The organism is Pseudomonas sp. 11/12A (genome assembly GCF_000800055.1).
Lineage (GTDB): Bacteria > Pseudomonadota > Gammaproteobacteria > Pseudomonadales > Pseudomonadaceae > Aquipseudomonas > Aquipseudomonas mohnii.
In genome coordinates this window covers 1,761,227-1,818,897 of sequence record NZ_JUGV01000001.1, presented here as the reverse complement: position 1 = coordinate 1,818,897, position 57,671 = coordinate 1,761,227, and the positions used below count along the sequence as shown (strand labels likewise).

Sequence of the window (57,671 nt, the reverse complement as noted above, 5' to 3'; positions counted from 1 at the left end):
GACCGTCACCTGCGCGAGCGCGTCAACCAGGCCCGTTGCGGTATGGTCGACAGCGTCAACCCCCTGGGCCTGGAAGCCACCCGCGTCGCTTATAGCGAAGCCGCGCCCTGGCTGAACGAACTCAAGGCCTACCTGCAGGGCAACCGTGATTACCTGGTCGAGGCCGTGCGCAGCCGCCTGCCGGGCATCAGCATGAACGTGCCGCAAAGCACCTACCTGGCCTGGCTCGACTGCTCGGCGCTGGGACTGGACAACCCGCAGCAGTTTTTCCTCGAACAGGCCAAAGTCGGTTTGAGCGCCGGCCTGGACTTCGGCGATGACTGCCAACAGTTCGTGCGCCTTAATTTCGGCTGCCCGCGCTCGTTGCTGGAAGAAGGCATCGCGCGGATGGAACGCGGTTTGCGCAACCTCCACGCCTGATACCGGCTCCACAGGAATCGCGTACCTGGGCACGACCCATTGCAGGAGCGAGCTTGCTCGCGATGGACGTGAACGATAACGCGTGTAACCAGACTGAACGCTGCGCACTGGAGACCATCGCCAGCAGGCTGGCTCCTACGGGTATTGCATGACCGACACGCTCCCCCGTAGATACTCTGTTCCCGGTCAAGCTTTCAGCAGGTGCTTATCGCTGAAAAGCTTGGCCGTGTCGAAATCCTCTCCCGAGCGCATGCACGCCCACAAAACCGTCAGGTATTTGCGCATAACCGCGCAGATGGCCTGCATTTTTCGCTTTCCACGCCCGACTAACCCTTCGTAAAAAGCCTTTACATAAGGCCGCAACGGATCGCTGACATGGCGGGCATGAATATCACCGAACGCAGGTAAGCGTTGCCTCCCCCGCTCGGTCGACCCGGTCAACCGGTGGAAGTGGCGCCGATCTATGTGCTGCTGGCCTCGGACGAAGGCAGCTACATCAGCGGCCAGCGCTTTGGCGTGACGGGCGGCAAGCCGATTCTTTGACGAATCGGGTGACGCAAAGATTGAACCTGCCGACCACTCTGGTGCTCCACCCTTCATAGGCCCTGCACTGACGGGCCTTTGATTTTTGGAGGTCGCCATGTCCGCACCTGATGCCCCGAGGCCATGAGCTTCATTGCCTGGGTCGCCGTGCTGGGTGCCGTGCTGCTGGTATTGGCACTCGCCTCGTCCTACCTGCGCTGGATGCCGGTGACCACCTCGGCGGTGTGCCTGCTGCTGGGGGTGGGTATCGGCCCGGCCGGCCTGGGGTGGCTGCGGCTGGATATCAAGGACGCTGCTGACTGGATGGAGCACCTGACGGAAGTCGCGGTGCTTTTTTCGTTGTTTGTCTGCGGGCTCAAGCTTCGCTTGCCACTCAGCGACCGCAAGTGGCGCGTGGCCTTCGGCCTGGCGGGACCGGTGATGCTGCTGAGCATTACCGGCGTCTGTCTGCTTCTGCATTTTGCCTTCGCGCTGCCCTGGGGAGCCTCACTGCTGATTGGCGCCATCCTGGCCCCGACCGATCCGGTGTTGGCCTCGCTGGTGCAGGTCAACGATGCCAAGGATTCCGACCCGGTGCGGTTCGGGCTGTCCGGCGAGGCCGGCCTGAATGACGGTATCGCCTTCCCGTTTGTGATTCTGGGCCTGCTGTTTTTGCAACACGGTGGCGGATCGTCTGGCGCCTGGCTCGATGACTGGGCACTCAAGCGGCTGCTATGGGCCGTGCCCGCCGGCTTGCTGATCGGCTACGGCATGGGCCGTGGTATCGGGCGTCTGACCCTGTCCATGCGCATCCACAATGCCGATAGCACCCTCTCGCCCAATGACTACCTGACCTTCGCCCTGATTGCACTGGCGTATGTCGCGGCGGAATCGGTGCACGGCTATGGCTTTCTCTCGGTATTTGCCGCGGGGCTGGGATTACGCCGGGCCGAAGTCCAATCAGCGGGTGATTCACGGACACCGGCCGAGCATCTGGTGCAACCGGTGGTCGGTCATCAGAACGTCGAACCGGACGCCGCCGTGCACGGCGATGTGGAACATCTGGAAGACACGCAGGTAGCGGCCGGAATCATGATCGGCGACATGCTGTCGTTTGGCAGCCTGGTCGAACGGGCCATGGAAGTGTTTCTGGTGACCTTGCTCGGCGTGGTGCTGGTGGGGCACTGGGACTGGCGTGCGCTGGTGGTCGCGCTAATGCTGTTCTGCGTGATTCGCCCGCTGAGTGTCGGGCTGATGCCCTGGGGCACTTTGCTCAGCGTCCGGCAACGAATGTTGGTGGGCTGGTTCGGCATTCGCGGCATCGGCAGCTTTTACTACCTGTTCTATGCCTTGAACCATGGCCTCGGCGCGTCAGTCGCCACCCTGTGCACGGATCTGACCCTGTCGGTGGTGGCCCTGAGCATTGTGCTGCACGGCATCAGCACGCAACCGCTGTTGGCGCGTTATGAGCAGAACACCCGGTCGCTCACTTCATCGCCGAAGCAATCACTTCCACCAGGCTGAGTTGAGTAAAGGGTTTCGGCAGCCTCGGCAGTTTGGCGGCGAAGCCTTCCAGTCGCTCGGCATACCCGGTGGCCAGAATAATCGGTACGGTGGGGTTCAGTATGCGGATCGCATCCGCCAGTTGCGCACCATTCATTTGCGGCATGGCCATGTCAGTGATCACCAGGTCAATGTCCTGTTGCCCGACAAATATTTCCAGTGCCTGAAAAGCGGATGTTGCGCTGACGACTCGATGACCAAGGTCTTCCAGCAACAGACAGGTACTGGTCAGCACCAGGCTGTCGTCATCCACCACCAGGACGCACAGGCGAGGCACATCCGGTGCCACGGGTTCGTCGGCAACAAGGGCAGCCGTGCACTCGGTAGCGACGGGCAACCACAGTTCCGCCGTGGTGCCCTGGTTTTTCTGGCTCTTGAGTACGAACCGTCCGCCCAATTGCGCGATAAAGCCGTGGACCATCGACAACCCCAACCCGGTGCCTTTGCCGAGTCCTTTGGTGGTGAAGAACGGGTCCATCGCCGACGCCAGCGTCGCCTCATCCATCCCCTCCCCGGTGTCGCTGACACTCAGGCACACATAACGGCCAGCAGCCAGTGCCGGGCGGTTGCCCTTCTGAAACTCTTCGCTTCGCGTGCTGATGACGATTTTGCCGCCATGGGACATGGCGTCACGGGCGTTGGTGGCCAGATTCAACAAGGCCAGTTCAAGTTGGTTGACGTCGGCCATCACCGGTTCGACATCCGCGGGAAAACGCGTTTCCAATACCACTGAAGGTCCCAACGAACTGCGCAACAGCCCAGAGATTCCCTGCACCAGGGCCGGTATATCGACCGGTTCGGACTTCAGCTCCTGGCGCCGTGCAAAAGCCAGCATGCGCTGGGTGAGGGAAACACCGCGCAAGGCTCCCTGGGTGGCGTTGTCGAGCAAACGCACGATTTTTGGGTCATCCGCCAGACGTTTGCGGACGATTTCCAGATTGCCGAGAATGACGGTCAGCAAATTATTGAAGTCGTGGGCGATCCCGCCGCTGAGTTGGCCGATGGCCTGCATTTTCTGCGCTTGGAACAAGGCTTCGCGGGTTTGCTCCAGCGTCTGCTGGGCCTGGGTCGCTTCGGTGATGTCGCGGGTGATCTTGGCGAATCCGAGCAAGGTGCCGGTGTCGCCCCGGATCGGATCGACCACGACATGCGCAAGGAACTGCGTACCGTCCTTGCGCACACGCCAGCCCTTGCTTTCGAATCGCCCTTCACGGGTCGCCGTATCCAGCGTTCGCTGCGGCTCACCCGCCTCGCGGTCTTGCGGGGTATAGAACATCGAGAAATGCTCGCCGATCACTTCCTGGGGCAAATAGCCCTTGATGCGCTGCGCACCAAGATTCCAGTTGGTCACGCGTCCATCCGCAGCGAGCATGTAGATGGCGTAATCCGTGACGCTTTGCACCAGCAAGCGAAACTGCTGCTCACTCTGCTTGAGGACTTCTTCGGCCATTTTACGATCGGTCAGATCACGGGTGATCTTGGCAAATCCCAGCAATTTTCCCGAAGGGTCGATAATCGGATCAATCACCACGTGGGACCAGAAGTGCGTGCCGTCCTTGCGTACGCGCCAGCCTTCGCCTTCGAATCGCCCTTCGTGAATCGCCGTGTCCAGCGCCCGTTGGGGCAAACCGGCACGGCGGTCCTCATTGGTGTAGAAGCGCGAGAAATGCTGGCCGAGGATTTCCGCCTCCTCATACCCCTTGAAACGCTTGGCGCCTGCGTTCCAGCTGGTGATGATGCCGTCGGGGTCAATCATGTAGATCGCGTAGTCAATCACCGCATCGATCAAGAGGCGAAAACGCTTGTCCTCAACGGCATTCGGCCTGCTTCGATCCTCGCTCATTGAGTTCTCGCATCATCATTGATTTCTGGAGTATGAGACAAACCGCATTTGGAAAGCCATGATTCCGGCAGTTTGCTTCAAAGCCTGCAATCCCGGCTTAGCGATAGACGTATTTGGTGATATAGGAATAAAGGTCGTTGTAGACGAAATCAGGAACCTGTTTGTCGTATTGGCTGGTTTTAAGCAGCTGTAGATGACATTCCTTGACCATCTCGTCACGCTCCTCCATCGAATAGACGGACCTCCTGAGGATTGTGTCATAGGCGCTGTACACATATGGCCGCAACGTTGAAGCTTCGTTCAGGTTCCCGTTTGCGTCCAGGGTATAGCGGCTGTGAGCACGCAGTACCCGTTCGCTCAGTGTTCCCAGGCCACGCTCGTACAAGAAGATCTGCGAGCCACTTACGGTCTTTGCGATGAACTCGAACGCAACGAGAACCGCCGGGGCGTTACTGATGCTCGACTCGAGTCTCGAATAGCTGACAAACCGCTCCATCTCCTGCTTTTGCAGGCTGGAGAATGCTCTTTTGATGCTGGACAGATGGGCGAACGCGTGATTACAACCCACGACATGGACTTCGAGTTGATAACCAGGAACAAATTTTGCCAATCCGGCAAAACCGATGTCATCGAACGCGCACTCCATGATGATGTTGTATCCATAAAAAAGCGCGTTGGCGAAGATTTTCGAACCAAGCTCCCTGGCAAACGCTTCTGAATGTTCGTAGGCGTGCAAAACGCCTAACTCGATCATGTCGTCGTAACGCGGGTGTTTTTTTCGATATTCGGGCAGATACAGTCGAATGTAGTTCCCGTAATTCCCGGATGGCAGCAAGCTCTTTTCCAGCAGGTAAGTCTTGCCCGAGCCCTCCACTCCGGCGGTGATCAGCAACTTCGGGATGGTTTCAGCAGTTTTGTCGGCAAAGAGCGTCGGGTAGATCTCGTCGAACGCCTTGATCACGTCGTCTGAGGAGTAACTGTATTTCGGTACATCTGACATACCTTGATTTCCTTATCAAAGAATTGAGTTGTGATATCCAGCCCTTCCAATAAAGCGTGCTGGCCCCAATTATTCAAATCGTTGTTTTAATCAAGGTATGTATTTGTTATTTAACGTAAAAACTCCTACGGCGCAGAACGCAAATTCGTTGGGGCAATCGACCACCAGCGCGGCAGTAATTGCCTGACCTTATGCTCGCCAAAACGGTCATCGATCAACATCACCACCCCTTCATCCTGCTCGTTGCGGATCACTCGTCCCGCGGCCTGAACCACTTTCTGCACGCCGGGAAAAAGGTAGGTGTAATCGTAGCCAGCGCCGAAAATCGCGGCCATGCGCTGTTTCAATTGCTCGTTGACCGGGTTCAGTTGTGCCAGCCCCAGGGTGGCGATGAACGCACCAATCAACCGCGCGCCGGGCAAATCGATGCCTTCGCCGAACGCACCGCCGAGTACCGCAAAGCCGACACCCTCGCCGTCTTCGGTGAATCTGTCGAGGAAGTCCTGGCGTTGTGCCTCGCCCATGCCTCGGGATTGTGACCACAATTTGATCTGCGGGTGCCGCTCGGCCAACAACTGCGCCACCTGCTGCAAATAGTCGAAACTGCTGAAGAACGCCAGGTAATTGCCGGGACGCTGGGTGAACTGGTTGGCGATCAGCTCGACTATCGGCGCCAGCGAGGCTTCCCGATGCACGAACCGCGTGGAGATCTGATTGACGATGTGCACTTGCAACTGGTCGGCATGAAACGGCGATTCGACGTCGATGCACACGGTGTTGGCCGGTGTGCCCAATAGATCGGCGTAATAGTGGCGAGGGCTGAGCGTCGCGGAAAACAGCACGGTGGTGCGTGCGGCGGTCAGGCGTGGCCCGATGAAACCGGCGGGCACCACGTTGCGCAGGCACAGTTGCGAAAGACATCGTTTGCGGTCGAGGTCGCGCTTGCTGATGTCGAACAGAAACTGTTCATCGAAGAGTTCGGCCACTCGGCAGAACTGCAGCATCTCGAAGTAGAAACTCTGTAACGCACTGTCCAGTCCTTGCGGGTGATCGTTCAGGTAATCACCGATGCTGGCACCACAGGATGACAACGCCTGGAGCAATTTTTCCGGGGCCTTGTCATAGGCCTGGTAGGTGCCCGATTGCAGGTTATGCAGGGCGTTCCATTCACGATTGACCCGTTGTAGCGGCTTTTTCAGCGCTTCGGGCGCGGTTTTTCGTACGCCGTTGAGGGTCGATTGATCGAGGCTGGCGCTATACATCTGACGGCCACGCTCCACCAGGTTGTGCGCTTCGTCCACCAGCACCGCGACAGTCCAGTGGTTGGCCTGGGCCAGGCCGAACAGCAAGGCGCTGAAATCGAAGTAATAGTTGTAGTCCGCAACCACCACGTCCGCCCAGCGGGCCATTTCCTGGCTCAGATAATACGGGCAGACCGTGTGTTCCAACGCAACCTGACGCAAGGCGGCCTGATTCAACAGGTTGAGCCCGCTGGCGGCCTGGCGTGCCGCCGGCAAACGGTCATAGAAGCCCTGGGCCAACGGGCAGGACTCACCGTGGCAGGCCTTGTCCGGGTGTTCGCAGGCCTTGTCCCGGGCGACCATCTCCAGCACCCGCAAGGGTGGCGCATCGGCACTGTCGAGGATCACCTGGGCGGCGTCCAGAGCCAGTTTGCGCCCCGGCGTTTTCGCCGTCAGAAAAAACACCTTGTCCAGCTGTTGGGGTGCCAGGGCCTTGAGCATTGGAAACAGCGTACCGACGGTCTTGCCAATCCCCGTCGGCGCCTGGGCCATCAGGCAGCGGCCCGTGCTCACCGCCTTGAACACCGACTCGGCCAGATGACGTTGGCCCGGTCGAAAACCGGCATGGGGGAACGCCAGCTGCTGCGCCGCCCGATTGCGCGCCTCGCGATGAGTCATTTCCTGCTCGGCCCAGTGCAGGAACCGTTCGCAATGTTCCTCGAAGAACGGCTTCAGCTGCGCGGCGCTGAACGCTTCGAGCAGACAGGTTTCCTTTTCGCTGACGATGTCGAAGTACACCAGCGCCAGGTTGATCTGCTCAAGGTCGAGCTTGCAGCACATCAACCAGCCGTAGACTTTCGCCTGGGCCCAGTGCAGTTGACGGTGGTTGGCGGGTTGCTTGCTCAAGTCGCCACGGTAGGTTTTGACTTCTTCCAGACAGTTTTGCCCGGGGTCGTAGCCATCCGCCCTGCCCTTGACGGTCAGGTTCTGATATTGCCCTGCGAGCGCCACCTCACTCTGGTAGCCCTCGTTGCGCCGGGATGCCACGGTGCGATGACCGACGATGCCCTCCAGCGCGGTCGGCGACGGCGTGAAGCGCAGGTCGAGATCACCGACCTTGGCGGTGAACTCACACAGCGCCCGCACCGCGATGCTATAGCTCAAGCGTCTTGCTCCGCCCATTGCACGTAGCACACGGCAATCGGCATCTGGTGCTCATGGCAGAACTCCAGCCAGCGCAGCTGGTTATCCTGCAGACGATCGCCGGGGCCTTTGACTTCGATCATGCGGTAGGTCTTCTGCTGCGGCCAGAACTGGATCAAATCCGGCATGCCGGCGCGATTGGCCTTGATGTCCAGCAGCAAGCGATTGAACCAATGCTTGAGGTGCTCGGCCGGCAGGCAGTCGAGGGCCTGTTCCAGCAGCTCCTCGCTGAGCACGCCCCAGAACACGAAGGGCGACTGCACGCCCCACTTTTGCGCGTAGCGTTCACCAATGGTCCGTCGGTAACGCCCGTCATCGAGTTCGGCCAGGCATGCCTGGAACAGGTCGGCACGTCGACTGTGGAAATCCTCACTCAGCAGATCCACCGGGCCGCGTTGGAACGGGTGGAAAAACGCCCCCGGCAACGGCGCGAAGATCGCTGGCCAGCACAACAGGCCGAACAGCGAATTGATCAAGCTGTTTTCAACGTAATGGACCGGCGCCGCCTCTTCAGACAAGTGCGCCTGGACGTGGTACTCCACCGACAAGGCCGGATCGACCCTGGGCAATTGCAGGTCCAGGCGCACCATTTCCCGAGGGGATGCCCGCTTCATCGCCGGCCCGCCGAGTTTGCGCCGCAGCCTGGGCAGCACACGAAGCAATTGTTGCTGTTCGGCAGCGCTTTGCGGGGATTGCCCTGCCTGGGTCGCGAGGTCCAGCGCCAGTTCATACTCCTCGCAGCGCTCCAGCACGCGAATCAGACGCAGGCGCGCGCCGGGATAGGCGCACTGGCGGTACAGGGCCAACGCAGTGGAAAAGTCGGCAATCCGCTCGCAGTGTTGACCGATCTGGAACAGCAGCTTGTCTCGACGTCTTTGCAGCCAGGGATTGCTCAGTGTCAGGCCGTTGATCCGCTCGACGACCTCCGCCAGCGCCTCACCGGCCTCGAACTGCTGCTGTTGCTCATGCAGGAACAGGCAGGCGTCCACGTCCTCACGGCTGCGCAAACCGCGAGAGTCGGCGCTGAACTCGACTTTTTCGTAGGTGAAGATGCCCAGATCGGCGAGCACGAATTCGGACCAGTCCTGGTAAAGATTGCCGAAAAACATCAAGCGCAGTCGATCGCACAGGCCCATGATGGTCAGACTGTAGAGGCAATCGTCCAGTGCCGGGCACCAGTCGCGAAAGCTTTGCGTTTCTGGATACCGCTCGCTCAGCGCCGGCAACCAGTCGGCTTTTTTGCCCTTGGGTTGATCGATGGCGCTGCCCAGGCATTGCACGATCTCGGCCTTGAGCAAGACCTCGAACAGCGTTTCGAGCGCCAACGGCGCCTGTGAATCGATCCAGCCCAGCGCCAGCAACGGGCCGGCAGCGCTGGCGATGTCGCCGATCTCGACGTAATGCAGCTTGCCGGCCCTGAAGTGAATGCCCTTGCGCATGACCATTCTGACCAGAAGGCCCCGGGACTCACGCGGCAGGCCATTGAATTCACGAATGAAGCGCTGCTCCTCGAGGCTCAGTACATCGCCATAGCGATGCTCAAGCCAATCAAGCACTTGCATGAAGTTATTAAGGTAATAGAACGGGTTGTCGAGAGGGTTTTCAGTCACAGGAAAAAGGGCCATGGCAAGCGAATACTGGTTATGCGTACAGATACCAGTTACGCCCTGCCCGATGCAAACGAAAAGGGATAAAAGGCGGCACTGCCCGGTAATTTTCAGCGGATGTCGAACTTTCTGCCTTTGCGCGGCACCAACCGCGTTAGAGCTGAGGTCGTTTGCGGCCATGACAGCGTTTTTTTGAAGTATGAGAGGTGGATATGAACATCAAGACTTTCGGCCTGCCCCTGGCAATCGCGGCCTTTCTGGCACTGGCCGGCTGCTCGACGCCAACGGTAGTGACGTTGCAGAACGGCACACAGTATCTGACCAAGGACATGCCTAAAACCAAGACCAAGGACGGCTTCTTCGAGTTCGAGGACATTTCCGGAGCCAAGGTCAGAGTCAACGCCAATGACGTGTCCACGATCCGTCGTGAGGACTGAGTAGCGCGTTTTCCTTGATCGCGCCCCCCCTGCTTGTCCCCCGGGTGTGGCAGGTTTCGATACCTGCCTTACACTGCGATACACCCAGTGCGAGCGAATGTTTGCGCAGGCATGACGTCATGATTCAGGTGAAGCCGGAATGAAAACGCTCACACCCCTTTTGGCCTCTCTCCTCGCCGCCGGCGCGTGCGCGGCAACGAGCCTGTGCGCCGGTGCCGCCACGTCTTCACGAGAGTTCAAGACCAGCTTCGATTGCGCCTCGACCAGGGCATCCATCGAAAAACTGATCTGTCGCGACCCGCAGCTGGCGCAAATGGACATCGAACTGCAGCGCCTCTATCTACTGGTGCTGACGGATGACCACGCCGTACCACCTCGAAACAAGGTCGAAATCGACCAGCAGTTCTGGCTCGACGCCCGTAATCAGTGCGCCACGGATCGCGAACCCAAGGCATGCACGATCCGTAGTTATGCCGAGCGCGCCTATCAACTGCGCCAGGGCTCAGCCATTGCCAGGACCAAAGATCCCAGCCGCCTGACTGAAGGCCCCGTCGCGTTTCGTTGCGCGGGATTGAACGCGTTGGTCGCGGCCACCTTTTTTACGGTCAACCCGGCTGTCGTGTACCTGAAGTGGGCGAACACCTCCGTCACCCTGAATCAGCAACCGAGCACTATCGGCACCCGATACGGCGGCAAGGATTTCAGGGGCAGCTACAGCTTCTGGTACGAAGGCGACGACGCCTTGTTGCAGATGCCGGGCTCGGCGGAAATGAGTTGCAAGGCCGAGCCGGTTGGCTGACGCAACGGGACGTCCTGTCCCGAGGGTCTGAACCGCTTAGCTACCGGTGCGAATCTTGTTCCACACGCGGGTGCGAATCCGGTCGATGTCCAGCGGCATGGCTTCCAGCGCGAACAATTTGCCCATCATTTCCGGGCTCGGATAGACCTTGGTGTCGTTCTTGATGGCCGGCTCGATCAAGCTGTCGGCCTGTTCGTTGCCATTGGCGTAATGCACGTAGTTACTGATATCGGCCATGACGTCCGGGCGCAGCAGGTAGTTCATGAAGGCGTACCCGGCCTTTTCGTCCGGGGCGTCGACGGGCATGGCCACCATATCGAACCAGATCGCGGCACCTTCCTTGGGAATCGAATAACCGATGTCGATACCGTTCTTGGCTTCCCTGGCGCGGTTTTCCGCTTGCAGGATGTCGCCGGAGAAGCCGACGGCCACGCAGATGTCGCCGTTGGCCAGGTCACTGGTGTATTTGGACGAGTGGAAATAGCTGACATACGGCCGGACTTTCAACAGCAACGCTTCAGCCTTCTTGTAGTCTTCCGGTTTTTTACTGTGAGGCGGCAGGCCCAGATAGTTCAGGGCGGCGGGCAGCAACTCCGGGCCATTGTCGAGAATGGCCACGCCACACTTCTGCAGTTTTTGCATGTTCTCGGGTTTGAAGATCAGGTCCCAGGAATCCACGGGTGCGTTGTCGCCCAGTACCGCTTTGACTTTGGCAATGTTGTAGCCGATCCCGGTACTGCCCCAGAGATACGGAAAGCCATGCTCGTTACCGGGATCGTTGGATTGCAAGGCCTTGAGCAGCACCGGATTGAGGTTTTTCCAGTTCGGCAACTGACTCTTGTCGAGTTTTTTCAGCGCCTTGCCTTCAATTTGCCGCGCCATGAAGTGGTTGGACGGAAACACCACGTCGTAACCGGATTTGCCGGTCATCAGCTTGCCATCGAGGGTTTCATTGCTGTCGTAGACGTCGTAAGTGAAGGCGATGCCGGTGTCTTTCTGGAAGTTTTTGGTGGTATCCGGTGCGATGTAATCCGACCAGTTGTAGATCTTGACGGTGTCGGCGGCCTGACTGATTGAAGCGACGAGCATCAGCGGAGCAAGGATCAGTGTCTTTCGGATCATGAGTCGATTCCTGTAGAGGCTGTTTTTGTTTGGCAGGCAATCAAGCGATCAGCTTTCAACTTTCTATTTTCAAAAAATCAAAACATAGGTCTTGCGCACGGTTTCCTGGATATCCCAGATGCCGAGGGTGTTGGCGGGCAACATCAGTGCGTCGCCGGCTTCTATGTGCAGGGTTTCGCCGCCGTCGTCCGGGGTGAAAGTGCAGCGGCCCTGGATGAAGTGACAGAACTCCTGGGCGACGATCTGCCGCCGCCAGCGACCGGGCGTGCATTCCCACACCCCGGTTTCGACGCCGTCGTCGCGCTCGACGCTGGTTGTCGATGCGACCGCCACGGGCAAGCCCAGCGGCACGGCGACCGGGTTTGACTCTTGCAGTGTCAGGGTGGCGGTGTTCTTGAATTGCGTGATGCTCATGGGAGTACCTGTCGATGAAGCCTATGGATGAAGAGCGCGTCGGTCAGTGCATGAAACCTTCCATGAACCCCGCGACTCCGCTGGCAAGCTTGCGCCGCCAGGGCGCGGTGGCCGGGTTGGCCAGGGTCTGGTCTTCGTGGACGAAGCTGCGGATGATCGCGTTGTAGCCGAGCCAGCGGCAGGGTTCGGGCTCCCAGGTCCTGAGTGCATCGAGTCCGCGCCGGGGGATGACCCACGGCTGGTGAACCAGCTCGGTGTCGCGCTGCAGGATCAAGTCGGCGAGGGTTCGCCCGCCCAGGTTGCTGGCGCCCACGCCCTCCCCGCCATAACCGCCGGACAAGGCGATGCCACTGGCGTGGTCGCAGAGCATGTGCGGTTTGAAGCGCCGCGACATGCCCAGATTGCCGCCCCAGCCATGGGTGATCTGCACGTTCTTGAGCTGCGGGAACAATTCGCCGAACAGATAGCGGCGCAGCTCGATTTCGCTGCGGGTCAGGTTGAAGTCATGGCGCAGCTTGCCGGCAAATTGGTAGCCGCCGCGCGCGCCGAAGACCAAACGGTTGTCAGCCGTGCGCTGGCCATAAGTGACCTGACGGCTGCTTTCGCTGAACGCCTGGCCGTTGCTCAGGCCAATTTCATCCCAGATAGCCGCGGATAAAGGTTCGGTCGCGACGATCAGGCTCTGTACCGGCAATTGGTAACGCCCGAGCGGCGGCAGCGTGACCGAATAACCTTCCACCGCCGGCACCACCCAGCGGCTGCGAACCGAGGCTTGCGCCGTGCGCAGGCTACCCGCCTGCCAATGGGTGACCGGGCTGTTTTCGTAGATCCTGACGCCCATGCGCTCGACCGTGCGCGCCAAGCCGCGTACCAGTTTGGCCGGGTGCAGGGTCGCGACGTGAGGTGCGTAGATCCCGCCATAGGGCTTGGCGATGCGGATTTGCTGCGCCAACTGCTCCGGGTTGAGCCAGCGGTAATCGTTTTCGTTGAGGCCCTGCTTGTATAGCGAGTCCAGATACTGGCGAAGGCTTGTTTCCTGTTCCGGGTACCGGGCGGCACAGTACAGTACCCCGCCTTTGCGGTAATCGCAGGCGATGCCTTCGCGTTCGATGACGATTTCCACTTCATCGGGAATGTTGTGCAGCAGGTCATAGGACGCCCGGCGCTGCACGGGCGACAAATCGGCGAGTAGCCGGTCTTCCCCCAGCAGATTGCCCATCAGCCAGCCGCCATTTCGCCCCGAAGCGCCAAAACCGGCGGTTTGCGCCTCGATGATGGCAATCTTTAGCGCCGGTGCCTGAAGTTTCAGGTAGTACGCCGTCCAGAGCCCGGTGTAGCCCGCGCCAATAATGGCCACGTCGACATCCAGATCCTCGGCCAGCGCCGGACGAGCCAACAGTGGCTCGTCGAGTTGGTCCATCCACAAACTGATAGTGCGCCACGCCGGCATGCAGGACTCCGCCACTCAAACTTCGATGGCGGTGATCCTAGTGCGTGGGCTCAGAGGCTGTCTTGCGCGCGTGCACGCAAAGAAATTTGTTTGGCATAGGCCTTGGGCGACTGCCCGGTGTGCTGACGGAAACAGCTGTAGAACGCCGATAACGAATTGAAACCGGCGGCAAAGGCCAGTTCGTCGATGCGCAGCGGCTGCGTGGCGTTATCCAGTGCGGCAAGCAGATGTTGCAGGCGTGCCTGGTTGACGTAGCGATAGAAGCTCTGGCCCAACACCTGATTGAGCAGATAGGAAATCTGATTGCGGCTGTAGCCGCACTCCTTCGCTACCCGCTGCAGATCGAGCTCTGGATCGAGGTAAGGCTGCTGGCGTTGGAAATATTGTTGCAAGTCCTCGGCCATGAAGCTCAACTGACGCGGCGACAATCCGAGCCGACTCACCGCCGGACGCTGGTTGTTGGCGACCTTGCTGGGGGGCTGCTCATGCACCAGTGACGCGTATTCGTTGACCCGCCAGATCAACCCGTCCTTGACCGTGATCGCCTCACTGGCGCGGAACGACACCAGGCCGTCCCCGCCGCGCAGGGTAATGCGGTACTGAATGAATGCCGTGTTGCCATCAAGGCGGATACGGTCGGAATGCTCGAGCGCCTCATCCGGATCCCTCGGCATGCTGCTGCGCACGTATTCACGCAATTCGGCCAGGCCCATCACCCGATTCTGGAAAAAATCGCTGTACAGGACGTCCGGGTGATACAGCGCCATGACCCCATCCAGGTCCCGGTGTTTCCAGCGCAAGTGGTAGCGCATGACCGTTTCGCCCGTGGCCTGGGTTTGCTGCGGGCCATCATCCTCGACGTGCATAAGGGTCTCGAAGAAAAGAGCCGACTTTGCCGAACTTCTGCCGTCGCTTCAATGGTCAACCGCTGTCAACCTTTTATCGGAAAATTCGCCGACTCGTGCGCTGGATCAAGAAAGCGCGAGGCAATCGCCAAACGGACTGAAAAAAACCACATGATTTTCACATCCGGGTGCTACTTTTAAAGTCTGTCACCGGTTGAACCAATGAAGGTTCTTCCCTCCTACCATGAGCTAATGGAAGCGCTCGATGAAGAAGGCGGGCAACATATGAATAAAGGGTTCAGTAAGGTTACGTTTCCAAACGCCTGTCAGCTGATGCGCTGGCATTTTCATCCCATGGGTTTTGAGGCGAGCATGGACGCCCCGGGCAGCATGATTGCCCGTCTGTTCGATCGCGCCACTGGCGAGACCATGATCGCCATTGCCGGTATTCCTTGTGCAACGGTCATGAATGCAGCCGATGTAGAGCGAATAATCGAAGCCGTGGAGGATGAGCTCGAAACGTTCATTCCCCCGGTGGCCCTCAGAAGTTATGCCTGAAGGTCGAAAAAACACAAAAGCCCACTTTACGTGGGCTTTTTGTTGGGCGGGACTTCAAGTCGCAGAACTTGCAGCCCGATGATCGGCAAAAAACGCCTTGCCCTTGCCGATGCGATCGGATGCCTTGGGCATATTCACCGCTTGGGTATCCTGGGCATCGACGTACCAGTAACAATGACTGACGGCCCGGGTAATGCCGACATATGCCAACCGCAGGATTTCGTCTTTCTGCGCGTTGTCATAGGGCTCGCTGTCGCCGGCCTTGCCCAGGCCCGCCATGCGGTAGACCTGATTCTTGTACGGTGAGCTGGTCAGATGCTGACAGTCGCCGAGCAGGAATACGGCATCAGCCTGCAAGCCCTTGGCGCTGTGGTAGGTCAGTTGCTTGAGACGCCGAGTTTCATACGGCAAGCTAGAATCAACATTAACTACAGACTGAATATGCTTTTCTATCAATGACTTATCGCTACTTTTTCGATAAAGCATCAAGATTGAATCACCCTTGCGGTAGTGCTCCATGAGACACGCCGCCATGGCCTGGTCATCACGATCAAGCACCTGGACGGGCCACAAGTCCTTGGGCTCGCCGCTGGCCTTGGCCTTCTTGCCCGGAATCGCTGGCGCGGCACGAACGATGTGTTCGGCGGCGTCGATGATGTGTTGGTGACTACGATAGTTGTCGCTGAGCATGACCCTGGTGGTGCCTGGCGACGAGAATTCCTTGTTGAACTCCATGAAATAGCTCGGTGAGCTACCGCGCCAACCGTAGATCGACTGCCAGTCGTCTCCCACGCAGAGCAAGGACGAGCGCTGCGCTCCGCGCCCCACATGCATGGCCGGCCCACGACGGCGGATCTCGGCCAGGCTGGCGCGAATCCAGGAGACAATTTGCGGCGATACGTCCTGAAATTCGTCGATCATTAAATGTGACAAGGGTCGCAGCAGCTCATCGCTGAGCAGTTTCAGGTTTTCCGGGGAATGTTCGCTGAACAAGGCAAACATTCGGTTGTAGGTCATGATCGGCGGTTTCTGGTCGAGCAAATGGTCTTCCAGCGCACGCCAGTACAGACTCAATGCCTCGAAGAAAAACCGGTCCGGGTCGTCCTTGGCAAAGCTCATCTGGCTGACTGCGTTCGGCACATCCAGGCCGAGGTTCTCGATAAACCCGGCTGCGGCGACAAAGCAGTCCAGCAACGGCGCGGAAGCAAGCTCACCCTTGACCTTGTAATCAAAACCCGGCCCGGCACTGGCGTCACCGGCCAACGAGGCCAACACACGTTTGGATGATTCGTAACTATCTAGCCAAATCAATGGTTTACGACAGAAAGCTTGAAACAGTGTGCGCTTTACTGCCCATTCCGCACGAACCGTCAATTTGGCGTTCGGACGGCTGACCTGGGGGTTTTCCCCAGGATCGAAGCCCAGCATCACCCAGGCGTCCAGGGACGGAATGTAGCCATGGCAATGGAAAGTCGAGCCGTTGATCTCGAAGGTCTGGCGATTCGGCTCAATGCCTTTGATCGGCCAGGCGCGCGCCCTGAACCACAAGTCTTCCACCGTGTCGCACAGTTCTTCGTCACGCTTGGCAGCCAGTTCGGTCACCGCCATGCGTTTTTGCACATCAGGGTGATCACGCTCCAGCTCCTTGAGCTGCAGGGCGTGGCGCGACAGCGGCTTGATCAATTCGCGAAAACGCTCGTCGCGCGTATGCAAGGCATGAAAACAGGCGTTCAGTTGCTGGCGCTGGGCGTCATTGATGCGCAGGTCAAATGGATTGCTGTCAGCGTCCTCCTCGCCGTTTTGTGCACGATGACTGAGGTTCTCAAAGGCTTGCAGGCGTTCGAAGCCTGGCAAACTGCGGACCATCGGCAGGATCCGCGAGTGGAAGGTCCGTACCAGATCGCGAGCGTCCTTGAAGGTGAGCGAACGCCCCCAGAGAGCAAACAGTTCGATCAACTTGTTGATGAAGTCCTTGCGTGACTCTCGGGTGAAGGTCACCACGGTCATCGAGCTCAGCTCGAAGCCCAGATAATGGCTCAGCAGCACGATCCGCAGCACCAGGGTCGTCGACTTGCCCGCGCCCGCGCCGGCGATCACCGAAGTGGTCGGTGTGTCGCTGAAGATCATTTTCCACTGGGCCGCGCTGGGCTGGGCATGAGGCGCAAGCAGTCGCGCGACATCGGCCTTCATGCGCTTCTTCACCTCGGCGTTCAGCGGCAAACGCCAATCGTCGAACAAGTGATCGTCGATAGTGGGGGGACGATGTTCGGTCGAGCGCGAGTCGCGAATCAGCAGGACCTGTCGCCCCTCTTCCAAGCCTTCGAGCTTGCCTTCCTTATAGCCGTAATCCACTCCCGCCATGTGCCCGCTGCGGAAGCCGTCAGCCTGACCGTGCAGCCAGGATGCTCGGTGTTGCGCGCGCAACCGCGTCAAGCCGTGACCAAAGAATCGGGCGGCCAGGCGCTTGAGCAGCGGCATCTCGGCCAGAGGACGTAGTTCAGGCGGAAGATCGGGGGTGTGTTGCGGCACGCGGACGGACTCCAGGGTGTGAGGCTGTTGAGGGCTATGGTGTCTGCATTTGCCGTCGAGTTCTAGTGAATTGCTTATGACTCATTAGCTTATGCGATGAACTGAAGGTGAGATGAGAATGTTTTGAGGGTCGAACTTATCAGCCATTTCGATTGTTATGCGGCATTTTTTACGCTTTTTATCGATGCTTGCCTGATGGATGATGCCCGTCATCAACCACCGGTCTCGCTTCATGGCCCAGGCCTGCCGCCCCATGACGAACCTTTCAGGAGACGATCATGCTTGAACTCAGACCTTTTAACTCGCTCGGTGGCGCTCACCACGGCTGGTTGGATGCCCATCACCATTTTTCGTTCGCCGAGTACCATGACCCCAAACGCATGAACTGGGGCAACCTGAGGGTCTGGAACGACGACGTAATCGCCCCTGGCACCGGTTTCCCGCAACATCCACATCGCGACATGGAAATCATCACCTATGTCCGTGAAGGGGCCATTACCCACCAGGACAACCTTGGCAATAAGGGCCGCACTGAAGCCGGTGACGTACAGGTCATGAGCGCCGGCACCGGGATTGCCCACAGCGAGTACAACCTGGAGGCGACGCCGACCAAGATCTTCCAGATCTGGATCATTCCCAACGAATCCGGCCTGGCGCCGTCCTGGGGCGCCAAGCCGTTCCCTAAAGGCCAGCGTGAAGGTTTCGTGACCCTGGCCAGCGGCAAGGTTGGCGACGATCAAAGCTTGCGCATCCGTGCCGATGCACGGCTGGTGGCGGCCAACCTCAAGGCCGGCGAAACCGCTGAATATCACCTGGAGAACGGTCGTCGCGCCTACCTGGTGCCGGCAACTGGGATCATTGAAATCAATGGGTTACGCGCGCAAGCTCGAGACGGTGTTGCGGTCGCGCAAGAATCCGTATTGCGGGTAACGGCCATCGAGGACAGCGAAATCGTGTTGGTGGATCTGGCTTGATCCAGTAAACGCCGGGCAAAAAAAGGGGCGACCGTGATGGTTGCCCCTTTTTTATTTTCTACCTGTCCATTTGTGGTGAGGGGGCATTCCCCCTCACCACAGGTCCCTCAATCACTTGGCGGAGATGGCGCCATCCACCAACGTTTGAGCTTCGGCCACCAATTGCTTGAGGTGTTCGTCGCTGACAAAGCTTTCCGCGTAGATCTTGTAGATGTCTTCCGTGCCCGACGGACGTGCCGCGAACCAGCCGTTCTCGGTCATGACCTTCAGGCCGCCGATGGCCTGGTCGTTCCCCGGAGCGTGGCTGAGGATGCTCTGGATCGCCTCGCCCGCCAGTTCGGTGGAAGTCACCTGCGCCGGCGACAGCTTGCTCAACAGGGCTTTCTGTTCCGGGTTGGCCTTGGCATCGACCCGCACCGAGAACGGTTCGCCCAGTTCATCGGTCAAGGCACGGTAGGCCTGGCTTGGATCGCGACCCGTGCGAGCAGTCATTTCTGCCGCCAACAGGGCCGGGATCAGGCCATCCTTGTCGGTGCTCCAGACGCCACCGTCCTTGCGCAGGAACGAGGCACCGGCGCTTTCTTCGCCGCCAAAGCCCAGAGAACCGTCGAACAGACCATCGGCAAACCATTTGAAACCAACCGGCACTTCGTACAGGCGACGGCCCAGGCGCTTGGCCACGCGATCGATCAAGCCACTGCTGACCACGGTTTTACCCACGGCGGCATCGGCACGCCATAGCGGGCGGTTCTGGAACAGGTAGTCGATCGAGACCGCGAGGTAATTGTTCGGCGCCAGCAGGCCGCCGGACGGCGTGACGATGCCATGGCGGTCGTGATCCGGATCGCACGCGAAGGCCACATCGAAACGTTCTTTCAGGCCGATCAGGCCCTGCATCGCGTAGCTGGACGATGGGTCCATGCGAATCTGGCCGTCCCAGTCGACGGTCATGAAGCGGAAGGTCGAATCGACCTGTTTGTTCACCACCTCCAGGTCCAGACGGTAGTGTTCGGCAATCGCCGACCAGTAGCGCACCCCTGCTCCACCCAGCGGATCGACACCCAGACGCAGCTTGGCGTCGCGGATGGCATCGAAGTCAATCACGTTGATCAGATCGGCGACATAGGTATTGAGGTAGTCATGACGATGGGTGGTGCTGGCCTTCAGTGCCTGTTCGTAACTGATGCGCTTGACGCCGGCCAGCTTGTTGGCCAGCAGCTCGTTGGCCTTGGCTTCGATCCACTTGGTGATGTGCGTATCGGCCGGGCCACCATTGGTCGGGTTGTATTTGTAGCCACCGCTTTGCGGTGGGTTGTGGGACGGCGTGATGACGATACCGTCGGCAAGCCCCGAAGTGCGTCCGCGGTTGTAGCAGAGAATCGCGTGGGAAATCGCCGGGGTCGGCGTGTATTCGTCGCCTTCGGCGATCATTACCGTCACGCCATTGGCGGCGAGCACTTCAAGGGCGCTGGCACCGGCCGGGGTGGAGAGCGCGTGGGTGTCGATGCCGACAAACAGCGGGCCATCGATGCCTTGGGCTTCGCGATACAGGCAGATCGCCTGGCTGATCGCCAGGACGTGCCATTCGTTGAAACTCAGGTCGAACGAGCTGCCCCGGTGCCCGGACGTGCCGAAGGCGACGCGCTGGGTGGAGATCGAGGCGTCAGGCTGGCCCGTGTAATAAGCCGTTACCAGTCGCGGGATGTCGACCAACAGTTCTGCCGGTGCCGGTTTACCCGCAAAAGGACTGAGTGTCATGCAAAACCTCTGGAATAGAGTGGTTCAGGGATAGGAGCGCAGTTTACTGGCAGTTTGACCATAGTGCGATGGGATCGATCCATCAGTGTGGCTGATGTTTTGCCGCCCTGCTCACTCGATCGCTTCCAGGCGCAAAGCGTCCCCCAGCAAGCCCAGCGCTTGCGCCAGGTCCTGTTCGCCACCAAAGGTGTGGCTCAAACGCAGATGTTGTGCGTGCAGCCCCTGGAGGCTGAACAGCTCTCCTGGCGCAATCACCACCTGATGCTTGAGCAGGCGTTGAAAAACCCGGCGCACATCGACCCGGCGCGACGAGTTCACCCAGATGGTTGCACCACCGTGCGGCTCGACGAACTGCAACGCATCGCCCATCCGCTCCTGCAGCAGCTGGGTCATCTGCGTCTTGCTGTCCTTGAGCCGCCGTCGCAGTACCTGTAGATGCTGATCCACGCGTCCATTGCCGTATAGACGGGCAATGGCTTTCTGGCGGATCGGCGAAAGACGGAAGGTGCGCAACAGAAAATGCCGCTGCAACTCGTCTCTCAGATGGCGTGAAAGCAGATAACCGTAGGGCGCTTCGGGGCCGATAATTTTTTCGAAGGTGGAAAACACGATCAATCGCTCGACAGGCAACAGGTCGCGAAAGCGCACGCCCTCCGGTTCGAAACCCAGTTCACCGTGACAATCGTTTTCCAGAACCTGGCAGTCATACAGCTCCAGCAGTTGCGCGACGGCTTGGCGGTTGTGATTCGGGGCCCGGCTGCCTCGGGGCATGTTCAGGCCGGAGGACACCATGACCAACCGCACCGATTCGGTTTCGAGCAGATCCTTCAGACGCTGGATATCCAGCTCGCCGTCAGCCAGCACCGGCCATTCGATCACCCGCACGCACGCCTCCTGAAGCAAGCGCAACAGCGCCCAGTCGCACGGCGACTCGACCACTACCGTGGCGTCCCTGAGGCACAACACGGTGATCAGGATTTCCAGCACGCCCCGAAGATCGGCGCCGATGTAAACATCATCGGCGTGCCAGCACCGCACCGGCGATGAGGTGTAGCGCGCGGCCAGGGCGGTGCGCAATTCCAGTTCGCCACAGGGTTGTGACGACGGTTGCGGCTGGCGTGGATATTGGCGCAGCAGCTCTCTTTCCAACAGTAACAACGGGCTGTCGAGTGACTGTAGCGATGCGGGCTCGTCGGCGCTCAGGTTCAGCGTGCCAGGGCGTCGCGCATTGCTGTAGACCATTTCCAGCAGGTCGTCGCCACTGTAGAGCGTGCTGATGGAAGGCACCGGCATTGCGTAATAACCGGATTTGGCCAACGAGTAGACGCGCCCTTCCTTCTCCAGCAGCGAGTACTTCATACTGCACGCAGTGTAAAGACATCTTTTTGCTATTTTTAACCAGCAAAAACAGTGTATTAACATCATTTTTTGTACATGATTGATGATCATTTTTGTAAAAACTATAATTCGCTTACTGAAACTCCGACTGGAAGTGTAAACACGATGGCAATGAGGGTGAGAGACTACAAAGCGCGAGACGGTAGCCGCTTCTCGCTGCTAATAGACTTAGGGGGGGATGCCTTCCCGCTGTTCTATCCAACTGCATTCATCACCATGCGAATGGCGAGCAGAACAGCTGGTTCACAACGCAGCACCCTATTTGTCTTGAAAAGACTGTACGAATGGGCCGCCCGGCAAAAGATCGATCTTGACTACAGGTTCGCGACCAAGAAGCTATTGACCGTGCCGGAGGTCGAATCCCTTGTCCAAGCGATGTCGGCGAACACCAAAAAGCGCGACGGCACTGCTATCAAAGGGGCTCGGATCAACTACTCGCTCGACATCCTAAAAGTCTATTTTGGATGGTTGTTCGGCCACTGGATCACTGACTCGAACGCCTCAGAGAACGCGAAGCTGATTGAACGTCTTCAGACCAACCTGCAAGAGCGCAAGAATAAAGGCGGTTCAACGTCCAAAGCGAAAAGGGAGCGTATCGCCAAGAGGATCAGTGACCCCGCAGATGAGGCGCTCTTGCAGCTGTTCGAGAGTGCTGACGAACTCATCAAGAGCAATTCTGGAGCTGAGTCAGAAGATCAGCCTAGCCTCAGCAAACCAAACGAGCTTGCATCTCTTTTCAAACGAGCAATTTTCTTTCGCAATGCGCTAGCCCTGCGCATCCTGTACGACACAGGCATGAGATTGGGCGAGTTGCTTAGCCTCCGCTATACGGACTTCATCCCGGCTTCTGGTGGCGAAAGCGCGTACATCAGAATCCGTCGCAACCATGATGACGAGTTCGATCGTCGCATGAATCAACCAGTGGCGAAGACCTTGGGTCGGATCCTCAAAATATCGGAGCAGCTTGAGAAGATGATGTTTGAGTATCTGGGAAGTTATCGAGCAGATATCCCAAACGTAGATTTTAAGGACGAGTCGTTCATTTTTGTGAACCACAAACGGGGCGAGAATCAGGGCCGGGAGATCGAGATTACGACGTTTCGGTCTGCACTGGCCGTAATCATCAAGCGAGACAAGAGGCTCAAGGGGCTGCACCCTCACCTGCTTCGACACCATTGGAACTACAGGTTTTCTCTGCACTGCGAAAAATTGGGTTACAGCGACACAAAAACTCGGCAGGAGCGCGAGCACTGGATGGGATGGGTCGAAGGATCGTCGTCGGCGCGCGACTATGACTTGCGTCACATTCAACAATCGGCGAACGAAACAGGCGTTTATGTAGCTTCGGATACAGCAAGAAGCAAAGCTGACCGGAAACGCTCAGGCAGTAGTCGCTATGGGCAGTGAAATCGGCCGTTGTTTGGGTCGCGGACAACGATCGCGTGTCCAGAGTTTTCTGCACCAAAGCAGATATCGCGGAGCACTAAGGTGCCCACCAGCATCCCGCTCTGAATCGTCAGTAAATACAATACATCGCAAGAGTATTTATGATTTTGAACAATAACGCGACAAGAAACGCAACACAAGCTATCGATCGTCTTGACATACCGAGCGAAGATATCGAAATTCTGACGAGTTTTGATCGCAATGAACTCCCGTCAAATAATTCTTACCGCGTCCAATTCTCGGACACGAGCGTCACTATTGCGGATAAGCGAACAGTTGATATTAAAAGTATTCTGGAGATGGACAGCCAAACTGTGCTTGGATTCAAATCCACACTAGAAGCAATTGCCATCAACAATTTACGTGCACCTGTGACTTTGGGCAACTACACTAACAGAATCGCACAAGCCATTAAAATAAACTCGGTTAAGGAATTTACTCCTAGCTCCTATCGGCAATTGATTAAACGGGTGTCTCCAGATACTAATCATGCCTTCACATCCATTCTAAAAACATGGTATAGATTGGGCTATCCGGGCCTTGACGCAGAAACATTTAGCATTGTAACCGCCTTAAAGGCCCCGGGTTTGCGGAGTCGTAAACGGATTACTTCAGATGATCCCACAGAGGGCTGGTATACAGCTCAGGAATATGACGATCTAATCGACACCTACTGGCTAGACTACGAGTCTGGAAAAGTCAACCTGCGAGATACGTCAGCACTGCTGTTGATGGGACAATACGGCAAACGAGGAATCCAGCTTGCTAATCTTAAAGTATGTGACTTCCTTTCAGATGGAGAAACTGAAGGTCTTACTGGGAAGCGTGTGGCTTTTCCAGGCTCCAAGGATAGGAGTGCCGAAGATTGGTTTCGAGGCTCAAAATTCGAAATTCATCCACTGGGCGATGACCTGTGGAACCTTTGCATGCTACAAATTGATAGTACCATCGCCGATCATGAAAAACATTTTCAACGCGAACTTACTGAAGCTGAGTGCAATGAACTTCCTTTTCTTCAGTCTGGTATGAGATGGTTGAAAAAATTGAGTATTGGTACGTTTCCAATCGGTCTGTCGAGCGCTGTATTCCATCTAAGCAGCACAGCGATTGCTAGAGCATTGAAAAGAGTTTCAGGATCCACAGTTGTTTCTCTCCGCACTGGAAAGCCGGTACGTGAGTTTGCCTATCGCATGAGGTATACACGTGCTCGACAGCTCGCACGCTTGGGTGTACCTCGTGTAACCTTACAATACTGGTTAGGCCACAATGAAAACACCTCCCTCGATCACTATTATGACGACCCGGCAGAAGATGCTCGGCTGCTAGATCTTGAAATGCAAGTGATACTTGCCCCTCTCGCTCAGGCATTTTCCGGAACATTAAGGGATAAAGAGTCTGATGCAGTTCGCGGAAACAATCCTGCCAGTCGCATTGAATTGGACGGTCATCACAGCGTGGGCACTTGCGGAGAGCACGGATACTGCAATGCGTCGGTTCCAATCCCCTGTTACCGTTGCGCGAAATTTCAACCGTGGGTCGACGCTCCTCACGAAGAAGTGCTGCTGAGGTTGATCGAGCGACAAGAGGAAGAGAATAATATCCATTTACCAAGTAAAAGTCGACGGATCCTAGTTCCTCTCCAACTGGATAAAGATATTGCCGCAGTCAAGCTAGTCATAAAGCTTTGCGATGCTCGCAAACAAGAGCTGAGATCAGCCGCACAAGAAACTCAACTGCACCTCGATGAAGGCAACAACTCCATCGATACAAAAAAGAAACCCAAGGCCAAGTAAACAGCATGTCCAATCCAATTGACTTTCAGTCCAAAAGCCAGATCGCTTGCCAGAAACACCTGCAGAGCTACATCCACTTAGCAAAGTACGTAAGCCCAATCTGGAAAAACCACCCTGGCTTCGACTGGAATTCAGATGTATGGCATACACCGCGCGGCAACTTACGTTTTATGACTTACGGAGTAAAACTACAGGCATCAAAGCTGCCAACTCGTGATCAGCAGTTCGATCCTGATTTTATGGAATTTGCTAAAGCTTACATAGTCAACACCCGAAAAGGTGATCCTGCCAAGGCATTTCGGATTGACTACCTTGCTGTACAAATTATTGGTGCCGCACTGACTTTAGTTGACGGCCATGCTGATATCACCCGATTGTCCGAACGACATCTTGATAAAGCAGTTGAAATCATAAAGCAACGGAATAAAAGCCACCATGTCACAGCCGTCGCTGTAAGAACCTTGGCAAGGCTTGTTGCTGACCAGAATATTTCTCCGCACTCGATCAAGTACTGGGAATCCCCGTTTAGCAATCACTCGCAAGCGGAAAGCACAAAGCCTGTCAAACAATCGCTTCCCGACGACGAGGCCTTATTAGCGCTGGCCGAAATTTTCTCGCGCGGTTACCACAGTGACGATCTCGATGATGAGGCGGTTTTCATCACAAGTATTACCGCAATACTGCTGTCAGTACCGATGCGAATTGCCGAGAAGCTAAGGCTTAGATTAGATTCGATGAAATCTGAAAAAGATAAAAATGGTGATACGCAATGGTATCTGCATTACTACTCCACGAAGAATAAAAAAATCGTGACAAAAGGCGTTCCAGCCACCATGGTGGAGCATTGCAAAGAGGCATTCAGGCGCTTGACAGCCATTACGGAGCCAGGGCGCAAACTCGCTTTGTATCTCGAGAACGGCTCTACTAAATTCTACCCTCATCCTGGCGTACCTGCCGTACATGCCGATCAGATTTTAACAAAAAATGAAGTAATCTCAGCGCTTGGTCGTCGAACGGAAAAATCGACCGAGCAGGTGATGAAACACATGTCGGGGTCATACAAACTCGAGGGCTGGACGTTGAATTCATTGTGGGAGATTGTTCGGGCCTACAATATGAAGCTTAACCCTTTCTTCCCATATCAAGTTGATCCTGAGCTTCATATTACCAAGCCACCAAAAATGTCTGAGTCTTTATTGTGTTTCCTCAAGCTTCAGATCAGCCAGAGTCTGGCAACCAGCCCAGTGCTGCTCACACCAGCGAACCAGCACTACTATTCAACACGTGTGAGCCCGGATCGGGTAGCTACAACCAATGGCAAGACTTATCCCTCTTTCTTCACAAAGCACGGCTATCCAAGCCTTTCTCTCCGGTCGCACCAGTTACGGCATTTCCTGAATACCGCAGCGAAAGAAGCTGGGGTTGGGATTGAGACCATTACCAAATGGAGCGGGCGTGCATCGGTTAAGCAGACGCGTGACTATATTCACCAAGATCCGATGCGCAAAGCTGAGATGTATAGCGCTGATGTGATTCCCGTGAAAGACGTCACCCCTAAGCCCATCACTGCTGCCGAATACAACATCCTCAACAAGGGGCCGATTATCTCAACGCGGTACGGTATCTGTACGCACCCTTGGACAATTAGTCCATGTCAGAAATCGGGCGATTGCTTGAATTGTTCTGACTTGTTGCATTGTAAAGGGCACAAAAATTCATTGGCAGCTGTAAAGGTTGAGCGAGATCATGTAGCAGAAAACCTTGCGGCAACAATGAAAGAGATCGAGGCGGGTAATCGCCCGGCAACGCGTTGGGTGGAAACGCATACTCGCTACCTGGAACGTCTGAACCAGATTGTGGCCATGCACGAAGACCCCAACATTCCGGACGGCAGTCCGGTACAAATGGTGGGCAAAGATTTCACGCATGCGAAGCGGATCATGCTTAATAAGCAGCCGAAAGCTGAGCTAACGAACAATTCTGGCAGCGTTCTTAGCGGTATCGACGATGAAGATCTGCAGCTATGCCTTCAAGAAATGATGAGTGGTAACTGATATGCCCCGCGCTTTTACACCCAAGGAACTCAAAGCCATTGTGGCGATTATCAGGGATTGGCCGATCAAGCAGAAGCTGACCTGGGATGATATCTGCAAAGCGTCTGAATCGGTGCTGGACTTTGTTCCGAGCCGCCAGGCTTTTGCGGATAAGCCGGCAGTTATTAATGCCTACAAGGTTCGGAAAGCGGCGATCACGTCTCATCGGGACAAGCTTGCGAGCATTCCGAAACCGAAGAGTCTTACGGCTGCTGCGGAGACGATTGCAAGGCAGCAGGAGGAGATCAGGCAGCTCAAGAACGAAGTTCAGGCGATGGCAGAGATGGCCCGACGCTTTATTCATAATGCAGTGATACATGGGTTGAAGCGGGAGCAGTTGAATGCCCCCCTGCCAAAAGTTGACCGGAAATGACTGGAGAGACAGGGTATGTGCGGGGTGTCGTGACATCCGAATACTGCAGCAACGGCTGCAGCTAGCCACAATTACGCAAGTTGAAAAGCTGAAAATTTTTTTGCGCGCCCTGTCGGGACGGCTGTCGTAAATCGAGCCTCGGCGGTACCCGCCCGTCTTGCCCCTGACGGGCTTCCAACCTCGCGCCTTCGGCCTTCGCCTGCGCGCTCCGCTTGCTCTAAAGCCACTATCATGAGCACATTGCTAGTCAAATGGCGAGAGTTTACGTCAGCGTATTTCACTCGACGAGCCGGATGAGCGTGTCTAGAGCAAAAGGAAAAATAAATCTGGCGCTGGAAGCCAGAAAACAATTTCACCTGATCACTTAGGAAAAAGGCCGTCGTTTTCGTTCTGTGGGAAATGCGATTGGTCGCGTTGTAGGGCACTCAAGTGATCAGGGATGTGTACGCCACCTTGATCACCTATGGTTTATTACTCCCCGCTCGTGCTTACCTTTGCCTGCGTGGCTTTGATGGCTTTGGCTGCTACTTGCCCTCCCCCCCTTGGTAAGGTCGATGCCGGTTACCTTTATGTCCTCAGCGTTAGGGTATACCAGTCCATCAAGGTAGGCCCGACTCGTCACTGTCATCGTTCTCAGAAATCTGCCAGTTACCCGTTAAGGGAATGACTGCACTCTGTTGGTACCTCCCGAATGGCGATTTTGTGTCGCGAGGAGGAAGCTGGAATGAATGTTTCCGTTCCAGCAACTCTGGAAAGCGCTTAAAGACCGTTAGGTGGTGCAAGGGGATGGTTTGAATGTAGGCTAAGAGATTGCCGAGGTTGATGCTGACGCTAGGGTTTCCGGGAGCTAGAAACTCATCGCTCAGTACATGCGAAAGATTCCACTCGATCGAATCGATATCAATGCCAGGTCGGGTATCAGTCCAGGACAATGCTAGCTGTTTGACGTGGTGGTAGCTGCGGTAGCCAAGACCTTTAGCGAGTAGTTCCAGTGCTTGGGTATGCATGATCGGTTTTAAGCCAGGCCAGGTTTTGAAGAGGAAGCGAGCGGCTTTCTTCATACCTGCATGGCGTTCAAGATCAGCGGGAAAAATGGGAAGGATCATCGCAAGCTCCGGTCGTTAGCGGTGTCGGCTGCCCGCGAAATGACGACTGTCGATTGCGTGAAAAATGGGGGGTGTAACACCTGTGACTAGGTCTTTGCGTGCCGACCGCGGGATCCAGGTAATCGCCTAGTTGGCATGCTACTGTTGCAAGGCACTTGGGTCAATACGAGGAGCGAATGTCGCTGTAATCAAGTGAGTAAGCCACCGCCAATGGTGTTAGGTTCCGGAGCGTGATGAAGCATCGACGCGACATCGCCCTGGTGCTGATCGGATTCTTGCGAGGGTTTCGTGGAGATGAGCTAGCGCGACTTCATATCGAACATACTCAGGCGGAGGTTGGTGCTGGCATCACCTTCTATCTGCCTTACACGAAAGGTGATCGACAGCACCAAGGGACAACATTCCACACTCCTGCCCTCATAAAGCCTTGTCCTGTGCAGGCTTACATCAACTGGATCACCGTTGCCGGCATTGCTCATGGCCCCGTCTTTAGGAAAATCGATCGCTGGGGCAACCTTGCTGACGGCGGCATCAACTCCAACAGCCTGATCCCAATGCTGCGTCGCATATTTACGCAGGCAGGTGTGCCATCGGACATCTACAGTAGCCACTCAATGCGGCGCGGGTTTGCCACTTGGGCCTCTGCCAACGGTTGGGATATCAAGTCGCTGATGAGCTATGTCGGCTGGAAGGACATCAAGTCAGCGCTGAGGTACGTTGATGCGGGCTCTTCTTTTGGCGGCCTTGCGTTGAAGCCATCAGCGCCCCAAGTGGAAATCCTCTAAAGTCTTCTTGCAGGGTTGGTCTGGCACAGAGCGCCTAAGCCAGACGCCGCAGTGTTCAATCGTCACAGTCTTCAGGTTATCCCGCTATGGATACAAGAATGCTCACCGCGCAAGAGGTTTGCCAGGTACTACGCGATGTTTCTGCAGGTTCACGCTCAATGCGCCGAATCACTGAGCAAACCTGGAACGAACTCTTCTGTGGCCTGATGTCCGTCGAAGTGGATGGTTGGCTGATCAGTTTTTTCAATGATTGCGGTGAGCTAGACTACTGCGATAGCTGCTGTAGTCCTGACGACCGAAAGTACGACTTCACTTCAACGGATATCAAAGCACTTGATCCCGTAGCGCTTCTTAGCCCAGAAGAACATCGTACGCTCGAGGAACTGCTCGGCGGAATCTGGGGGGATCAGCTACCGCTTCTCCATGTGTACTGCCCCAAGCAATTGGCTGCAAGCGACAAATGAAACCAGAGCCATAGTGCCTGCTCCTCAGTAAATTCCATCTTGAAAATACCGAATCTCATCTCGAGCCGTGCCCCTGTTTTAGTTCCGACAGCCATATCGTATATGGCACCCTCGTCGAGATTAATTTCAATCATGGGGGCGGGATCTGCAAACGCACCAGAAGCAACGTATAGATAGTCCATTTGAGACAACGGCCTCAATGAATTCTTCTTCGCCTTTTTTAAGTCTGAATGCGAGCACTTCCATGGTACAAATTTATCAAATACTTCTTCGTATTCATTTGGAGCTACAGCATCAAAAGTTGAGCAACCAGCCAGCCTGGTTTCCCTCATAACCGAAAGCGCTTCAAAAATGCTCCTGGCGACTTCTGTGGCTTGATTTGCAGTATAAACATGAGCAAATTCGTCAAAGGTTATCTTAATGATTTCGCCATCCATCCTGGCTATTGATGCCTCGTAAAATACATTTGTGTATTCCACCCGATGAAAGTCTTCACATACTTCATACGCTGGCCTAATAGTGCTTGTATCCACATGTCCCCCAACGTTGATCGAATTTGTGCTCATCGCTTGAGTAGCTCCACGCGAAATCCTGCAGGATTCAACCCGCCCGCGGCCGGCAGCTTGCACTCATTGTCTCTAAATGATCCAGTGGCTCAAGCCCCATCGCCTCCATCAGCGCGTTGGCAAGCCACACCGCGTCAAGCATGCTGAAGGAATAGCACATGAAGTCAAAAACAAGCTCTACTCCCCCTTCTTCAATTGTGTAAACGCTTACCTTATCAGCTTTTTCATTCTCTTCTGTCGCAAGCTCAACGACGTAGACTTCATCTTCAGTCTCGTGACAGTTGAACTTGCCGTCGGCGTAGTAACTCCATTCTCCAGAAATTCTTTTCCGATATCTCCTTTCAAGAATACTGTCGCGACCAGCTGGCGTTGGTACAAACCCTGCGAGATTTCCCACGGTTATGAGCACAGCATCGTAAAGACAGTGCGCGATATCTTCAGCCACTGCGTCAGCAAATTTAAAAGGCATGATGTCTAGGTTTAGGCTTACGTAATTATCCTCCTGCCTGGCAACCTGACACGAATACATCTCGTCATCCTCGCGGCCTCGCCAACATACAAATTTGCGCTCTGCAAAAAACGGTTTTTGTTTCATCTCGGTTTTGCTCACAAGTTTCACCATCATCTTATTGTTAAAAATAACAACGGACGATCTGATGAAAACCTTTAGCGAAAAAATAAAATATTTTTTGAGGGGCGCTATAACCTAAGAATCTGAGCTAGAAAAACGCGAGGATTGAGCGTTTAAAAGTGAGGCCATGCCCCGAAGTCTCAGAAAAGGTCTGGGTCTTAGCCGGGCCTGTTAGGCCCGAACGAACGACAATCGACCAGGGCATGGTCGGTAGGTCAGACAAGCCAGGTGACGCCCTCATAGTGAACACATCGCCTAATCATTGCGGAAAACATTCTGAACTAGACTCCCTGCAACGCAGAGAGGGGTACGAGCAACATGAACAATTCCCGCCAGGTTACTCCCGAAAATAAAGAGAGCTTCCTACAGGAGTTTCTCAACAACATCGCATGGCCAGCGATGGCGGGAAACGTCGCTTGGTCATTCTTTTCGGTCGCGATCGATCCTGGCTGCGAAGGGAACACTTTTCCAAGACTTGCGACGCTGCTTGCCCTGGCGTTTTACCTTTCAGCGGAGTGGTACCGAACCAAAAAGGGTGGCGCAACCTCCCTTGGTCTTTGTTTTGATCTTTTCCTGGTCATTTGCATCGTTTGGTTTGCGATTGCCATTCAAGCGAATAAGGGTGCTCCCGGGTTTGCGTTGGTGCTGATACTCACTGCGGTCGGGATAGGTCACTTATGCAGTGTTTGGCCTCCTATCGGAGAGGGCAAAGGGAATATTGAATTCGGGAGGGTCAACATTCTCATCGCAGTAGTTCTTTCCATTGCCCTGCAGGTGAGCAGTTCTTGGCAGTCTTGGATCATTTTTTTCGCCATGAGCACAGTGCTTGTAGCTTGGTGGATACTTCGCCACGGCAAGACCAAATAATCACGGGCGACTAAAAAGCCTAGGACATTTCTCTGCCCATCATCGATTATGCTTTCCATAAATCTGGGCACTCAGAGAAAGACATGAATAGGCTTGGGCAGTGCATGGCGTGGTTTTGGCGGGACAAGAGGTCTCAATCTGAGCAGTCGCGTGAACGGGCGTTTATCAAGTCAGTCAACGGATTGAAGACTCTACAGGTCACGCCTGAGGGCGGCATGTCGATAGATCCCCAGGAGATACGCGAGCGCGTAATCGCGAGTCGTCATGCGCTTAAGCATTTTGTGAGAAAACCGTAGGCATCACCTCCCCTTACCTTTCGCCACTGGCTGTCTTGGCAACGTCTCAAAAGGAAACTCTCTGCTACGCTGGATTTCGGCGCCATCAACGCTGAGATCGCCTAGGGGCATGTGCGTTCGTGGTTGAGCCAATTCAACAATGCTCAGGTTTCATACAAGGACGACAGCATGACTGACAGACGACCCTTGAATCCGAATGTAACTGTTCCGAAGCCAGGCGGTGGTGTCCAGCCTCGCTCGCGAAATCAAGACGGCCAGGTTCGTGATAAGCGTGATGACGCTGGAAAGCCCAGAAAGAAATAATCGATCGATGCTGAATGGCAGGTTGCTCGCATTTTGGGGCAACCTGCTCTGCCATCCGACTAGAGATTTTTATGCTGCTTGAGGTGAGCACCACCGGGGTTATAGCCCGGCTGGGTTATCTAGCGTTGCGCTTAGACTTTCGACGAGGCTTATAGCTTATGAGATGGTTAAATAGCGCTCTCTCCTCGGGAGTTTGACCTACCACGTGGGCATTGGCCCTAGGGCGCCACTCGATCATCTTGTCCCAGATTCTCCAAGACCTGCTCTCCAGTGAATACGCACAGTCGCTCAGACCGCGACAAAGCTGAAGTGCCTGTTCGGCTGTTAGTAGGTATTTGTCATTGCCCTTGCCAAAATGGATTCCTCCGTCATGTAGCGCGCGGATACACAGCACGTTTGCGGGATAATCGGGGTCTTCACCAGCGCCTTCGAACAACCAGCACATCCCGAAATAACGAAACGTCGCATTGGCATGATAAAGCGTGTCGTCCGGAAACCTGAGAGCTGCCCGGTCTCCGTTGTGAGAAGCCACATTCAAATGACATCCACCGTCCCATGGCATGTTGGTTATTTCTAGGTCAGTGCGCAGTATGGACATCAGCAGCCCCTGCGCGATTGCGTCGGCTTGTCGGGCACTTATTTGATGATGGGAATCCCCAAGTGTCATAACTACAGAGCGTCCATCTTCCGTCCTAGCAGACACCGAGCTTACGGCTTCGTGTGAAAAGTCAGCGCTCTGTGGGACATAAAATGATCGAGTTTTTTTGCTTGAAACTGGGCTCATCGCCAACACTCCGCATGGTTTCTATACCTAACGGTTTTTTGACGAAAAAACTTTAGCTATCGAGGCATATTATTTTGTTCTCAGTAAGACCGTTGACCATAATGGTGCTGAAGTCACTGGCCATCGCTTTACTTATGCGATTACTCCTTGCTCTAGGCGGCCGATTAGGTCGAGCACTGCTTGCGTTTCTAGCCTAGTGCGCAGCATGTTCAGAGGAGCGTTTTTGCCTAGCCCGCGCGCCGGTGAAATCATCCAGTCTCGCGCCGTCGAAACATCGCCTTCGAACAGCTCATAAGCTGCGTCTAAGACCGTAGTCAGCGAATACAAGCGATCGCTTTCAGCGCATGTGAATCGTCCAGCTTTTGCTCTCCGAACCAGCGTGGAGTGAGACATGCCGACGGCTTCGCTGAGCACCTTCATCTCGATCCCAGCGCTGATCGATAGCCTCTCGAGTAGAGAAAATGGCAGGCCATTACGGATGCAATCATGGAGCTTGGAACCACGACTAGGTAGTCCGAGGCTATCCCGTAAGCCCACAGTGGGAGGCGCGCCTGGTCGATACTCTTCAATGAAAGGCTGCATCAATTCACCTAGGTGCCATACGCGCCAGGAGGGACAGTAAACAGGCTCTGTCCATTCAAGCACTCTCTCGCGGAATACTCGTGAAAGGTATATGCCAGGACTTCCAGAATCCTTAGAGCGACATCCGCGGGATCGGTTTCAGTGATCAGCTTTCGCCCCACGCTATAGAACGGGCCGTCATCGGCCATGTGCAAGAAATTATCTTCGCTATCGATCAACGCGATCATTCTGAAATCAGCGTGATGACCGAATGCGCGACATGGTATCCCTGCTTGCTCACAGAGGTCTTTCACCGAGAATGCGTCATCTCTTGTGAAGGGCTGTGGCATTCCCCATTTGTGAGCGTCAGCGGCTAATTTCATTACCAGTGGTGACCGCATTTTCAGGGTCTCTGAGATAGGGATTGCGTGCCCCTATGGGGGCGGCTGTCGTAAGCCACGCCTGGCGCAAGCGCTAGTCGTGGCCCGGTGGGCTTCCATCCTCACGCCTACGGCCGTTGGCCTGCGCGCTCCGCTTGCATCCATCACGAAACCAATGACTGAGCGAAAAAGCCCGGATATTTTCATGGTCTTCGCGACTCCCCTTTTCCACAGATGCTACCACTGCCCAATGCAGCGAGATTGGATGGACGTCCCTCTATCTAAACAAAATTCGGGAACCCGTTAATGTCCCCAAATTGGGACATTAAGTGGCAAAAGCGAGGTTAATGTCCCTTTAAGGGGTCACTAAGGGTTGCCGTGCAGTCGCGACTTGTCTGCGCGGTCGCTGGGCCCGTCAGTATGCTGTGGCACAGCAAGCAGATCGACACCGTACGGAATGTCGGCTGCACGCTTACACGTGAACAGTCCGACTAGCCCCTAGCATTACCCTCCTCTAAGGAAATCCATGACCACCGTATTCCAGCGTTACACCGGCGACGAGATTTCAGACCACAGCATCCAGATGACTCAGCGAGTGCTGGAGACATCAACTCATCAGTTTCCGATTGATGTTCTCGCGCTGCGCTTTGAGCAGTACCTGGCAGACCCATCATCTGTTCACGAGAAATATCCATGGGCCGCGCGATTTGTTTTGGGTTTTCCTGTTTCTTCGTGGCAGCGTGGCCTTGCTTGGAATGCTGGGCAAAAGGCTCGATTCATCACTGCCGTGTGGTCAGGGGCCGGCTTGGGGAGCTATCTGACTAACGATTGGTGTGGTTCTGCTGGTGGGCACATGGCCATGGACGAGAATAGTGACATCCTCATCGATGGCCAGCAGCGGCTGTATAGTCTTGAACAATATTTTCTGGATCAACTAGCTATCCCTGATGCGCAGGGGATGCCTAGGGTCTGGTCTGAAATTGGTAATAGCGAGCGCAAGCGTTTTCTGTCTACGATCTTTGCGCATTCGAGTGTCAGTTCTGACGACGAGAAGGCGCTGCGTAAAACGTATGATCTTTACACCCAAGGTTTAGCGCCTCGCGCGCATGATCAGCGTGCAGCTCAATAGCTTTGGATATTTTTTGAGGCATGCCCTTAGGGGGCGGCTGTCGTGAACCAAGCCCGAGGGTCTTGGCCCGTTGGGCTTCCATCCTCATGCCCTTCGACCATCCTGGCCTGCGCGCTCCGCTTGCACGATTGCATTGCACTTAAATACCAAATTGCAGTGCTAGTGATCAGGCATTTGCGTTCGTAGAGGCCTTCCTTCGCTTCCGATTAACCTATGAACGCACGAAAGATGACCGGTACAGGCCGGCAAAAATGGACGCTAAAGGAGGCCCCTGTGCAGCAGCAACCTCATAGGCGTTGGAGTTGTAGCAAGTGGATAGCCAGGCTTCGTGGAGGCGCGCATTGACCCTGCGACCTGCCATTCTCCAATCTGCGTTCCACTTGCCGATGCTTTTCAGAAGTTTAGTTCGTGATGCCTACCACGTATGTCGCAGGCATTCGGGAAATGAAGTGAGACTGAGGGCATGAGCAGTCCCGTGACTTCAATCACGTGCCAAAACTCCATGTACGCCCGATAAGCCAAGGCTATCGGCGGCCATTCTGATCCTTATGATTGAGCGGTCGTTCCTCGGAGCGTCGGTGATACTCAGTGGTCGGTGGTGGCGGAGGTGTCTTATTTTCTTGGTTCTTTGGTTTCTGGTCGTTGCTCATACAAATAACTCCTTCCCGATGCTGATGACTGCCAACAGTGATAACGCCCAGGCGGCGTAGACCATTTCTTCGTAGGCGAAATCTAGAGGCTTGGATTTTTCGTCGATGGCCGACTTTAATTTTTCCAACGTATCTATGTAGCAGTTGTAGAGATGCTGCTGGTGAGCTGAGGTATCAACCGCTTTCATCCATTCCACTGTCTGGCGGCTTGATGGCAATGTAGGGCAGTCCCGAATCCTAAGAGCGCTCAGCGCGTGCCCCCAAGAGCATACGACGCAGATAGCTGCCGCGAAAAAGCACCCCAATGCTATGAAGTCCGGGGGGGTATTGAGAGTGAAGAGCACCCTACCCTTGGCGCTAACCAAGGCTGTCAGAGCGGCAATCACCACAGACACAGCGGTTAAAAACTTTACGCATTTGTTCTCGAAGTGGTCGAACCGAGCCTGCTCGTCCTTGTAGCGGTCTTTCAAGTAAGCAAGTGTTTCGTCCATGGATGTATCCGTCTGCCCTGCTTCGATTTGAAGGTCGGCGCCTTTGTAAATTACTGGTCAAGCGAAGCGCCTACGAGCCAAGCTCCGGGAAGTCCTGAGCTCAAATCACTATCGCAGTTTGCTGCGCAATCACCAGCAATGCACCACTTGGCTGAGAGAGTCGCATACGTGAGAAATGCATAAAGTGGCAAGGCATGGTCAAGCCGCACGTAAGGCAGCAGTTGAAGCAACCCGGGGTCAGTCTGCGTCGACCGCCAAGACAAAGCAACAGCAGGCTCTGCAGCGTGATGGTCAAAGGATTAAGGCCGAGACAGAGGCTGCAAAAATTTTCGCGGATATTAACCAGGTGATAGCTCGTCGCGTAAGGGATCAACAGAGGCTAGGCCAGACACCACGAAAACCACTGCAATACTCGGAAAATTATCAACTCTGCGTCCTTGTGCCCCATACAAATTGGTAGAATGTGGCTAACTGCTAGCGCCGCTGGCAAAGCAAAGATTGGCTGAAAGGGATGTCAGTATGATCAGAAGGTTCCGGCTAGAGCAAAAATCTCACTATGAGAAGCTGGTGATTGCTCAGCGGTTGTCGGAAATGCTGGAGAAGTTCCTCGACGGGCGTCGTGCCCCTCTCTCAATTGGTGCCGAAACGGGCGGCATTGAGGAATGGGATGACGTGGTGATCCAGCATGATGAGCGCTCTCAGGAGCATCTTCAGATCAAAAGGCAGACCACTAATTTCTGCACCAAAGATGCTAATAAGGCGAAATATCTAGCCAATTGCGCGAAAGGTAAGATTTCCCTGCAGCCGATCGATGCGCCAAACCCTCCCCCGTCAAATGCACCCCGGAAAGCTCCGAAACCTAAGGATCCTGACTCAGTCCTCGATACCGCTTTCGCCAGTCTGGCCAAACATGCTCAGAAGGGTACTTTCGAAGCCCTACCTGATCGGCTTTTCCAGTTAACGCTCGTAGGCGCAGAACTCAAAATCAAGGACGGACTAACGATCAATCACCTGGATGAGCTCTGCAAGATCTGCCGTCAAGACGGACTCGATCTTACTGAGCTTGCCAATCGAAAGGACGGGCCAACAGAGCGAGTATATAGCTGGCTGACGACTTGGTGTGGGTTTGAGAATTGGACTCAGATCTGCAACACACTGCGCCGAGTTACCATCGTCTGTGTTGGCAACGATGCAGCCTTGGAGCAACGCTGTCACGCGTCCTTAGGTCGCCATTTCACTGACCCCAAGCGGACGCTTGAGCGGCTCATTACCTACATCACAGGGCATACCTCTGACGTTTCGGCGTTGGGATGTCATGCGGTGATTCGAGAAGTCGAAGACGGCCTCCGTCCGGACATCGTGACGTGGGCTCAGTATTTGTTGAGCGATGAGGTAAAGCTCAGCGGCAAGGTATGGTCATTTGCAGGCACGCATGACCTAGGCGGTCTTGTACCAAGATCTGCAGCAGGCGTGGTCGAGCATATGTGGAGCAGTGAGCCCGGAAATCGAAAGCTCAGAATCTACGCACCTTACAAACCCCCAAGCGGTGCCAATCTCACTCTTCCATCAGCGATTCTGCGCATGGCGCTGCACCTGCCTTACGGCAGCCAAAGTCTGATGTTGGGCGAGGCAACGTGGCGCGCTAGTGCTGGACATGAGCTGGGCCTCACCTTCGGGTCTGCGGAGACCGATCTCAGCAATTTGCCGTGGAATGAAAATCCTGAGGGTCTTACGTGCGCGTTAGATAAGGAATTCAAAACGCTTCGCGCTGCTTGCGATGAAGCTGATGCGCTCGCAAATGCCATGGACGACTTGGTGTGGCAACGTTTGATTCAGGGGGTCGCAGATAAGCTCGCTTTCATTTCTGACTCAGATCTGGCGGACGCTATGGAGACGGTTTGGTTGGATTGGCTAGCCGCCTTCGTCAGTGCCCCCGACAGTCGTCGGAAGTTCCTGGAGCAATTGCTTTATCCCGAAACCGAGGGTAAGAACGCGAAGCACGCATTGCGCTTGGGCCCTCGCACCTTGGAGCTGCTGGTCACGGCTGTCGAAACTATGCTGCTGGTTGCCGTTGGAATGGGCGGCACGAACACTGGATGGAACTCATTCCCAGGTGCAGGCCCTGTGTTAAGTATCGCACTCCGGTATTGGTCTGGCCCTTCCGGGAAAACACCGCTTGTCCGCGAACTATCTGATGATCACCTGATGACGGTAGTCGGCCCATCGCCAGCCCCGGTCGTAATACTGTCAGGCGTCAGCGCCTCTCCCTCAGATTTAATGGATGCCGGCATGGCGGACGATGCTGAGGCATTCAACAGTATGGCCGTTGAGCGCCAACCTCTACTGGTCGTCACCCGGTCGGGCTTGTTCAAACATTTGCGTAACGGGACGCTAGCTTCCGTACGCCTGCACTTTTCAACACAGTGGCAAGAGCGGGTTGCTGCGCGCCAGTTAGCCATCCAGTCGTACGTGTAAGGAATCTGAAATGATAGGAATCACTGAGGTGGTCTCAGCTATTCGAGAGCGAGCAGATGGTCGCTATGAAGTTTCCCCGTCCGAAACGGTCGGCCTCGCGTCACCTTTAGCAGAGATCGAGTTTCAAACCATTCAGCTGAAGCGAGTGAACCGTGAAAGTGCGGGATGGAGAACGGTGTTGATCGCCGCCTTTCCTTTTGAGACCTTAAAGATTCAGGGGGCTTTCCGATGGGCTGCAGACGTGCGAGACATGCTTCCTGAGCCGCAAACAGCTGACCTCTATATGTTCCTGCTCATTGAAGATATCGCTTCCGAAGACGCAGCACGTCTAGAGGCAGATGACCGCTTTTGCAGAAAGGTCGTTGCAAGGGAACAAGAGGATGTCAGCTCATTTCTTGATCGAAGCTTCTTGGCAGCTCTTGCGCCCGCTGGCAGCTCGGACGGTATCACCGACCCTCTGTTAGCAGCCTTGGAATCGTTAAAAAAAGCCCAATCATGGGTTGAGCCGCATCTTCCTGAGTGGCATGGCTTGCTGCTTTCCGGGATGACGGGCGCTGATATTGCTGATGCGCTGAAACGTGCAGCGTACGGTGAAGAGGACTCCCAATGAAGCAGCTCAAGTCCCTCACTCTATCCAACATCCGCCGATTCGGCGTAGACACCACAATCGAATTTAGCCGTGGAGCGACCATCCTTCTGGCGCCCAACGGCACCGGTAAGACCGCAATCTTCGAAGCCTTGGAGCTTGGCCTTACCGGTAAGGTTTCTCGGCTGGGAGATAACCTCTTCCCAATTATTCGAGACACACAAACCACCGCTCGAGTAAGCCTCGATTTTGGTGATACACATGCCTCTGCTCACATCGGAGAGCTTGGTGAGGTTGAGCGGTCGGGTGATGTAAGCGCGGTATTCCCGGAAACCGATCCAGAAGACATTCCGTTCCTCCTAAGGCTCACCCACCTACTGGATCAACGGGAGCGAGACTGGCTCGTTCAAGCGGATGCGAAAGTAGCGGGCTCACACCTGGCCCGACTTCCAATAGGAAGGGACGGCTCACAGGTAACTAGCGCGCTTGGGGGCATTCGTCGGTCGCTCACAGAGCAACTGAACCAGGCGAAGGCTTCACTACAAGCACTGGAATTTGAATTCAGCGAATGGCAGAGCTTGAAGCATGATCGAGATCAGGCTGCTTCTCAGTCACAAGGTGCACTTCGAAGCAGGGAACACATAGGCGAATCCATTACAGATATCGCAAACCAGTCGCAAGCTCTAGAACAACTACCCGCTGGCTTACTCGTCCCACCGCTGGGTCAGGACGGGTTGGAAACTGTTCACAACGCGCTGGAGCAGTTGGTTCAAGCAAAGCTCGCACGACTCAAAGATCAGATTAAGGCGTTGGCTGAGGTAGATGGTCTGATTGGACGCTTCGTTTCCGAGCAAACTCGTATCGACCAACTGAATAATGAGCTTAAGTCTGGTACCGAAGAGCTATCGCGCAAGAAGCTGGATCGAAGCAATGCCACGGGCAGTCATGAGCAAGTTCAGCAAGAGCTTGTCAGTGCGGAACGTGAACGTGACTCCATTGTCCGGCAACTTGACCGGTATAGGAGTGAGGCCCAGGCCAAAGTGTTAGTTTCCGAACGTGGCCAAGTTTTAGAGAGTGCGGATAAAGCTCTCGTCGAGGCTGAGACTAAGGCTGCGGCATCGCGTACCGAAAATGAGGGCAATGAGCAGGTAAACCTTCAACACAGCCTTATTAATGAACAGCGTAAGGCGCTCTTACAGGTGGACGCTGATTTGCTCTCGGCGCAACAACTAGCTGGGCGCTGGGAAGAGCTGCTCAAGCTCAATTCAGAAGTTTCTGAGGCCATCATTGATAAGGAGGAAGAAGAGGGTCAACTACAGAAAAAACTGGAAACTGTTCAGTCGACACTATCTGTAGCTGAAGCTGAGGTATTGGCCGCCACAACTCGGCACGAATCCCTAACGTCGGCGGCTGACGCCATACGCGGCGCAGTCGCGACCATAGCGGCTCACCTCCCCCCTGATCGCATTGACTGCCCTCTGTGCGGTTTCGAACATGGTGCCGAAGCTCTTCAAAAGCGGGTGGCCAAGGCTTTGCAGTCTCTCGATCCAGAGGTTGTGCAAGCAGCAGAACGTTTGAAAACCTCTAGAAATCTGTTGGATGAGCGCAAAAAGGCCCTGATAACTGCCGAAGCAGAACTTACCGCGTGCGGAGGAATGCTTGTCGAGTTGGTTGCGCAGTTATCTGGTCTTGAGGTGGAACTTAACGACCTCAAGTCCAACACCCTGCTCGGCGGTGATACCTTATCTCTCGCTAGAGAGTCCATTCGCCGTCGAGGAGATGCAAATACTGTAGCGAAGGGGCAACTTGATGAAAAGCAGCGAAATCTCGCACCACCGATAGCCTTGGAGGCATTTGAACTGGCCAAGAACGCTTACGGTGCAGCAGTTCGTGCCGTGGATGCCGCCAGACAAACGCGCTCAGAGGCAACTATTAGACTTGAGCAAGCGACTGCGGCGCTGGCAGCCATTACCGCAGATGCTCCGCCAGCTCAGACTCTGGAAGAGTTGTCTTTGGCTGAAAAGCAGAATGCCGCGTTGGTCGCTGACTTGTCAGCCAAGTTGACGGCTGAGCAGTCTGCGTTGAGCAGACAACAGGTTCAGCTGACCGTACTGACGGATACCGTAGCCGCTCTTCAAACACAGCTAACCGAGGCCGAATCGCGCCTTGCCACTGTCCGGGCTTCCTGGCGCCAACTTTCATTCGAGGGTGATCCCATTGCTGAGGTTGCGAACAGTTACGAGACGCAATTGCAATACAAGGTCGGTGAGCTGACTCGACACACCGCGGTACTTCAGACAATCAAAATCGAGATTGATGCGTGGAGTAAATTGGAACAAGCGCGTGTCGCCCAAGGTATGTTGGATCGGCGGCGTGGGGAGCTCTCTGAAGTTGACTTTACCACTGATCTTCGTCAGAGAATTGAGGCGACACAGTCAAGCCTAGAACGCCTCTCTATGCTGTCCAAGGCAATGGAGACGCTTAGCCAATACCTTTCCAATGAAATCGCTAACGTTCAAAAGCACGTGCTAGCTGTTGTACCCCGTTGGCAGGCGCTCTTAAAACGGGTAGTTAGAGATCCACGGTTTACCGGAACGAACCTAGACTTTCGAACAGCTTACAGAAGTGAGCGCGCCGAGGTCTCAGTTCCAATGCACGGAGGCTCGGTGCATGTACCAGCCATAGCAAGCGAAGCCCAACTGACAGATTTGCAGCTGACTTTCCTACTGTCCATGGCGCTGGATCATCCATGGTCTTCCTGGCGGGGACTGCTTCTCGATGACCCCACCCAACACCATGACATGGTGCACGCAGCGGCGGTTTTTGATGTGCTTCGGGATTACATTGTCGATCATGGCTTCCAGGTCGTGATAGCCACCCATGATGCCCTTCAGGCTCGCTACTTCATGCGTAAGCTACAGAACGATGGGATTGAGGCACGCATCTGGTCGCTCGTACCTACGCCTGATGGAGTTACAGCGGTAGAGACGCAATGGCCAGTGAAAAGCCAGTTGTCGGTAGACGACTACTTACCTCCGGCGACTCGCAGTCCCGATTGATATCACCATTAATCGCCCCGTTCCGCTGACTTAGTCAGCGGATTAAAACTACAGGCCGTCAACAGATTAGAATTCGTCCTCGGAAAGATTATAGGTCGTCATGTTGCCGTTCTGAACTTTGTACAGGGTGAGCGTGAGGTCGCTGTACTGCGTGCCCTTGGTCGTCTTTTTCTCCTCAAGCGTGAATTGCTCAGACCGCGACAGGTAGCCGGCGACGAGATCTCTATAGCGCACATCATAGCTACCAGGCGTGACTGCTTTGATCGTGAAACGCCCGTGTGCGGGAATGAACACAAAGCGAGCTGGCTTGGCGTAGTTTCCGGTTAGAGATACGAGCTTTACAAAGACGTCTGAATTGTTTTGCTCATTGTCGATGGTGACAGTAGAAAGCCCGTTGGAATTGGTTGACGTGTCATACGAAGTGTGGCCGGTCGAAGAATTTACGTATTTGAGCCCAAACCGCTTCGTCAGCACGAATCAGGCCGAGCGAAAACCACATGCGGAAAGCTATTGGGTAAACGGAGATGCGGCAATGATTGATGGGCCTGGCGCTGAGTCGTTCGATCATCTGATCGGGCGCGTAGATGCAATGCTGGCCAAGCTTGCGGATCACGATGCTCATTACATCCTGGTCTTTAGCCATGGGCAATTCATCAGAGCTGCCGCTTGGCTGATCAAACATGGTAGCCACGCTCGTTCATACGAACTCATGCGTGAATTTCGAGCTCACGATGTGAGGGAGCCGTTCAGAAATTGCTCGAGTTATCAGCTTGTGTTTAGCGACGGAAGCTGGACAGTTGAATGCCAGATTGACTCTTCTGATCAAGAGAGATTTAGCGACACGTTCTGCACAAGCGAGTGTTCTCGGTGACACCGTTTCAGCCAAGCTTCGCTGTCTCGCCAGCAAGCCCGGAAGCTTCGGTGTAACGTAATTTTGTGCTTCGTAACAGTCGCAACGTTACACATAGAAAATTGCGTTACAAGCCAACAAACACGGGGTCAAGAGCTCAAAACCATCATCCAAATCCGACTGCGTAACTGGCTCAGGCATTTATTTCCGAACTGAGCTTGCCGGAGAGGATGTTCGGGCTGGACTCCCCTATCCTGCTGCCCTGCCATAGTGTTTAGCATGACCGGTGCAACCTTCCGCGACTACTAGGAGCTCACCGATTTACTGGCGACCGAATGGCGGCGGCAGCCACTCAGTCGACCTATCAGTTCAAGGACTGCTTCTGCCCCAACTCTCCTACCTGGTATCTCCAAGGAACACATCGAACCCAGTCCTTGCACGGGTGAATTCATACGTGCTCATGATCTGAGTCAGATAACCACCTCCAGATCACAGCTTTTGAGGTTTCCATACTGCGGACAATCGTAAGTATTTATATTCATTAGTTTTTTATGATTTCGCGCTTGACGCCTCGGTCGTAAAAAACGTTTAATTCCGCCGCGGCCCAGATAGCTCAGTCGGTAGAGCAGGGGATTGAAAATCCCCGTGTCGGCGGTTCGATTCCGTCTCTGGGCACCACTACTTCTAAACCCCTGACTCCTTATGGCTTCAGGGGTTTTCTATTTGTGGCCACCGCGAGCGACGATTCGAACAATACATTCGAACACCACCTCTCCTCTCTTCGCCCCCAAGCACCACCAGGTAATGGGAGGCGGGACGCCCGCATCCACGAGATCTTTTCGTGCATGCAGACAGTTATGGAGCGAGAACCGACTCGATCAAGCTTGCGTTAGGTATGGCTCGACGTACGTCTTCTATGGCGCCCTCAATTGCGTCGTGAGCAGAGGGTGCTTCACGGACAAACTCCAACGCCAGACGACCAGGTTGTCCGACTCCGACTAACGCATCATCGCAGCCTGCTTCAGCCAAGCGCTCCACAAGGGCACCCATATCGCGATCGTCAGATGCCAGTTGAAATTTAAGGGTGAAAGTAAACGCCATTTTCTAACACTCCGCGTCAGCAATTTGCTTGGACAGGTCAAAGCTAGGACATACATACATGAGCATTGAAGCAAAGATGCATCAGCTTCAAGCCATTCAACCCTGGTCGCGCGTGTAGCTGCTCTTCTGTGCGGATCAAGTCGAGCGCCGGAGCCTAGCAATGATCGCTCATGACATGACCGGGCTAGGAAATCGACGTGCTCTGTATCACGCAGTTGAAGCGCACGGAGGCTAGGTGTAACGCAATTTTGTGCGATGTAACACACCCAACGTTACAGTGAGAAAAGTACGTTACAAACCAATGGATATGGGGGTGAGAGCTCTAAAAAATGCCCTACGTTGGAACTCGTTTCGCTGCAAGTGGCAGCTGTTCCGATGCAGCCGTAACGTCACTTCGAACAAGACTAAATTTACCATCGTCGATAAGCCAGGTCGCGAAGTCTTCTTAGTTTCAATGAATGCAGGAAACCCTGCATGCGTTCTCCAAAGATTTTTGGTGGCTCAAAAAGCTAGCCGCGACTCACGTCGCGAACAAGCGATCTGCCCTTCCCTATCGACGAGCCCAGGTAGCTGTTCGCTGCTGCCTTCACTTTCTCGTACCAAAAAAAGTGCTAAGGCAGAAGCAGCAGAAACTCATCGAGTCGAGTGAATTAAATCTGTCGCTGCTAAGATCGGGTGAGCGTTCCAAAATCTCTGCTTTCTTTTGTTTTCAAATATAAGAACTCCGATTCCATTTTTGGAATTCAAGGGGGGTCGAGAAAATATTTTTTCGGATGGTCTCCGGGCACCGCTGAGCTTGCTAACTGACATTGACGTTGATGACACCCTTTTCTAGCTCGTGGCGCTGATTCCGTGACATTGCACGGAAGGCAAGCGAGTACCGATTCAACGTGCTGATATTGGTTGGTTTCGACTTACCTGATCCAAAAAAATACGACTACCTCTACCCCTCTGCGCTCTCGGAACGCCTGATGGATGCCCCACCAGTTTTTTGCTGGAAAGGGCCAGAAGATGCGAAGCTCAGACTCTAAATCGCGCCACAGTCTCATGCAGTGCTCCTGCCATCTGCGCCAGATCCAAACTTGCTGCCTGGGTTTGCTGGCCACCCACCAAGACCTGGGCGGACACATTACGAATCCCCACGAGGTTGCGATCTACCTCACGCGCCACCAAGGCCTGCTCCTCCGTGGCACTGGCGATCAACAGGTTGCGCTCATTGATCTGCGAGATTGAACAGGCGATTTCCTCCAGTGCAACGCCCGAGCGTTGTGCGACTTCCAGGGTCGACTGCACCAGGTGACTGCTGCTTTGCATGGCGTTAACAGCCTGCGTGGTATCGAGCCGAATATTACCTATCATCTTTTCGATCTCCTGAGTCGACAGCTGAGTGCGATGGGCCAGTGCTCGCACCTCATCGGCGACCACCGCAAATCCACGACCAGCATATCCGGCACGAGCTGCTTCAATAGCCGCGTTGAGGGCCAACAAATTGGTTTGGTCTGCGATGCTGCGAATCACATCAAGCACCGAGCTAATGTCTTGCACACCCTTGGCCAATTGTTGGATACGCTCTGAGGTATCGGTCATGCCGTCCGCCAGCGCGCCTATCGAGGACACTGTCTCTTGAACTTGCTCACGGCCGCGTTGCGCGGTTTGCTCGGACACCCGGGACGCCTCGCTTGTGCTGACTGCATTGCGTGCGACCTCGTCGACGGCCGCCGTCATCTGATTGACCGCTGCCGCAGCCTGCTCGATCTCCAGACCCTGCATCTGCAAGCTGCTGCTGGTCTGGCTACTGACCGCGCTCAGCTCCTCGGACGAACTGGCCACCCGTTCGACCGACGCCGCGATGTGTTTCACCATCGCATTCAAGCTTTGCTGCATCTGGTGCATGTTCATCATCACGCTATCGCCAGCACTAGCATTCACTGGCACTTGAATCGTCAGATCACCCTGCGCGATTTGACTCAAGACTCGCGCAGCATCAACGGGCTCGCCACCCAAAGGTCGGGTGACACTACGCGTCACGATGACCGCAGCGGCGATGACCGAGGCCAGGCAGAACACAAGCAACCCCAGCATGTTCAGACGCGCATCGTTGTACAGGGCCTGTGCCGATCTTTCACGATCGGCAAAGACCTGCCCTTGCAGCGCCATCAAGGAATCCAGGCTTTTATAAACCTGCTGTTCGGCGGGGACGACGTGCTGTTTCAACTGCGTCATCGCGCCATCAAAATTGCCTTGCCTGATCAACACCTGCACCTGGGTGAACGCAGAGACGTAAGCCCCGCGATTCTGTTTCAGGGCTGCATAGGCGGCCTTGCCATCCGGTGAATCTAACAATGACTCAAGCGTTTCTAGTGCTTGGCTGATGCGTTTTTTAGTGGAATCAATCGCCTGTTGAGCTTGCTGATTCTCCTTGTCGATCAGCAAATCCCTCGTGTTCCTGGCGTTGTCCCGGACACCTGTGGCAATGACCAGGATCGGGTCAATTTTCGGCCAGTCCTGTTTGACGATCACCATTGCCTGTTCCTTGAGCGTTGCCAGATCGTGCAGCGCGTAGAGCGCCAGGCCGATTAATACCAACGGCGCAATTGCAAATCCAATAGCAATACGTCGTGCCGTGTTTAACTTGGCCATATCAAATGCTCCATGATTAATACCTGCCCAACGGGCACCACATCTGAGAACTTCATGTACCCATGAGCCCTACATCCGCAGCACGCTCGGTCGCTCAATGCCCGCGAATATAGTGTTCCAGTTGTCGGATAAGGTCGGCTTGCTCGACGATGGCTTCTTTCACGAGATCACCAATCGACAGGAGGCCAATCAGTTGATCACCTTCCACCACCGGTAAATGGCGCAGATGACTGTCGGTCATGACCATCATGCAACGCTCGATACTGTGCTGACTGTCTGCCGTCACGACGGGAGCGCTCATGATGGCCCGGACTGGAGTACCGACCGAAGAGCGCCCCTTTAGAACGACCTTGCGCGCATAGTCGCGCTCACTGATAACGCCAATCACCTGCCCATCCTCTATCACGGGTAGAGCACCCACGTTCTTTTCAGCCATCATCTTCAGCGCTTCATACACCATCTGATCTGGCGCGATGCTATGTACCTGTTGGTTTTGCATGACCTTCAGTTTGAGTAATTGTGCGGCTGTTTTCATGAGTAGCTCCGAGGATAATTACGGATAAAAAACGCAAAAAAAAACGCCTGAAACCATTCGGTTCCAGGCGCCTTTGCCTGTTCTTTTGCAGTGTTAAAGCCAGAGATCCCTGTCTGAAGTACCAACCTTACTCATGGCCTGTTCGGCACATCGATCATCGTTGACCGAGGAGAATTCCAGAGGAATAAATGGTAGGTAAACCTGATATAGGTCTTGCAGCCTTTGTGCCAACCGGCAGAAAAGACACTTCTTCGTATGCGGAAGTCCAGGCTCCCGAGCTGTAGATTGTTATCACGACGACTGCGATTCAATCGAATTTCAGAGGCGTGAGCAGACATCCCAAGAAAGCGAATTGCCAAGGTCAGCAAATCGATAAGCTATGGATTGATGGAGGCGAAAGTTCATCGCGTCGCTCCCGTCTGGTGCACGTTGTTATGCACAGAGCCTTACAACAGTGCATACCTGTTTGACTCAATCGCTCGGCAGAAAAAACAAAGCCCCGGAGGTTCGCGGCTCCAGGGCTTCTATTTTCGCCTCCATCCCTTAATGGCTTGGCGAACGTGGCCGGGACATTACCAGCGTCGTTTTGATATTTCACTACGATTTTGGGTAAATGTGTTCGATCAGCGAAGCATCAGGGGAGAACGTTGAAACACGCACGCCCTTAACCGAATGCAGTAGGTTCTGGCTTGCGAGCGATCATCTGGTTACAGGGGTGAAGAACTATTAACAGAAGACGTGGATCGTAGGCGAAGCGAGCCGGATTCGTCGATTTATGTTGATATGCGCCCCACCTAATCTGGCCTTGCCTCCTGCATTTCAAAGCAAGGTTTCAGCCGGGCCTCGTTGGCCCGAAGGAACGAACACAGAACTCCTGCGAGATCGATCACGCAAGCTTTATGGCGCCACCTTGGATATCGTCGCGCGCCATTCGCAAATCATTGGCGTCTTGGTTGAGCCGATGAATCAGGTTTAGCAAACGTTGGCGCAATACCTCATCTTGGAGCTGCTCTGCAGCACGCATAACATCAAGCGCCGCTGCCTCATTGTTGGTGGCGATGGAGTCGAGCAGTTTGCGCATACTTCTTGATGGCCGATTCATCTCCAACCCTCCCAGGTTCGGTGACGCGAATCATATGGCCGGAATGTTTCGTCAGTATTTCAGTTGCACGAACAGGTTTTGAATCACCAGCTGGAGCTGATTTGAGGCTGGCTGGAGGGTGTCCCATGAGCCGTCCATTACCCTAAAGCACTTCAGCATGCTGTACACGTCGTTGAACTGCGACGCAATCGGCCAGGCGGCACAACCTTCAGTCTATCGCGGGCCTACTCGGCAAACCGAGGCCGGCACCCACCATTAAACTGAGACATGCGTCCTGTTTTTGCTATTTTCATACTTGATAAGGTCATTCACCGTAGACGGTTGATGCAAAGGCTTGGACGCCCCTCCCACATCACTCAGCCAATGAGCCAATCCCTGACACTGCCAACTAGGAGTAAAAAATTGCTTAACCGTCCCGACAAAGAAGCGCTCCGTGCAATGCTGGAGTCGCAAGTCCAAGAGAAACTACAGCACGACCCAGACGCAGTAACGACCTATGCAGCCCAGCCTGTACCTGACCGAAAACCCTACACCAGCAAACCCACGGTTCAAGACAAGGCTTTTAACAAAGAGCTCGAGCAGATGCGTGCAGACGCTGAAGCCGGAGTGATACGTGCGCCTAAGCGCGAGCCGGAGGACGGAGGCGCTCCTAGCCTTAAGCTTGATGATTATCCGGATCTGTAAAACGTGCCACTGAGAACCTGCAGGGAGGAACGGCTTGCCGGTTCAAAGCAACGGACACCACACGTAAGAAAGCCACCTATGAAATTCATCATCGAAGAGTGGGATGGTGACGGTGCAATCCGGATTCCCGATGAGGCTCTGCAGGAACTGGAGCTGGACGTCGGTGACGCCGCGTATCTGATTGAAGAATTTGTCGGCAACACGCGATGCCTTGTTCTATCAAAAAAGCCTCAGATCGCGGATCGAATAGACGAACTCACTGAAGCCTGGGACAACGGACAGCTTGGCCATGCCAAGGGCATATGAGGAATCGAGCATACCTGCCTGCCGACAAGGTGGTGTTTCCGTCCGAGCTGGCGCTGCTGATAATCAGAAAGGCCAGCGCCATGGCGGCAGCCTTTGAAGATCAGGCGCTTGAGCAGCTTACCAAGGAGGCCAAGCGAAAGCTTGCCCAAGGCGTGGAACCTCGGCGAGTAATCAGGCAAATGCGGCTTTAGGCGACGGCGCATGAGGTACATTGAAATTTGATCATCTAACCAAAACAACATCAGCCAGGGTGACACCGTGAACACCAATCAGAAGCTGCGAACCTTTGACCTTATCCGCGAAGCAGTGGTACCGGAGTTCCGAGATCGAGTGGCCGAGTACCTATTTCTCTACGAAGAAGCTCTACACGATGACAATGCTCGCTCTGACGACCTGCGCGCATCGGCAAATCAGCTCAGGGGCTACCTGCGCGGTCTCAATACCACCAGGGTACTGGGCATGGCTGATTGGGAAGAGCTAGACCGCCGTATTGCGGAATCATGGTTATGAACGACGGAGCACCGCACGGTAACCCCCCTCAGCAAAGCTCAAAGAGCTGGGATTGAGTCCATCCCGATAAGCGGTGGCTTTCTCCCTATTGAGTTGTTGTTTGGCTGGCTATGCTCAGAACCAATCACCAGTAGTCTTTTTGTGGGGATGCGCTATGGGCTTTACGATCTGCTACGCCTTCCAGGGTCAAAATAGGGTGTTTGAGCTTCCTGCCAATCATCTCACTCCGCACGATGCCGTGTGTTACGCGCTGTTTAATTCGCCCGCAGTTATACAAGAAAGACCATCAAGGTGGGAGGGTAGCTACTCAGCCATCGTTGAGTTTGCAGAGAGATTTGGCGTCACAAACGTGAGGTGGCATCAATCAATCACCCATCCTCATATCCAGGAAGTCACCGAGGCGCGCCACTGCGCAACAATGGAATAACGTCGCTGCGAAAACAAACCCCATGAATGAGCCGCGTCAATAGCCGATCCTCCTGAAACAGAGTGGCGGGAATGCCATAGTATGGCGCTGAAAGCGGCCCCTGACATTTGCAGAGTCAGTCAACCGGCAGCTTTTCATGGGTTGGCTATCGAACAGAGCGGCAGCTACATTGCAGATATGGTTGTCAGTCAGCGAGGTAACCTCGCTATGCGCCAGCTATTCAACTGAACGGTGGTGACAAAATGAACACACGCCAACGCCGCCAACGAATCATATTTTGGCGGGGCTCGTTCCCCGTGATACTTGGCTTTATCGTTCTGGTCATGGCATTAGTGCTCGCTGACCGAATAGCGCCCAGTCCCCAAGAGATCGACGACGTAAGTTTGAGCCCGCAGGTGGAGCACCCACCAAAATTTAGAAGTCAGGAAGTCGCGCCAATTGCGATACCCTCTCAACGGCTCGAATAGTCCACAGGCGTCTCCCAGCGCGATATCCCTCATTCTAAATAAGTTTAAGTATCCAAAAGCCCGTCGGCTGCGCCGATGCTTGTTGATGTCGATGCCGACGCCGAATTGACCCAAGTGTTGACGCAAGACTGCCCCACCTCCAAATCGAAACAAATTCAGCAAAGGAAATGGTTCGCTAGGTATCAGACTGGGTCAGTGGCATCTTGGTAACTGGGGATGCGGCGGCAACAAGTACGAAGACTGATCTGCGCCGTGCCGGCATTGAACCTTGGGCATGGGTGATCGCCTCCAGGATCACCATTACTTCGTAAACGGCATTGATCCATGCAGCCTTCACTGGAGGCCACGGCGGATAGTCAGCGCCGAGGTGTTTGCTTGTACTACCCCTACAAAATACGCACTCAATCTCCTGATGCGTCGTAGTCAGCATCGCTACACATTACCAGGACAGCAAGACCATCGCCTTGGCCAGAAACAGGATGCCGAGTACGTGCACTAAAACGCTAAGGTGGATCCGCCGTGATCGCAGTGCCGTCATGCGCCCCGTTCGTATCAGGTAAACCACATAGCCGAATTGTCCGAGAATACTCAGGGCCAAGCCGATTTTCAGCGCCAGCAAGGTGCCAAAGCTGCTGGCCAAAGGATTGTGCAGCACCGTTCGATATTGCCAAGCCAATCCCAAGCCTGCGCCGAATAGCGCCAGTACGACCCAGTGCATGACACGACGCGCCCGCACGCCCAAAGCCTTCGACAGCTGCTCGCGTGGCGTCTGATCCAGCTGGCGGGCTGCAGGATTGAGGATCATCACCTCGAAGAACACGCCGCCAATGAAGAAAGCCGCCGCCGTCAAATGAATGAACTTCAACAACAGATAACTCATACCTTCACCATCAGCCTGGATACTCGCTGGATCACCCTCCGCAATGGGCAACCTCCAGCTCGATCACGCTGCTGTTGCGATTACGCACGGCATCGGCAATGCGCGCCATTGGGCCTTGCAGCATCGCCTTGACTTCAGCGCTGGCGCCGATGCGCTCCAGGGCAAGATCCATACACAGTAGCCATTGATCGCGCTCACGCGAACCGATGGCATAGGGCTGGTGCGGTTTGGTCATGCACACCGTTCCGTGACGCTGCTGATACAAGGGCGGCCCGCCCATCCAGCCGGACAGATATTCGTACAGTTTTTCTTTGATGGCCCCGAGATCGCTGCCGTGCATGCGACGGATATCGGCAGCCTCTGGTTGCGTGTCCATGATTGCGTAGAACGCCTCGCACAGCGCGCGCACGCCGGCTGCGCCACCGAGCAGTTGATAGGGATTGGTCATGTTGCGCGCCTTCGAATGGGTCTCGCGCGGATAGTAACGTGACGATAGTGGCGCCTTTTGATATAGGTCATGTTCTGGAGTCAATCTTGACGGGCCAACTCTGGAGTGACTCGTCCAGGGCATGAAAACTTGGAGCCGAGCCGGGCTTAAGCCCGAAGGAGCGATAGGCAAAGTAGCTTTAACTTCGCAGCCCAACATACCGCCTATCGAATCTCACACGCCCCCCCCCCTCTCCAGTCGACCGATAAGATCGAAGACGGCCTCATCATATCCAGAGGACGCTTCAAGCCAAGCCCGCGAACCGGCATGCTTATCCATCCACCCGCGAAATGTATGGCGCCCGCAGTCAGTCATGGAGTGAGAGCTGCCTCGATCAAGCGTGCGTTAGGTACAGCTCGGCGCACGTCTTCTATGGCGCCCTCAATCGCTTCATGTGCAGAGGGTGCTTCACGGACAAACTCAAGTGCTAGACGACCAGGCTGCCCTACTCCGACCAATGCATCATCGCAGCCTTCTTCTGCCAAGCGTTCCACAAGCGCGTCCATGTTGCTCTCATCAGACGCCAGTTCGTAATTAAGGGTGAAGGTAAAGGCCATCTCTAGCTCTCCGCTTCAGCGAGGCTCTACTCGAAGATTCGGTAGCCGGGCCCTGCTGGCCCGAAGCATCGACTATAAGAAAAATGGCTCAACATGGCACCTACTACTGACCGAACCACATGCGATGAGTACGCATGGTGCACCGTCATAAATTGTCTCAGCTTAAGCCCGCCCCTGTTACGTATTGGCACCGTTTCTGCTGGTATTGCAGGGACAACAATAAATATCGAAATCATCTTCACGTCCTCTCCCAGCACGTCATCACTATCAGCGGCTAAAAACCACCACAGCAAGTCTTCGCCTTCGGTTTCCGATGACAAGCACAAGCGGCCTTGCTCAGTACCGATAACCACAGTGATTTACGATTTCTTTTTTTGCAGGCTTTCAGACGCTGAGCCGCACGCTGCACGGTGGCCATCTTTTCGGGACGCTTCATGCGCTTCCATTTTTTGATGTCGTCCCTAGTGCGACCTCAGCTCAGGCATAGTTCGCTGTTCAGTTGGCAAACGGAAATACAGGATTTTTCGATATCCTTGGCCATGATTCAACTCCGCGCAAAGCGTTTGCGCGCCAGGCGCTGCTGCCAGTTACCAGCATTTGCTCGCCGACATTGCTCTTCACTATCGAAGTGCAGATGAGCCAGCACTTGGCTAATGTGGATGCCAGCTGCGAGTAACGCCTTAGTGGTCAGCTCAAGCATCCGCTTGTCTTGTCCGCAGGCGAGCGCTTGATTCCTGCTGGAAAGGGTGTCGAAGACCCAAACAACCATCAGACTGGATGGGAACAGCGCGTAATCCACCTCATGGGTCAACCAGGAAAAACCCACAATCTCCGATTTGGCCGTCTCGCAGGCGTTGGTGAGGGTAGTAATCAGACGACGCTCAATTTGCACTTGTTCGCGTTTACTCAAAAGCATATCGATCCTTACTTCCATCTCGGCAGTGCTGCCTATGCTGGGGGGAGGACAATCTCCCGACCAACATCAACCGCTTGGCAACGCCAAATACTTCGAGGAACAAGCCGAAGGAAGCGTTGAGTTCAAAAACTCGGATGTCGCCTTATGCGTTCAGGCCGATCCAGCCATGGATGCCCACGTAGAGGCCGACACCGATGATCAACACGCTGGACAGGTATGGTGCTCGACGAGCAACCGTACCCAACCAAGGCCAACGGTTGGAGGCTTGTTTGGCACCAATGGCCGCAGCAACACCAACCGCGACCAGGGTGAGCGCCAAACCGATGCTGAAACACAGAACAAGCATGCCTCCCAGTGCTACCTCTTTAACCTGAAGGCAGAGCAGCAGAACGGTAATGGCGGCAGGGCAAGGGATCAAACCACCCGTTAAACCGAACATGACGACTTGGCTCGTGGTGACTTCACGGTTGGTGAAGCGTTTGCGGATATCATTGGCATGCGCACGCTCATGAGCATCCTGATAGCCATCAACCGACAACTCCAACCCTTCCAGCTCGGAATGCACATGTCCGTGATCATGCTCCTGGTAATCCAGGTCGTAATCATGGGAATGACCTGCATGCCCCAGGCTCAGGCGAGCGCTAAACTCATGAGGCTCTGGTATATCAACAGTCGACTCCAGGAAGCCTTCGCGCTCGACGAATGAAAACGTTTGAGTGCTGCCGTCTGGACGGGTAGTCGTCAGACGTACGTCTGAAGCGGGCCATGCATGCCCGGTCAATGCCTTCAGGCGCCAGTGGGGCGGCATACCCTCTTCAAAGATCGACAGTTCGATTCGGCCATGACCGGTGTCAATTCGATGAGTCTCATTATGATGACCATGGTCATGCTCGCCGTGGTGGTGATCATCACCATGCTCGAACTTGAACATCTGTTCACCACGCCAGGTACGCCACAGCATCCAAAGCGCAATCAGAATGATCAGGGCGGAGGATGCAATCTGGAAGTAAGGCTCAGTGGTTTGAGCATCCAGGCCTTTGCCCAGGTACATACCAACGATGGCGACCAACCAGACCACTGCAGTGTGCGACAGCGTCGCGGCCAATCCCAAAAACACAGCCTGTTTGACCGAGCCACGGATGGCCACGATGAAGGCCGCCATCATGGTTTTTGAATGGCCTGGTTCCAGGCCATGCAAGGCACCGAGCAGAATAGCGCTCGGGAAATACAGCCAGGCGTGTGAACCGCCCTGTTGTAAGAGTTCAGCGAAGTTGGGCATGTCAGACCTAGAGGTACTTGGTGATTTGTTTAAAGGCTTCTAGCGGTGCGCGCTCGCCGTTGTTCAACGCCGAGACGGTGTCCTCCAGGCAGTGATCGATGTGATCCTGAATGAGCGTGCGCTTGGCTTGGCAAACCGCTTTTTCAACAGCATGCAGCTGCTGAGCGATGTCCACGCACTGACGCCCCTCTTCGATCATGGCGATGATGCCGCGTAAATGGCCGTCCGCCCGTTTGAGGCGCTTGATGATCGCCTCATGACTTTGGTGGGTGTGGGGATGGCTGTGTTCGTGTTCGTGCTCACTCATGACTTGAGCCTCGGGCCTCAATGAATTACGCTGACATCCTATCCCCCCTAGGGGGATATGGTCAAACGCATCAAAGCCCTACAAAACGAGTTGAAATCCGAACGCTATGTTCAGCAGAACCCTGACAATGACGGTGGTAATCGCACTTGCTCTCGCCATGTTTGTGGCCTGGGCCGGGCATGCCTTTACGTTGTCAGTGACATCGAAACAGCCAGCCTGGGAGATTGCGCAAGACGCACATCACTCCCATGAGCAGCAAGCCGAGATGTCGTGTGCGAGCTGCTCGGATCACTATCACTCCCCGTTGACCCCTGACCATCAGCACGAAACACCACAACTCACCTCTGCGTTGAGTTTGGCTGCGCAACCGAAGCTCTCTATACGGGTTGATGCGCCACGCTATTCCGTCCCCCGTCCGCCGATTTTCTTGATCGAGCGGCCACCCCGTCCTTCGTTCGCATCCTGACCATGGCCGCACTGCGGCCTTTGATCCCTGCAACGTAGGATTGATCTATGCATTCGCACTCGATGAGCGGCGTTGGCGCATTTACTGCGCCATCGCACCGCCCGCTACTGCTGTTGTTTTTATTTGTCGCCGCACTTTTCCTCGGGATACCCGAGGCGATGGCTCACGCCGTCGCGGAAGGTGACAAGGGTTTCATCCAGGAAAGTTCCGGCGTCATGCTGCTGCCCTTCATCTACATGGGCGCCAAGCACATGATGACGGGTTACGACCACCTGCTGTTTCTGTTCGGGGTGATCTTCTTCCTCTACCGCCTGAAAGACGTGGGGCTTTACGTCACGCTATTCGCTGTAGGCCACTCGGTCACGCTGCTGCTCGGCGTACTGACCGAGGTCAGCATCAGCTCGTACATCATCGACGCCATCATCGGTTTCTCGGTGGTGTACAAGGCGCTTGATAACCTCGGCGCGTTCCAGCGCTGGTTCGGTTTCCAACCCAACACCAAAGTGGCCACGTTGATCTTCGGCCTGCTCCACGGTTTTGGTCTGGCGACGAAGATCCAGGAGTACGAGATCTCCCCTGATGGCCTGATTCCGAACCTGATCGCTTTCAACGTTGGCGTTGAGATCGGCCAATTGCTGGCCCTCAGCGCGATTCTCATTCTGATGGGTTATTGGCGTCGTACCGGCAGTTTCTGGCGCCACGCCTATACCGCCAACGTCGCCATGATGAGTGCCGGTTTCCTCCTGATGGGTTACCAGATCACCGGCCTGTTTGTCTCCGCGTAAGGAATTCTGACCATGTTCAATACTCCGCTTCCAACTGTTAATGAACTGCCTAGCACTCGCAAACTGGTGCGTTCGACTGTCATTGCACTGCTGACTGCGGTCGGCCTGCTGGTGACCGTTGTCATGCCTTCGGAATACGCCATTGATCCTACGGGTGTGGGCCGAGCACTGGGACTGACCCAGATGGGCGAGCTGAAGATCATCCTTGCCCAAGAGGCGTTGGCGGATGCCACGCCGCCGCAAGCAGCAGCTCCAGCTCCAGCTCCAGCTCCAGCTCCAGCTCCGCAGGTTGCACAAGTCCAACCTATTGCGAAACCTGTTGCTCAGCCAGTGGCGACACCTACCCAAGCTCTGAAGACCAATCAAATGAGCGTCACACTCAAGCCTGGTGAAGGGACAGAAATCAAACTGGAAGTCCTGAAGAACAAGACTGTCAGCTATGAATGGACAGCCGTTGGTGGGCCTGTGAACTACGACACCCATGGCGAGCCCTACAACGGTGAAAAGGGTTACTTCCACAGCTACAACAAGGGCAAGCAGGTCAAAAGTGATAAGGGCGAATTTACTGCCATTTTTGATGGCACCCATGGTTGGTTTTGGCGCAATCGCAGCAACAACGACGTGACCATCTCCCTGAAAACGACCGGCGATTACTTGAGCGTTAAGCAGTAATTCGAGGATGGCTATTCTCCTGCCGAAAAAGCAGAGAACGCCCTGACCACAGATCATTTAACTTCATCAGTTTTTTGGAAAGGCATCCCCATGAAAACCTCAGCAACTCTGTTCCGTTCGGTGCTCCTGATCTGCTTCCTGGGTCTAATGACTGCATGCAGCGGCGGCGAGCAAGAAAC

General features: G+C 55.0%; 47 protein-coding genes, 1 tRNA gene and 7 pseudogenes (1 of these 55 cut by a window edge). 25 read left to right on the top strand and 30 right to left on the bottom strand.

The genetic code is table 11. From position 1 onward, the window contains the following. A protein-coding gene (locus tag GQ39_RS08510; protein WP_047528849.1) for a MalY/PatB family protein crosses the window boundary here: on the top strand, positions 1 to 420 show its final stretch. Its footprint begins 735 nt before the window's first position; 420 of the gene's 1,155 nt are visible here — the last part of the coding sequence; the start codon falls outside the window, past its left edge; it ends in the stop codon at positions 418 to 420. A 186-nt stretch (positions 421 to 606) separates the two neighbouring features. On the opposite strand, the pseudogene GQ39_RS33755 reads toward GQ39_RS08510, so the two are convergent. Further along, positions 607 to 857, bottom strand: a pseudogene (locus tag GQ39_RS33755) (transposase); the annotation flags it as partial. On the opposite strand from GQ39_RS33755, the pseudogene GQ39_RS32320 reads away from it, so the two are divergent. Together GQ39_RS32320 and GQ39_RS08505 are read left to right on the top strand one after the other, a co-directional pair. After that, a pseudogene (locus tag GQ39_RS32320) lies at positions 841 to 963 on the top strand (SDR family oxidoreductase); the annotation flags it as partial. The pseudogenes GQ39_RS33755 and GQ39_RS32320 overlap by 17 nt on opposite strands. Positions 964 to 1,086: 123 nt before the next feature. Then, positions 1,087 to 2,466, top strand: coding sequence for a cation:proton antiporter (locus GQ39_RS08505; RefSeq protein WP_047528847.1), 1,380 nt, complete (start codon positions 1,087 to 1,089; stop codon positions 2,464 to 2,466). Here GQ39_RS08505 and GQ39_RS08500 read toward each other — a convergent pair. From GQ39_RS08500 to GQ39_RS08485, 4 genes are all read right to left on the bottom strand, one after another. Continuing rightward, a complete protein-coding gene (locus tag GQ39_RS08500; protein ID WP_047528845.1) occupies positions 2,429 to 4,348 on the bottom strand; it encodes a hybrid sensor histidine kinase/response regulator in 1,920 nt (639 codons plus the stop codon). The two genes, GQ39_RS08505 and GQ39_RS08500, sit on opposite strands and share 38 nt — an antisense overlap. A 97-nt stretch (positions 4,349 to 4,445) precedes the next feature. After that, entirely contained in the window at positions 4,446 to 5,348 is a 903-nt protein-coding gene (locus GQ39_RS08495; protein ID WP_047528843.1) for a zeta toxin family protein, read from the bottom strand. A gap of 125 nt (positions 5,349 to 5,473) precedes the next feature. Further along, positions 5,474 to 7,753: an ATP-dependent DNA helicase gene (locus tag GQ39_RS08490; RefSeq protein ID WP_047528841.1), complete on the bottom strand. Its 2,280-nt coding sequence runs from the start codon at positions 7,751 to 7,753 to the stop codon at positions 5,474 to 5,476. Next, positions 7,750 to 9,417, bottom strand: coding sequence for a VRR-NUC domain-containing protein (locus GQ39_RS08485; RefSeq protein WP_047528839.1), 1,668 nt, complete (start codon positions 9,415 to 9,417; stop codon positions 7,750 to 7,752). The genes GQ39_RS08490 and GQ39_RS08485 overlap by 4 nt, the downstream gene beginning before the upstream one ends. A gap of 194 nt (positions 9,418 to 9,611) precedes the next feature. Here GQ39_RS08485 and GQ39_RS08480 point away from each other — a divergent pair, with 194 nt between their 5' ends. Together GQ39_RS08480 and GQ39_RS08475 are read left to right on the top strand one after the other, a co-directional pair. Next, positions 9,612 to 9,836: a YgdI/YgdR family lipoprotein gene (locus tag GQ39_RS08480; RefSeq protein ID WP_047528837.1), complete on the top strand. Its 225-nt coding sequence runs from the start codon at positions 9,612 to 9,614 to the stop codon at positions 9,834 to 9,836. Between the two features lie 139 nt (positions 9,837 to 9,975). Next, positions 9,976 to 10,635 carry an MliC family protein gene (locus tag GQ39_RS08475; RefSeq protein WP_047528835.1) on the top strand — a complete coding sequence of 220 codons (660 nt, stop codon included), beginning with the start codon at positions 9,976 to 9,978 and terminating at the stop codon, positions 10,633 to 10,635. A gap of 36 nt (positions 10,636 to 10,671) precedes the next feature. On the opposite strand, the gene GQ39_RS08470 is transcribed toward GQ39_RS08475, so the two are convergent. The 4 genes from GQ39_RS08470 to GQ39_RS08455 all read right to left on the bottom strand — a co-directional run bounded on the left by GQ39_RS08470 (position 10,672) and on the right by GQ39_RS08455 (position 14,487). Continuing rightward, positions 10,672 to 11,757 carry a polyamine ABC transporter substrate-binding protein gene (locus tag GQ39_RS08470; RefSeq protein ID WP_047528833.1) on the bottom strand — a complete coding sequence of 362 codons (1,086 nt, stop codon included), beginning with the start codon at positions 11,755 to 11,757 and terminating at the stop codon, positions 10,672 to 10,674. A gap of 69 nt (positions 11,758 to 11,826) precedes the next feature. Then, positions 11,827 to 12,171, bottom strand: coding sequence for a cupin domain-containing protein (locus GQ39_RS08465; protein ID WP_047528831.1), 345 nt, complete (start codon positions 12,169 to 12,171; stop codon positions 11,827 to 11,829). Positions 12,172 to 12,214: 43 nt separating this feature from the next. Continuing rightward, the gene (locus tag GQ39_RS08460) at positions 12,215 to 13,621 is read right to left on the bottom strand and encodes an NAD(P)/FAD-dependent oxidoreductase (protein WP_047528829.1); all 1,407 of its coding nucleotides are present in this window, start codon (positions 13,619 to 13,621) and stop codon (positions 12,215 to 12,217) included. Positions 13,622 to 13,671: 50 nt separating this feature from the next. Then, entirely contained in the window at positions 13,672 to 14,487 is an 816-nt protein-coding gene (locus tag GQ39_RS08455; protein ID WP_047528828.1) for a helix-turn-helix domain-containing protein, read from the bottom strand. A gap of 264 nt (positions 14,488 to 14,751) precedes the next feature. Here GQ39_RS08455 and GQ39_RS08450 point away from each other — a divergent pair, with 264 nt between their 5' ends. After that, positions 14,752 to 15,024, top strand: a complete 273-nt coding sequence (locus GQ39_RS08450) for a DUF1652 domain-containing protein (protein ID WP_047538622.1) — start codon at positions 14,752 to 14,754, stop codon at positions 15,022 to 15,024. Between the two features lie 54 nt (positions 15,025 to 15,078). On the opposite strand, the gene GQ39_RS08445 is transcribed toward GQ39_RS08450, so the two are convergent. Further along, the gene (locus GQ39_RS08445; RefSeq protein ID WP_047528826.1) at positions 15,079 to 17,553 is read right to left on the bottom strand and encodes a UvrD-helicase domain-containing protein; all 2,475 of its coding nucleotides are present in this window, start codon (positions 17,551 to 17,553) and stop codon (positions 15,079 to 15,081) included. A gap of 278 nt (positions 17,554 to 17,831) precedes the next feature. On the opposite strand from GQ39_RS08445, the gene GQ39_RS08440 reads away from it, so the two are divergent. After that, positions 17,832 to 18,527: a pirin family protein gene (locus GQ39_RS08440; protein ID WP_047528824.1), complete on the top strand. Its 696-nt coding sequence runs from the start codon at positions 17,832 to 17,834 to the stop codon at positions 18,525 to 18,527. 111 nt (positions 18,528 to 18,638) lie between these two features. Here GQ39_RS08440 and pgm read toward each other — a convergent pair whose 3' ends face one another. Both pgm and GQ39_RS08430 read right to left on the bottom strand, forming a co-directional pair. Next, a complete protein-coding gene (gene pgm / locus GQ39_RS08435; protein WP_047528822.1) occupies positions 18,639 to 20,285 on the bottom strand; it encodes a phosphoglucomutase (alpha-D-glucose-1,6-bisphosphate-dependent) in 1,647 nt (548 codons plus the stop codon). A 111-nt stretch (positions 20,286 to 20,396) separates the two neighbouring features. Continuing rightward, positions 20,397 to 21,638, bottom strand: a pseudogene (locus GQ39_RS08430) (aminotransferase class I/II-fold pyridoxal phosphate-dependent enzyme); the annotation flags it as partial. A gap of 81 nt (positions 21,639 to 21,719) precedes the next feature. On the opposite strand from GQ39_RS08430, the gene GQ39_RS30955 reads away from it, so the two are divergent. The 4 genes from GQ39_RS30955 (at position 21,720) to GQ39_RS08405 (ending at position 27,388) form a co-directional block, all read left to right on the top strand. After that, positions 21,720 to 23,090: a site-specific integrase gene (locus tag GQ39_RS30955; RefSeq protein WP_081997874.1), complete on the top strand. Its 1,371-nt coding sequence runs from the start codon at positions 21,720 to 21,722 to the stop codon at positions 23,088 to 23,090. A 140-nt stretch (positions 23,091 to 23,230) separates the two neighbouring features. After that, positions 23,231 to 24,922 carry a hypothetical protein gene (locus tag GQ39_RS32315; RefSeq protein WP_152613980.1) on the top strand — a complete coding sequence of 564 codons (1,692 nt, stop codon included), beginning with the start codon at positions 23,231 to 23,233 and terminating at the stop codon, positions 24,920 to 24,922. A 5-nt stretch (positions 24,923 to 24,927) separates the two neighbouring features. Beyond that, entirely contained in the window at positions 24,928 to 26,976 is a 2,049-nt protein-coding gene (locus tag GQ39_RS08410) for a hypothetical protein (protein ID WP_047528816.1), read from the top strand. Position 26,977: 1 nt separating this feature from the next. Continuing rightward, positions 26,978 to 27,388: a hypothetical protein gene (locus tag GQ39_RS08405; protein WP_047528814.1), complete on the top strand. Its 411-nt coding sequence runs from the start codon at positions 26,978 to 26,980 to the stop codon at positions 27,386 to 27,388. Positions 27,389 to 27,987: 599 nt separating this feature from the next. Here GQ39_RS08405 and GQ39_RS08400 read toward each other — a convergent pair. After that, positions 27,988 to 28,494 (bottom strand): hypothetical protein, encoded by a 507-nt coding sequence (locus tag GQ39_RS08400; RefSeq protein ID WP_047528812.1) that lies wholly within the window; start codon positions 28,492 to 28,494, stop codon positions 27,988 to 27,990. A 233-nt stretch (positions 28,495 to 28,727) separates the two neighbouring features. On the opposite strand from GQ39_RS08400, the gene GQ39_RS08395 reads away from it, so the two are divergent. Beyond that, positions 28,728 to 29,279 carry a site-specific integrase gene (locus tag GQ39_RS08395; RefSeq protein ID WP_081997873.1) on the top strand — a complete coding sequence of 184 codons (552 nt, stop codon included), beginning with the start codon at positions 28,728 to 28,730 and terminating at the stop codon, positions 29,277 to 29,279. A gap of 86 nt (positions 29,280 to 29,365) precedes the next feature. Next, a pseudogene (locus GQ39_RS33750) lies at positions 29,366 to 29,668 on the top strand (DUF7693 family protein); the annotation flags it as partial. Between the two features lie 17 nt (positions 29,669 to 29,685). On the opposite strand, the gene GQ39_RS32310 reads toward GQ39_RS33750, so the two are convergent. Together GQ39_RS32310 and GQ39_RS08385 are read right to left on the bottom strand one after the other, a co-directional pair. Beyond that, positions 29,686 to 30,309, bottom strand: a complete 624-nt coding sequence (locus GQ39_RS32310; RefSeq protein ID WP_047528811.1) for a hypothetical protein — start codon at positions 30,307 to 30,309, stop codon at positions 29,686 to 29,688. Positions 30,310 to 30,343: 34 nt separating this feature from the next. After that, the gene (locus GQ39_RS08385; protein WP_236693086.1) at positions 30,344 to 30,919 is read right to left on the bottom strand and encodes a hypothetical protein; all 576 of its coding nucleotides are present in this window, start codon (positions 30,917 to 30,919) and stop codon (positions 30,344 to 30,346) included. Between the two features lie 339 nt (positions 30,920 to 31,258). Here GQ39_RS08385 and GQ39_RS08380 point away from each other — a divergent pair, with 339 nt between their 5' ends. Next, on the top strand, positions 31,259 to 31,807 hold the full coding sequence (locus GQ39_RS08380) for a hypothetical protein (protein WP_047528808.1): 549 nt from the start codon (positions 31,259 to 31,261) through the stop codon (positions 31,805 to 31,807). 1,515 nt (positions 31,808 to 33,322) lie between these two features. Here GQ39_RS08380 and parS read toward each other — a convergent pair. After that, entirely contained in the window at positions 33,323 to 33,772 is a 450-nt protein-coding gene (parS, locus tag GQ39_RS31360) for a type II RES/Xre toxin-antitoxin system antitoxin (RefSeq protein ID WP_047528803.1), read from the bottom strand. An 885-nt stretch (positions 33,773 to 34,657) separates the two neighbouring features. On the opposite strand from parS, the gene GQ39_RS08355 reads away from it, so the two are divergent. Further along, positions 34,658 to 35,260, top strand: a complete 603-nt coding sequence (locus GQ39_RS08355) for a DUF262 domain-containing protein (RefSeq protein WP_047528799.1) — start codon at positions 34,658 to 34,660, stop codon at positions 35,258 to 35,260. Positions 35,261 to 35,906: 646 nt separating this feature from the next. Here GQ39_RS08355 and GQ39_RS08350 read toward each other — a convergent pair. Then, the gene (locus GQ39_RS08350; RefSeq protein ID WP_047528797.1) at positions 35,907 to 36,401 is read right to left on the bottom strand and encodes a hypothetical protein; all 495 of its coding nucleotides are present in this window, start codon (positions 36,399 to 36,401) and stop codon (positions 35,907 to 35,909) included. Between the two features lie 519 nt (positions 36,402 to 36,920). On the opposite strand from GQ39_RS08350, the gene GQ39_RS08345 reads away from it, so the two are divergent. From GQ39_RS08345 to GQ39_RS08335, 3 genes are read left to right on the top strand one after another with little or no spacing between them, the layout of a single operon-like run. After that, positions 36,921 to 38,876, top strand: a complete 1,956-nt coding sequence (locus GQ39_RS08345) for an ABC-three component system protein (RefSeq protein WP_047528795.1) — start codon at positions 36,921 to 36,923, stop codon at positions 38,874 to 38,876. Positions 38,877 to 38,886: 10 nt separating this feature from the next. Further along, a complete protein-coding gene (locus tag GQ39_RS08340; RefSeq protein WP_047528794.1) occupies positions 38,887 to 39,486 on the top strand; it encodes an ABC-three component system middle component 1 in 600 nt (199 codons plus the stop codon). Further along, entirely contained in the window at positions 39,483 to 42,521 is a 3,039-nt protein-coding gene (locus GQ39_RS08335; protein WP_047528791.1) for an AAA family ATPase, read from the top strand. Before GQ39_RS08340 ends, GQ39_RS08335 begins: the two co-directional genes overlap by 4 nt. A 66-nt stretch (positions 42,522 to 42,587) precedes the next feature. Here the strand turns inward: GQ39_RS08335 and GQ39_RS08330 are convergent, their stop codons facing one another. Then, entirely contained in the window at positions 42,588 to 42,815 is a 228-nt protein-coding gene (locus GQ39_RS08330; protein ID WP_052193509.1) for a hypothetical protein, read from the bottom strand. A 79-nt stretch (positions 42,816 to 42,894) separates the two neighbouring features. Between GQ39_RS08330 and GQ39_RS31355 the strand changes: the two genes are divergently transcribed. After that, positions 42,895 to 43,392, top strand: coding sequence for a histidine phosphatase family protein (locus GQ39_RS31355; RefSeq protein ID WP_081998010.1), 498 nt, complete (start codon positions 42,895 to 42,897; stop codon positions 43,390 to 43,392). A gap of 581 nt (positions 43,393 to 43,973) precedes the next feature. Then, positions 43,974 to 44,049: transfer RNA gene (locus GQ39_RS08320), tRNA-Phe, on the top strand. A gap of 195 nt (positions 44,050 to 44,244) precedes the next feature. On the opposite strand, the pseudogene GQ39_RS33235 reads toward GQ39_RS08320, so the two are convergent. From GQ39_RS33235 to GQ39_RS08300, 5 genes and pseudogenes are all read right to left on the bottom strand, one after another. Beyond that, positions 44,245 to 44,472, bottom strand: a pseudogene (locus tag GQ39_RS33235) (hypothetical protein); the annotation flags it as partial. Between the two features lie 1,020 nt (positions 44,473 to 45,492). Next, positions 45,493 to 46,197 (bottom strand): methyl-accepting chemotaxis protein, encoded by a 705-nt coding sequence (locus tag GQ39_RS33745; RefSeq protein WP_442961745.1) that lies wholly within the window; start codon positions 46,195 to 46,197, stop codon positions 45,493 to 45,495. Between the two features lie 390 nt (positions 46,198 to 46,587). Then, a pseudogene (locus GQ39_RS33740) lies at positions 46,588 to 47,112 on the bottom strand (MCP four helix bundle domain-containing protein); the annotation flags it as partial. 94 nt (positions 47,113 to 47,206) lie between these two features. Beyond that, positions 47,207 to 47,647 (bottom strand): CBS domain-containing protein, encoded by a 441-nt coding sequence (locus GQ39_RS08305; RefSeq protein ID WP_047528784.1) that lies wholly within the window; start codon positions 47,645 to 47,647, stop codon positions 47,207 to 47,209. An 886-nt stretch (positions 47,648 to 48,533) separates the two neighbouring features. Next, positions 48,534 to 48,749, bottom strand: a complete 216-nt coding sequence (locus tag GQ39_RS08300) for a hypothetical protein (protein ID WP_047528782.1) — start codon at positions 48,747 to 48,749, stop codon at positions 48,534 to 48,536. A gap of 402 nt (positions 48,750 to 49,151) precedes the next feature. On the opposite strand from GQ39_RS08300, the gene GQ39_RS08295 reads away from it, so the two are divergent. From GQ39_RS08295 to GQ39_RS08280, 3 genes are all read left to right on the top strand, one after another. Beyond that, entirely contained in the window at positions 49,152 to 49,433 is a 282-nt protein-coding gene (locus GQ39_RS08295) for a hypothetical protein (RefSeq protein WP_052193504.1), read from the top strand. Between the two features lie 78 nt (positions 49,434 to 49,511). Beyond that, positions 49,512 to 49,739, top strand: a complete 228-nt coding sequence (locus GQ39_RS08290; protein ID WP_047528780.1) for a hypothetical protein — start codon at positions 49,512 to 49,514, stop codon at positions 49,737 to 49,739. Between the two features lie 276 nt (positions 49,740 to 50,015). Beyond that, on the top strand, positions 50,016 to 50,249 hold the full coding sequence (locus tag GQ39_RS08280) for a hypothetical protein (protein WP_177329351.1): 234 nt from the start codon (positions 50,016 to 50,018) through the stop codon (positions 50,247 to 50,249). Between the two features lie 1,333 nt (positions 50,250 to 51,582). Here GQ39_RS08280 and GQ39_RS08275 read toward each other — a convergent pair. From GQ39_RS08275 to GQ39_RS08250, 7 genes and pseudogenes are all read right to left on the bottom strand, one after another. After that, entirely contained in the window at positions 51,583 to 52,023 is a 441-nt protein-coding gene (locus GQ39_RS08275) for a CopD family copper resistance protein (protein ID WP_047528771.1), read from the bottom strand. Between the two features lie 31 nt (positions 52,024 to 52,054). Beyond that, positions 52,055 to 52,471, bottom strand: coding sequence for a group II truncated hemoglobin (locus tag GQ39_RS08270; protein WP_047528769.1), 417 nt, complete (start codon positions 52,469 to 52,471; stop codon positions 52,055 to 52,057). A 350-nt stretch (positions 52,472 to 52,821) separates the two neighbouring features. Continuing rightward, on the bottom strand, positions 52,822 to 53,067 hold the full coding sequence (locus GQ39_RS08265) for a hypothetical protein (RefSeq protein WP_047528767.1): 246 nt from the start codon (positions 53,065 to 53,067) through the stop codon (positions 52,822 to 52,824). A gap of 358 nt (positions 53,068 to 53,425) precedes the next feature. Beyond that, positions 53,426 to 53,608: pseudogene (locus GQ39_RS31350) on the bottom strand (DUF1289 domain-containing protein); the annotation flags it as partial. Between the two features lie 3 nt (positions 53,609 to 53,611). Next, on the bottom strand, positions 53,612 to 53,983 hold the full coding sequence (locus GQ39_RS08260) for a hypothetical protein (RefSeq protein WP_047528765.1): 372 nt from the start codon (positions 53,981 to 53,983) through the stop codon (positions 53,612 to 53,614). A 142-nt stretch (positions 53,984 to 54,125) separates the two neighbouring features. Then, a complete protein-coding gene (locus GQ39_RS08255; protein WP_047528763.1) occupies positions 54,126 to 55,262 on the bottom strand; it encodes a nickel/cobalt efflux protein RcnA in 1,137 nt (378 codons plus the stop codon). 7 nt (positions 55,263 to 55,269) lie between these two features. Further along, positions 55,270 to 55,569: a metal-sensing transcriptional repressor gene (locus tag GQ39_RS08250; RefSeq protein WP_047528761.1), complete on the bottom strand. Its 300-nt coding sequence runs from the start codon at positions 55,567 to 55,569 to the stop codon at positions 55,270 to 55,272. Between the two features lie 513 nt (positions 55,570 to 56,082). Between GQ39_RS08250 and GQ39_RS08245 the strand changes: the two genes are divergently transcribed. Beyond that, positions 56,083 to 56,820 carry a HupE/UreJ family protein gene (locus GQ39_RS08245; RefSeq protein WP_047528759.1) on the top strand — a complete coding sequence of 246 codons (738 nt, stop codon included), beginning with the start codon at positions 56,083 to 56,085 and terminating at the stop codon, positions 56,818 to 56,820. Positions 56,821 to 56,832: 12 nt separating this feature from the next. Continuing rightward, positions 56,833 to 57,492, top strand: a complete 660-nt coding sequence (locus GQ39_RS08240; RefSeq protein ID WP_047528756.1) for a hypothetical protein — start codon at positions 56,833 to 56,835, stop codon at positions 57,490 to 57,492. The last annotated feature ends 179 nt before the right edge of the window (positions 57,493 to 57,671 follow it).

Bases quoted from the DNA above. Each gene is read 5' to 3' on its own strand.
- GQ39_RS30955 (WP_081997874.1), top strand. From the start codon at position 21,720: ATGATTGATGATCATTTTTGTAAAAACTATAATTCGCTTACTGAAACT.
- pgm (WP_047528822.1), bottom strand. From the start codon at position 20,285: ATGACACTCAGTCCTTTTGCGGGTAAACCGGCACCGGCAGAACTGTTG.
- GQ39_RS08250 (WP_047528761.1), bottom strand. From the start codon at position 55,569: ATGAGTGAGCACGAACACGAACACAGCCATCCCCACACCCACCAAAGT.
- GQ39_RS33745 (WP_442961745.1), bottom strand. From the start codon at position 46,197: ATGACGGCGGCCGTCGACGAGGTCGCACGCAATGCAGTCAGCACAAGC.
- GQ39_RS08260 (WP_047528765.1), bottom strand. From the start codon at position 53,983: ATGCTTTTGAGTAAACGCGAACAAGTGCAAATTGAGCGTCGTCTGATT.
- GQ39_RS08460 (WP_047528829.1), bottom strand. From the start codon at position 13,621: ATGCCGGCGTGGCGCACTATCAGTTTGTGGATGGACCAACTCGACGAG.
- GQ39_RS08440 (WP_047528824.1), top strand. From the start codon at position 17,832: ATGCTTGAACTCAGACCTTTTAACTCGCTCGGTGGCGCTCACCACGGC.
- GQ39_RS08485 (WP_047528839.1), bottom strand. From the start codon at position 9,417: ATGGCCCTTTTTCCTGTGACTGAAAACCCTCTCGACAACCCGTTCTAT.
- GQ39_RS08505 (WP_047528847.1), top strand. From the start codon at position 1,087: ATGAGCTTCATTGCCTGGGTCGCCGTGCTGGGTGCCGTGCTGCTGGTA.
- GQ39_RS08245 (WP_047528759.1), top strand. From the start codon at position 56,083: ATGCATTCGCACTCGATGAGCGGCGTTGGCGCATTTACTGCGCCATCG.
- GQ39_RS08340 (WP_047528794.1), top strand. From the start codon at position 38,887: ATGATAGGAATCACTGAGGTGGTCTCAGCTATTCGAGAGCGAGCAGAT.
- GQ39_RS08355 (WP_047528799.1), top strand. From the start codon at position 34,658: ATGACCACCGTATTCCAGCGTTACACCGGCGACGAGATTTCAGACCAC.
- GQ39_RS08265 (WP_047528767.1), bottom strand. From the start codon at position 53,067: ATGGCCTTTACCTTCACCCTTAATTACGAACTGGCGTCTGATGAGAGC.
- GQ39_RS31355 (WP_081998010.1), top strand. From the start codon at position 42,895: ATGGTGACAGTAGAAAGCCCGTTGGAATTGGTTGACGTGTCATACGAA.
- GQ39_RS08270 (WP_047528769.1), bottom strand. From the start codon at position 52,471: ATGACCAATCCCTATCAACTGCTCGGTGGCGCAGCCGGCGTGCGCGCG.
- GQ39_RS08240 (WP_047528756.1), top strand. From the start codon at position 56,833: ATGTTCAATACTCCGCTTCCAACTGTTAATGAACTGCCTAGCACTCGC.
- GQ39_RS08305 (WP_047528784.1), bottom strand. From the start codon at position 47,647: ATGAAAACAGCCGCACAATTACTCAAACTGAAGGTCATGCAAAACCAA.
- GQ39_RS08290 (WP_047528780.1), top strand. From the start codon at position 49,512: ATGAAATTCATCATCGAAGAGTGGGATGGTGACGGTGCAATCCGGATT.
- GQ39_RS08480 (WP_047528837.1), top strand. From the start codon at position 9,612: ATGAACATCAAGACTTTCGGCCTGCCCCTGGCAATCGCGGCCTTTCTG.
- GQ39_RS08410 (WP_047528816.1), top strand. From the start codon at position 24,928: ATGTCCAATCCAATTGACTTTCAGTCCAAAAGCCAGATCGCTTGCCAG.
- GQ39_RS08255 (WP_047528763.1), bottom strand. From the start codon at position 55,262: ATGCCCAACTTCGCTGAACTCTTACAACAGGGCGGTTCACACGCCTGG.
- GQ39_RS08405 (WP_047528814.1), top strand. From the start codon at position 26,978: ATGCCCCGCGCTTTTACACCCAAGGAACTCAAAGCCATTGTGGCGATT.
- GQ39_RS08380 (WP_047528808.1), top strand. From the start codon at position 31,259: ATGAACAATTCCCGCCAGGTTACTCCCGAAAATAAAGAGAGCTTCCTA.
- GQ39_RS08475 (WP_047528835.1), top strand. From the start codon at position 9,976: ATGAAAACGCTCACACCCCTTTTGGCCTCTCTCCTCGCCGCCGGCGCG.
- GQ39_RS08470 (WP_047528833.1), bottom strand. From the start codon at position 11,757: ATGATCCGAAAGACACTGATCCTTGCTCCGCTGATGCTCGTCGCTTCA.
- GQ39_RS08275 (WP_047528771.1), bottom strand. From the start codon at position 52,023: ATGAGTTATCTGTTGTTGAAGTTCATTCATTTGACGGCGGCGGCTTTC.
- GQ39_RS08450 (WP_047538622.1), top strand. From the start codon at position 14,752: ATGAATAAAGGGTTCAGTAAGGTTACGTTTCCAAACGCCTGTCAGCTG.
- GQ39_RS08455 (WP_047528828.1), bottom strand. From the start codon at position 14,487: ATGCACGTCGAGGATGATGGCCCGCAGCAAACCCAGGCCACGGGCGAA.
- GQ39_RS32310 (WP_047528811.1), bottom strand. From the start codon at position 30,309: ATGAGCACAAATTCGATCAACGTTGGGGGACATGTGGATACAAGCACT.
- GQ39_RS08335 (WP_047528791.1), top strand. From the start codon at position 39,483: ATGAAGCAGCTCAAGTCCCTCACTCTATCCAACATCCGCCGATTCGGC.
- GQ39_RS08495 (WP_047528843.1), bottom strand. From the start codon at position 5,348: ATGTCAGATGTACCGAAATACAGTTACTCCTCAGACGACGTGATCAAG.
- GQ39_RS08465 (WP_047528831.1), bottom strand. From the start codon at position 12,171: ATGAGCATCACGCAATTCAAGAACACCGCCACCCTGACACTGCAAGAG.
- parS (WP_047528803.1), bottom strand. From the start codon at position 33,772: ATGCAGCCTTTCATTGAAGAGTATCGACCAGGCGCGCCTCCCACTGTG.
- GQ39_RS08345 (WP_047528795.1), top strand. From the start codon at position 36,921: ATGATCAGAAGGTTCCGGCTAGAGCAAAAATCTCACTATGAGAAGCTG.
- GQ39_RS08400 (WP_047528812.1), bottom strand. From the start codon at position 28,494: ATGATCCTTCCCATTTTTCCCGCTGATCTTGAACGCCATGCAGGTATG.
- GQ39_RS32315 (WP_152613980.1), top strand. From the start codon at position 23,231: ATGATTTTGAACAATAACGCGACAAGAAACGCAACACAAGCTATCGAT.
- GQ39_RS08395 (WP_081997873.1), top strand. From the start codon at position 28,728: ATGAAGCATCGACGCGACATCGCCCTGGTGCTGATCGGATTCTTGCGA.
- GQ39_RS08350 (WP_047528797.1), bottom strand. From the start codon at position 36,401: ATGGACGAAACACTTGCTTACTTGAAAGACCGCTACAAGGACGAGCAG.
- GQ39_RS08300 (WP_047528782.1), bottom strand. From the start codon at position 48,749: ATGAATCGGCCATCAAGAAGTATGCGCAAACTGCTCGACTCCATCGCC.
- GQ39_RS08500 (WP_047528845.1), bottom strand. From the start codon at position 4,348: ATGAGCGAGGATCGAAGCAGGCCGAATGCCGTTGAGGACAAGCGTTTT.